The sequence below is a fragment of the Streptosporangium sp. G12 genome, assembly GCF_052983175.1.
Window position 1 is genome coordinate 55588 of record NZ_JBRIQO010000021.1, and the last position, 55780, is coordinate 111367.

The window sequence follows — 55780 nt, forward strand, 5'->3', positions numbered from 1 at the left end:
GGGCCGATACCGTGGCTGGCATCGGCGGCGAGTGTGGTCGCCACGGTTCTGGTGGTCACCATGGTGACGGCGCCGGATGAGCAACGGCCGGCCCCTTCGCCGGCGGCCTCGACCAGCGCGCAACCGTCGGCCCGCCAGATGCTGCTGTCCGCCGCCGCCGTCACCGCCACGAAGGCACCCGTGTCGGGGACGTACTGGCGTACCGGCACGGTTTCCGGCATGGACGCGATCTCCCCGGACCGCGGCTACGTCATCAGACGGCTCTCCTCTAAGGACCAGTGGCTGGCGCGCAGGCCCGGGGCGCAGAGTTGGTGGATCACGCAATTCCTCGGCGCGAAGCCACTCACCCCTGAGGACCAGGCCGCCTGGCGGAAGGCGGGTTCGCCGACCCGGTGGAAGTACCCGATGGACATGAGCGGATACGTCGGAGCCTCCTCGTCGGAGGTGGTGCGAGCCGAGGCGGAGGAGAAGACGGCCACACGATTGCGCGGCAAGTGGAAGGGCTCGGGCGGGGATCTGGCCAAGGAGCTCCTCACCTGGGAGGAGCTCCGCCGCGTTCCGAGCGGCGAGCGGGAACTGCGCGCCTACCTCGAGCAGCGCCTCACCTCCCAGACCAAGGCCGACTACGGGCAGGACCCGCGATCGCTGGAGGCGGCCCTGCGGGAACTCTGCATACAGGTCGTCTTCGGTCTGCCCGTCTCACCCGCCGTCCGCGCCTCCGCCTACCGCATCCTGGCCACCATGCCCACATTGGAGTCCCTGGGCAGGACGAAGGATCCGCTGGGCCGCACGGGCGAGGCATTCGGCTATCAAGTGACTCCCCGATTCGGGCAGAAGAGCGCCATCCAGGTCGCGTGGGTGATCGACCCCGCGACGGGCCTGCCGCTCACGCGCTTGACGACGACCACGGTCGAGCTCGCCGGCGGCCGTATCGCGAAGACCACCAGCTTCACGGCCTACCAGCGGGTGGGCTGGACCGATGCCGAGCCGCCGCTGCCCGCCAAGCGCAGTTGACTCCCTCCATTCCCGGCCCAGGCCCGATGCGCAGCACAGGGCCTGGGCTCGCACCCTGGCGATGGAAAGGTGATCACCCGCCAAGTCGCCGCCATCGCGTCCTGAACGGACCTCCGCTCAAGTCCGTGTCACCAGCCGCGAAGTAGGCGCGACGGCATCGGACTCGCTGATCCGAAAATCGGACAGTGCGTGGGCGGGCGGCAGCGAACTGTTAACAAGAAGCTCGAACGACCAAGAAACCAAGAAAGCCCCTGATGGCGTAATTCCTGTTCAGGGGTCTTCTCGCATGTGTGCGGCCGGAGGTACTCGAAATCCCAACCTTCTGATCCGTAGGTTCCCAAACAAGGTCCAAAGTGTTCAGATCAGTTCGCCACGCAGGTCACGAACGAGCCGTCTGTTCACGTCAGTCCATCTCGGTCCGGGATCGTACGGCCCGATGGCTCCCAAGTTGGCTCCCAGGGTTGGAGCGTCGACGGTTTTACGGCGCGTCCCTGTTTACGATGCCTCATAGGCTGCGAACTGCAACAACATGCTTTCTGGTAGGCCGTTCGGCGGTGGCCATCCCGCGTATATCCCGTACCCTGTTGATCGAGCTCAGGCCCCGCAAGCCGGGGCTGACGGTCTCGGACTTAGACGGAGGCACCGTGAATGGCCACTGGTGAGCCTTGGACGGGTAACGATCGAGATCACAACGATCAGTGCCATTCGCGATGGGGTGCGTCGTTGAATCGCTCCACCGCCCAGCCTGAGTACCTGGAGGAGTGGTACTACGCCCAGTGCGGAGGATGCAGTTTCTGGATCGCGTTGAGCGGTCAGCTCGGCTTGGACTACGGCGCCTGCACCAACCCCGCCTCGTCGTTTGACGGGCGGGTGCGTTTCGAGCACGACGGCTGCGTGCGGTTCGTCGGCCGCGAGGACGGCTCGTTCGGGTAGCAACCCCAGCCAAGCGGCATGAAGCTGGATCACTACGTCGCGCGGATTCTCATCAGTGGTCGCTCCAGCTGACTGACGCTCCTATGTGCAAGGGCACTGCGCGGAGTTTCGTCACGAGCCGTGTTTGTCGGAGGACAAGGCCAGGTAGGCGGCGCCAGCCGAGTTTAGGACGTTGATCCACTCAGGATGGTCGAGATAGGCGTTGTCCGGAGCGGCAGGGCCGAGGTCATCGAGTACGTGCAAGAGGGCGTCGACCACCGTCTGCACGAGCTCGGCTTCTCGTTGATCAAAGAAGAGATGGGGGATCAGTGTCCGCGCGCCGTGTTGGTCGGTGAAGGTGTCGTCGATGAGCCAGTGCACGGTCGCGGTGAGGTCCGGCCGTCCTTTCCCGGATCGCCAGTGTTGGTCCTGATAGTCGCGGTCACTCAGGGCTCGTAGTGCCTCGAGTACGTCCTTGCGTCGCTCTGGCCAATGCGCGCGCTGTTTGCCCGGATGTTCTTCCTCCACAGGTGCCAAGCTAGTGCTCGGGGCTGAAACGTAGGCTGTTTAGTTCTTGGCGGAGCGCGTCGCGTTGATCGACTCGGTCATCTCGTCCAAGGTAAAGAGCGTCTTGGACGGGCCGCTCATGGTCCAGCCGTGCTCACCAGGCTCCCAGAAGATCTCAACCTCGGTTCCCTCGTGGGGGTCACCGCCCTTGGTCACGTCTTGTGTGGTCGTGACGTTGAGATTCTCGACGCGAAGGGACCAGTTGTCCCCATCGTGGACATCGATCACGACGGGAGTCTCGTCCGGAAGTCCTTCGAGGTAGTTAGAAAGCGCGCGCACGGTGAGCATGAATGCAGAATGACACGGTGCTGCTGTTCTGCGCACCGCCAACCCTGCCTGATCATGCCGTCGCTGTCAGCACTTGCCAGCAGTCATCGGGCAGAACCTCCACCTGGAGTGGAACACCGCCTACCGCTTCATGGCTCGATAACGCTTGAGGAGAACCGTGATCCTGCCGTAGTCACGGGCGCCGTTCAATTCGGTAAGCATGTCATCGGGGCATAACTCATAGAGGTCGCCCCACCAGCGACGCACCTTGTTGTCCCAGATCCGGTAGCCGCCGGGAACGCCTCTGGCGACGTAGCGCCTCCTGCCCATTGTTCACCATCCTGCAATCAGCCAGTCCAGGGGTCAAGCTCGGCGATCACCCACGCTGCTCGGTGAGCCAAGGTGAGGCACGAACCCTGGATCGTCGATCGCCCCAAGCACGTACGGCGGCCGGCCACGCCGTGGCGATCGTAAGGGCTGCATCTGTATGGCGGCGCGGCAACCCCGCCCGGAGCGATCGGTCAGTACGGCGCGGCAGGCGTGCGGTGCCCGGCCCGGTGTCCCGCCGCCGTCCGGGACCGGCCCCCAGGCCGCCCGCCCGGACGGCGGCGGGCGGAGGGCCGGGGGTACGGCGGCGCGGCGCGCCGCCGCTTGATGCTCGGCAACCTGTCCGACCCCGACACCTTCTCTCACCTATTCTCGAAATTGACGCAGAAGGCCGGCCTCGGTCACTGGCACCCGCACGAGCTGAGGCACTCCGGGGCCTCGCTCATGCTCGCCCAGGGCACACCGCTGCACGTCGTCTCCGACGTCCTCGGACACGCCAGCATCGAGATCACCAAGGATGTCTACGGGCATCTGACGGAGGGGGACAAGCGGGCGGCGTCGGCGGCGATCTCCGGGGCTCTGCTGAGCAGGCCCACGTCTTTGGCTCCCAAGTTGGCTCCCACAGACACCGAAGAGACCGGCTGAGCGACACAACGAAAAAGACCCCTGATGGCGTAACGCCTGTTCAGAGGCCTTCTTGCATGTGTGCGGCCGGAGGTACTCGAAACCCCAACCTTCTGATCCGTAGCCAGTTTGAGAACGTCCACCGACGTCCACAGGTGTCAGAAAAGGCTGCTCAGAGACGCCTCACACTTGATCGCCTTCCATAGATGTCCACCCGCGTCCAGGGACGGTGTTAGCACTTTCGTTAGCAGGATCAAGCGCATCGCAAAGGAGCGTTGTCGGACCCGATCGCTACTCTCCCGCGCATGGCAGTCCCCGAGATCATCCCCATCAGCTACGAACCCGACTACCGCACCGACACCATCGGCCTCTGGGAGGGCGGGCAATTCCTCGGCTCCGTCATCGCCGCCTTCCCCGACGGCTGCACCATCACCGATGACTGGCCCGCGCACCAGCGTTGGCACGCTGTCCTGCACACCTTCGACGCCGCCGGCCACCACCTCGACTCCCGCATCGAGCGCGCCGGAACCGACGACCACCACCGAACGGCCATCAACGCCGCGCAAGAGCGGTTGAAGCAGTGGCTCGCCATGCTCCCCGGCCTTCGCTTCGGCAACATCGCCATCCGCCCCTTCCGGCGAGAATTCAACGGCGTGCTGTTCGGCCTCGTCATCGAGACCTTCGAAGGCACCGAGCATGCCGAGCTCTACCCGGACAACCTCGGCTTCTACGAACCCTGGGACGGCTTATACGACACCTGAGCAGCTGACCCGAAGGGCAAGCAAGCGCCTCGTCCGAGGAGCCTTCCCGATCCGGTGGCTGCCACGGACCGGCGACATGTGATCATGTAAGGCGGTGTCGCTGCATACACCCGCCGAACGCGCCTCGGGCTGTACGGCACCGCATAGGATCGGCCACGATGCCATAAGTAGGAGGATTCCGGTTGACGAGCACGAGGGTACGCCCCCATGTCGCCCTCGTCCTGGGACGGACCCGCGCCGCGCTGTTAGCCTTCGACGGCACGATCTGTGACCTCTTCGCCGGCGTGGACACCGAGGCGATCGCCGAAAGGATTCGTGACCGGCTCTTCGCCCAAGGGCACAGGATGTCGCTCTTTACCTCCATCGAGGCCGACCCGCTGCGGATGCTGAGATACGCCCACCACGTCAGCCGGGCCTACGGCACCGAAGCCGAGGAAATCGTCCGGGACGCCGAGATGGCAGCGGCTCTGACGGCCGTACCCACCCCGGGAGCACGCGAGGCGCTGCAGGCCTGCCAGGCCGGCGGCAGACGCGTCGCCGTGGTGGGGGACACCTGCTCCGCCGCCATGGAGACCTACCTTGAGACACACGACCTACGGCACCTGGTGGGACCGGTCATCGGACGCGAGGAGCACCGGCCTTCGTCGAAGGAGCCGATCGGCCTGGCCCTCGCACGGCAGGTGGTGAAAGCACTGGGCGCGAACCCATCCGAGTGCACGGTGGTCAGCCAGTCCATTGAGGGAATGTACGCGGCGTCAAAGGCCGGCATCCAGGCGATCGGCGTGGTCGGCAAATACGGCAACCGCAAGCATCTCGCCGGCATCGGTGGTATCGATGGTATCGGCGGCTCAGTCGTCGTCTCCTCACTGTCTCAACTGGCTGGTGCGCTCACAGCTGTCCCCATCGCAGACGCCTTTGAGGCATCACCTGAGCGGCTCTAGCCACCGGCACGTCCATACGAGGCCGAAAACCATCCCCGCAACGTCATGGGCACTGGCCTGCTGAGCAGTCATCGCAAAACCACAAGACCCCTTCATTACGAGTCAACGGCACGTCCCAGGTTGGTGGCCTTACGTCCTGGTCAGACGGTAGATACGGGTCGGTGGCGTGTGGTCGTGTGAGGCGGTGTTGCTGTACGGGGCTGCTGTACAGCGCTCCTCTCCACGCTGCGACATGGCCACTCGATCACCACTCGTGTAAGGCGGTGTTGCTGTATCGGCTGCTGTACGGCATTCCTCATCCCTCGTGAGGTGCGGCGTGGCCTTTCGCCGAATCGGCGTCGAGCGATTCCCCCAAGACCGGCTCTGAGCCAAGATGATCCGAGCACCGTGACATGGGAGGGCGCATGATCGTGTTCACGTGTGCGGGCTGTGACGCCTCGCTGACCTTGCCCGTGTCGCAGGTCGCGCTCCCCGCCCACGCCCATCGGAAGTACGGCCACGAACTCCTTCCTGTTCTCATGGAGCCTGGGACCTACGCGGTGGATCCGGAACCCTTCGGACCGCCGTGGCGGCGGTGGGAGGAGATCGGCGCGGAGGAGGCAGAGGCGCGCGGTGTGTACGCGCCGGTCTTCGCCCTGTCGTACGGGCCGCCGGGAGCGGTCGCGGTCGCACTGGGCGACGTCCGCGGGACCGTTCTGATTCCGGAGCGATGCGACGGCCGCTGCTGTGGTCTGGACAGCAGGAACGGCCCCAACCTGGCGTGCGCGCAGTGCGGTCGTGCCGTGGCCACCCTCATCGACGACTGCGGGCACTGGCAGGTGGTGTGGCTGGACCCACGCGCCGTACGTTCCCTCAACGTCGACGCGTCCGCTCACCGAGTGCTCAGCTGGGAGGAACTGCGAGAGCAGCCGGACAGACCGCCGGTTGATCCGATCGGGGCATGGAGCCCGGTGTGGGAGGCGGCGGTCTCGGTGGCGCTGGCCCACCTACTGGCCGCGTCGGGCGGTGCGCGGGTCGTGGTTCCCGACGGCCCTGTCGCCGACGCGTTCCGTCCGGCGCTCGACGCCCTGCTCCCGGCCGGGCCGCCGACGAGGAGCCTGGCCCTGGCCGGGCCGGGACTGCCCGCCACGGTCACGGACATCGCCTTGGTTCCACGGCACCCGCAGACTGGAGAGACATGGTCGACCGGCACGAAGGCGGCGGTGCCACTGGCTGCCGATGTGTGGGCGTACATGGCCTTCAGCCGAAATCGGCGGCTCCACCCCGCATCGGGCGGGCTACCCGACGGCGTCTACTGCGATGACCCACCACCACCGCCGCCTCGCAGCCCGTTCCGGCTCGACCGGGAAATGTTCCTCCACGCGCTGGCACGACTGCCGGAGGTTCGCGAGCCATGGCTGCGTACGGTTCACGACGACGTACAGGACCGCCGATGCAACCTCCCGTTCTGGTGGTAGGAAGACGCGCTCATGGCCGACGTCCCGGTCTGTTGCCGACGGCCCTTGGTAACGTCCAGCGGAATGGCGTGTGAGTTGATCTCCGCGTGATCCTGTTTCTGAGCTTCCCCCGCAGGACGAACACCTCGTCTGAGCCGAGGGCACTGACGGCGTCCTCAGCAAATCACCGAAACTTGTCGGCGACCGGCAATGCTTCCGATGTTCCGGGCATGGACGGGTGACCGATGACCCACGTGAGAAGGCGGATGGGATCCGATCCCCACGGCCGGTTCGTGGCCCTGCTGACGATCGGTGTCATCAGAAGTGGGCGGTAACTGTGCCCTCGCGTTCCGATATCACGCCTGCATGCCACCGCAGCTATCGGACATTCGAGTTGGCAGCGGCACTCTGCGTCACATACGCAGGCTCCAGTAAAGCCACAATGACCGCCAGATGGTGGGACATCGAGTACGCCTTCCACTGGGCACCAGATCCCGGACCGATGTCCTCGCGTGCGGCTAAGTCGATCCGCTGGTCTCCCCAGGAGAAGGTGGGGCCTTCGAGCGGCCAGTCACGGGATTTCAGCAGATCCCGACAGAGACGGTAAAACGAATGGTGTCTGCCGCTTGGATCCTTCGGCTGTCGATAGAAACGCCACTTCTCGGCCACGGTGTAGCGGAGGTTGGGATCGGGGCGCAATCCCTCCGACGGCGGGCCGGGGTGATCGACTCCATAGTCACCATAGTGGATTCCAGGCCAGCGCTGACAGATGTGAGTCCACAGCTCCGCCTCTAGCCTAGGGATTGACATAACTCTCTGGCGCGGAGTGTTAGCGAAGAAATCGGGCGCCGGGAACGAGCCGGCCGCGATGGTCACTGAGCACCAAGGATGGTCCTGCAGATGCCGCACAGGCCCAGATAGACGGGCGACCGTGTCACGAACGTCCTGGATGAATCCACAGTCAAGCACGACGTCGGCCCGCTCAACAGGTAGCCCCAGGGCATCGAGCTGCTCAAGGAGAATGCGCGAATCGCTGAGGTTATACACATAGGGCTCATTCACGCGAAGACATACGCCTATGTGATGGGCTCCCACTATGTGTCTCACTCCTTCGAGACTACGCGGATCGTCTTCGGGATAGACGACAGGCCGAAAGGAGAAGTTAAAAGCTCCAAGTTCTGCGTCAAGGAGATTCAGAGCCTCCATCGGGGCTGACCCCCCGAAACGTACTGCCAGAGGTGCCGCATCAAACGCAAGAACCAGATCGTGCAGGCCATATGTTTTTATCTGTTTTGCAATTCTCTTCACAGTGGTTTTGATATCGCCGTCGCCGTCTCGTGGTACGACCTCGACAATTGGACGGATGTTACGCCTGACCAGGTCGCTCGCATTTTCCAGCGCCTGCAAGTTGGGCGAGCGACCTTTCATGATCGGCACGTATACCGCCATAACTCGGTTCTCCGAAGGGGTTGGCGAACCTGTCTCCGGCGCAGCGGCCCTGTACCATAGGCGGCCACCTCGCCCGGTCATTTCTGACGATGAGGCCAGCCAGTAGAACCGTCAATGTCCACGACGACATACTTCGCAATCGCGCACTACTAGAGATGCTCGTGAGACTAGATTGGCGACAGAATACTGCTAAGTGCATAAAAATAGGAAAACCGTTCTGACATAAAGAATCGACCCGACACTATGTTCCCGCACCCGAGAACGGCTCCCTACGGGGCACTCAGCATCCCTATTTACAGCGGCTGGCCGACATCGGCGAGACCCGCAGTTGCCGGGCCACCTCGGCCTGCGACGTTCCCTGCGCGAACACCTCCGCCGCCCGCAGGCGCACCGCCTCACGTCGCACTCTGTCTTTGGCGGTCAATCCACCGCCCTCCGGATACCTCGTAACTCCGGCACACCGAACGCGAGGTCATCCAACGGTCATGAATCACCATTGATGATCTAATTCCCGAGCTTCAACTTCAGTAGGTCCACACGGACCGACCGAAGAAAGCCTTCCAGGATGCTCCGGGGAGGCTTTCGTCGTGAGTCTCGCGGACTCACCACTCGGGAAGTTCGTGAGCGTCGGGATAGAGCACGATGATCTTCTCCAACAGCTCAGGGCCGCCTGTCTGCACATCCCAATGACCGCTGTCGAACGCCCGGATCCTCACCTGCGGTTCCGACGAACTGTCGGCATAGCCCACCAGCTCCCCATCGATGAGCTGGCCTTCCCCGCTGAACAGGTCGATGAGACGACTCGTGGTCACCAGTGAGTTCGCCCTGGCCTCGGTGATCGCTTCGATCTCCGGAGAGACGAGCCAGTCGATGATCAATCGCCAGCGATGCCCCTCGATCAAGGTACCGAGGGAAGCGAGGACCTCCGCCAGGCCGACGTAGTGGCCTCCTTGCCAAGCCGCGAACGAGAGGACACGGATCCCGGTCACGTGCTTCACCCTCCCCTGCGGCGGACGCCTCTCACGCGGAGCAGACCCAGGACACTCGATCAGTGGCGGCCGTCAAACCCCGTTGCTGTATTTCGCTGCTGTACGGGTACGAAAAAGGCCCTCCGGGATCATCCCGGAGGGCCTTTGACCTGCTGTGCGGCCGGAGGTACTCGAAACCCCAACCTTCTGATCCGTAGCCAGTTCGAGAACGTCCAGAACCGTCCATCGCTGTCTTGCGTGCCTGATCGGACGGGGTCGACAAGGTCCGGGAGTCCAGGCGCGTCCAGGGTCGTCCAGGACCGTTGTTAGCATCTGCGTTAGCAAGATCACTGTTCGCGCTGTCCGGAAACCTGGGCCGGCTACTGCTCCGCTTGCAGAATCTCCATGGCCTGAAGCACGTCAGTGACGACATGATCCGCGCTGTGATCGTGGCCAACCCAAGTGCCTCGGTCGATCCAGATCGTACGCAGTCCGGCTGCCTGTCCCCCGCCGATGTCGGCAACGAGGTGGTCGCCGACCATCCATCCCCTGCCTTCGAGGGTCACACCGCAACGCTGGGCCGCGACCTCGAACAGACCGACGTCAGGCTTTCGGACGCCTTCGGCTCCTGATAGCGCGTAGGCGTCGACGGCTTTAGCTAGTCCCGTCCGCTGAATCTTACCGAGTTGGTTGTCCGCGGTGCCGTTGGTAACAATCGCCACCTTCCACCCCGACGCGCGGAGTCGAGACAGCCCATCCATCACCTCGGGTCGACAGTGAACAAGGTGCGGCATGCGCTGACGGTAGCGACTCCACAGCTCGTCGACCGGCTCAGGCAGGGCAAAGTGATCGCGGACCTTGGTGAAGAAGACCTCACGGTGCGGGTAGCCGGCTCGATCGAGAGCGATCAGCCAATCAACCGCTCGACGGCCTAAATCGTGTTCCTTGGCGAACTCCCTAGTCCATACCTGGAACGCTTCGTCCAAGTTAACGAGCGTGTTGTCCAGGTCGAAAAGCGCAAGTCGTTGCACGGCTGACACCTCACTGCGAACATGCCCGGCCTCTGAAAATTTCTATGGCGAGGAATGAGGCTATTCGATGGCAAGTGGACCCGTACCGCAGGGCCGTCAGGCCCGAGGAACGGAAGCCACGCGGCAGATTTCGTAACCGTCTGATCAGTAGGGAATAGGAAGAAAATCGCTGGCAGCTCTCCGCGTTATTTAGAGGGCAGGTAACAAACCTTGGCGAGAGCTATTCGAGATGAGGTAGCCATTTAGCATCCTCGCCCAGGATTTCAATCAGAACCACGCGAACGTCACTCGGTCCACAAAATCTCGCTCACTTGCAGCGCACCAACAATAACCTTCCATGCCCATTATGAGGATTTTTCTGGAAATAATCTCTGGTTTCGGACAACCGAAATTAGGGTCGAGTTGCTCGATAACGAGCCACTGTAGGACGAAAACTCAAGTTCAGCTGTCGAAAGTGATGCAGAAGCCAAATTTTTGTAACAACACGAAGGGATTCCAAGATGAGTTAGTTAGGACCACTTCGGTCGAACCATCCGACAAGCGCAGATCGAGGAATGAGTGAGCGAGAATAAGCTTTTCTACGGTGACAATCTCGAAGTGCTCCGCTCCGGAGCAATCACCCCTGAAAGCATCGATCTTATATATTTGGACCCCCCATTTAATAGCAACAGAATCTATAATGTTGTCTTCGACAGAGTTGGTGATGCTCAAGCTCAAATACAAGCCTTCGATGACACCTGGAAGTGGACAAATGAAACCGGAGATATCTATGAACATCTAGTTAACGGAGGCGGCCTCCCTCCTCTACTGTCAGACATGCTTGAGTCGTTGTTAAAAATCGTAGGGGAAACCAACTTGATGGCTTATCTCGTCAACATGACACCCCGCCTATTTGAACTCCACAAAGCATTAAAGAAGACCGGCTCCTTATATATTCATTGCGACCCTACCGCAAGCCACTATCTAAAAATAGTTCTCGACATGATATTTGGTGCCAAAAACTTTAGAAATGAGATTATTTGGAGGCGCACTGGGGCACACTCCCCACGGTCCAGCTTCGGCCCACTGCATGATGTGATTCTTTTTTACACAAAGAGTGATTCATACTATTTTAAGACAATCCGAACGCCTTACACCAAAGATCATGTAGAAAAACGGTATCGCCTTCAATCCGATGGCCGCTGGAAATTTACGAGTGGAGGAAACGTATTGACTGGTCCTGGGATTAGGGCTGGGGAGTCTGGTTTTTCGTGGCGAGGTTTCGACCCAACCGCAAAGAATCGACATTGGGCAATTCCTAAGTTCATCGAGAATCAGATGCCGGAAAGCTTTGCAAGTTTAGGCACTCTAGAGAAACTTGAGAAAGCCTATCGGGCTGGCCTTATTGAGATAATTCCGGGAGCAGCATGGCCCACACCTGTACGCTACTTAAATCCGGAAGACGGAAACCCATTGGGAGACATATGGGCGTATCAGCCAGGAACATCTGGTTGTTTAGCGGGAACAAATCATGCCATTGACGAAGATGTTGCATACCTTGGTCCTACAGCTCCCGAACGATTAGGTTACCCAACGCAAAAGCCTGTAGGACTTTTAAGGAGAATTATCCGGTCCTCGTGCCCTCCTGGTGGAATCGTTCTCGATCCTTTCTGCGGATGCGGCACCACTCTGGATGCAGCGATCAATCTAGGGTATCGCTGGATCGGGATTGACATTACTTATCTAGCTGTCGACCTCATCAGGAACCGGCTTCGGCAAACCCACGGTGATGAGATTGACTCTACATACGAAGTTCTAGGCGTTCCGGCCGACCTAGCCGGAGCTCATGCACTATTTTCCCGATCGCCATTTGATTTCGAACGATGGGCTGTGTCCCTTGTTAAGGGGACACCTAATCAAAAGCAGGTTGCTGACAAGGGCAGCGATGGTGTGGTGGTCTTTGCGACCGGAAAGAAGTCGCGAGCCAAAGCAATCGTTTCGATAAAAGGTGGGAAGAACCTCAGCCCTTCCATGGTCCGCGACCTAGAAGGGGTCGTATCTAAAACAAAAGATGCAGAGATCGGCATTTTAATTACTCTTCACCAGAGCACTAAAGGCATGCGTGACGCCGCAAATACCTCGGGCAGCTATAGCGATTGGGTTAGAAATAGGTACTCAAGAATTCAAATTCTCTCAATTGAGGAACTCTTGGGAGGAAAACGCCCCAAGCTGCCACCTATCGTTCCCCCGTACACCGAAGCAAGACGACAAACAGATGCCGGAGACCAAGAACCACTCTTTATTGATGCGATTCAAGTAAAAACAAAAGACGAGTCAGGCTCTCCTGTTTCCTCAGACGATGGGATTGTCGAACCATGACTTACGATGTGGCGTTAACGCGGCCGTCCTGTGCAGATAGCACACTATAAACTAGTGCAGATCGGAGAAAAGCGTAAGGAATAGGATTTTCATAGCGGATATTAGCGCGTGGGCGGCGCTGGCCCGGACCGGCCGAAGAGCCGCAGCCGGGCCAGCGACCGCCCGACGCGCGGCGAGACGCCGTAGGCGGATCGCCTTTAAAGACGTAGAGAAAGTTCTCATCCGAAGTGAGCAGACTCCGATGATCTTGAGGCCGTAGTGGCTACTCGGGTGCCTCGTCGGGTGCCGTGGTGCGTTCCTCGGCGGTGGTGACGAAGCTGCCCATGCCGCGCTCGGTGCGGATCCATCGGTCCTTGCGCAGGGCGTTCATGACCTTTTGGGCGGTCTGGGTGGCGATGCCGAACTCTTGGGTGAGGTCGACGACCGAGGGAATTCGCTGGCCCGCCTTGTACTGGCCGGCTTCGATGCGCTGGACGATGATGTCTCGCACCTGGCGCCACCTGGGCAGATCGTCCCGCAACTCGGTCATGAGTACACGGTAGGAACCCGCGGTGGAGGGTACCTCAGCGGAACATACTGCTGTGTTCTATGGTGTACCACGGTATTGCCTGCCTATGATGCAGCCGTGGGCATCGGAGAGCGGTGGGCCTACAAGCTCGGGACCGGCTTCCCCGTATCGGTCCGTTCCTCGGTGCTGGAGGGCGCCGAGGGACATGGTTCCGGGTTCTGCTCGCCGATGCCCACCAAGTCAAGGACCTTCGCCGGACGACACGGAGAAGAAAGCGAGTCGTGAGCACCTTGGGCCACCTGGCGGCGTACTACCACGGGATCCACGTGGCTCCGCTGCGCGACGGTCACGAGGTGCTGCACTGGCGTCCCAGGGTGCCGCGCTTCGATCGGGTCCGGGTGCGTGAGCACACCTGCGAGTGCGAGCCACTCACCTATGAGTTCTGCACGGCGGGCGGGGTGGCGTTCATCCGCCGACGTCGGGGCGAGGGCAAGAAGATCACCATGCGAGAGACCGAGTGGCTGTTGACCGCCGAAGGGGAGCGCCTGTGGACAGCGATCCTCACCGGATGGGCCTGCTGATGGTGTCGGTGACAGGAAGGGAACCAATGTCCGATTGGCTGCTCTCGGCGCACACGTCGACTCCGGTGACCTATGGCCCGTTGCTCGATGGGTGGTACGCGGAAACCGGTGCATCAGGCGTCCTCTACGCGCGCCGGACCCTTGAGCGACCGTTAGAGCGCCATGAGGTTCTTGCCGGGCTCACCCGCTACCTCGTGGCGCACAGCCTGGATGAACTGGTCCGTCTCATCGCTGGGCAACGGCGCATCGAGGAACACCTACAGGCAGGATCTCCACCGCCAGCGTGCCCGTACTGCGGGCGCGGTCCTGGGGAGGCTCCGATCATCGTGACCGTGGATGAGTCGTCTGTCACGGCGGAGAGCTGCGCGCGGAGCTACGGGATCGGCGCCGAGTGCGGGCACACTCGGGTCGAGTGGACTTACGAGCTTCCGCTTCCCGACGGTGCGCGCTGCCGTGACTGCGGCATCTGGTGGCGGCTCGACCTGATCCCCGACGAGGTGGCGGCCCGGCTCAATGACGGCACTCCGCCTGGGGGCATCCAGCCTCCCGCAGACGGTCGTAGGCACTCATGATCTCGCGTGCTGCCGCGTCGGCTCCGAGACGGTCGGTGTGGATGCGCAGATGAAAGAACCCGGCGTCGGTGTTGGTCTCCAGGTCGGCGAGCGTCTCGTCCCACGCGGCAAGGCGCTTGGCGGTGTCGACGTCACCGCGGGACTGGGATCGCTGCTCGGTGACCTCACGCGGGATCCACAGCAGCACACGGAACCACCCGTCGGGAACCTTGCCGACGAGTTGCCGCAGATCATTGACATTACCCATGTGTACGACGGGGACGTAGCCGGCGGCGTGCCGGTCTTCGATCGTCTGGCGGTCGATGGCGTAGATGTTGCCGTAGCGGTGGGTCTCGGCGACCAGGCGGCCGGCGTCCCGGAGCTTGTCCAGGTGCTCGGCGCTGACAAACTCGTACCCGTCGGCTCGGCCGGTACCGACCTTGAGCTTGGGCAGCAACGTGAACCGCGGATCCAGGTGGGTGAGGGCGGCGGTGATGGTGTCCTTGCCGCTGGCGGGCGGGCCGTAGATGACGATTCCCTGTGGGCTCATGTGAGGATCCGCTTGAGGGCTTCGCGGGTCTGGTCGGCAAGGCTGATTGCGGCACCAAGCCGGTTGTCGATGGTGACGTGTGCGGTGGGCGGGCTGACCTCGACGTTCAGGCTTGCGGCGTATTGCTCCCAGTTGTTCAGCTTCCAGGCGTCGCGGGCGGCGCCGCGGAACTCGATGTACTCGCGCATCGACTCGGGGTCGCAGCGGACCCAGATCGCCGCGACGTCGATCCCCTTGGCGGCGCACCGATTCTCCAGACGGGCAAACCACGCCTCATCTTTGAGTTCGGCGATGAACGGGGCCGCCAGGATGGCCGAGGTGCCGACGTTGAGGTTGTCCCACGCGGTCTCCATCAGGCATCGGTACTCCAGCGGCCGGACCTCCTTGAGGTACAGGTCAGTGTGGCGGTCGTTGGGGTCGCCACCAAGAGAGACGAGCAGCCGCTCGACGATGCATCGGGTCAGGGAGTCCTTGTCCAGGAACGCCCACCCGGTGACGTCGGACAGGAAGCGGGAGAACTCCGTCTTGCCGGATCCGGCATATCCGCCGACCAGGGCGAGGATGGGGCGGGGGCTACCTCCGCCGTGTCGCCTGCGCCAGGCGTCGACCACGCGGCTACGGAGAAGTCCCGGCGGGGAGTCGCTGGACTCGATGCCACCGACGGAGACCTTGGTGAACGTCTCCTCGATGACCAAGGCGGCGGCGTTGTCGGCGGCGGGATCAGCGGGTGCAGGCAAATCGGAAATCACAATTTCCGCTTTCTGTGATTCACCGGGCAGGGCGGGACGAAACCCTAGTTCGGGTTCGGTGGCCTGATAAAGCAGGCAGTAAGCACGCCGGTAATGCGGGCCTGGGAACACGGTTCCTTGCTCGTGACTCCAGAGCGTTTGGAAGTTGGCGGCCGGAACGCTCAGACCGTGACTGGCGGCTGCCTGGCGTAGACGTTCGCCTGCGGCTTCCAGGGTGAGGCCGTGGGCGTCGCGGTGTTCCCGCAGGCGGGAGGGGTTCCAGCCGGGTCGCTGGGCCGTCTTCAGTTGCATGCTTTCGCCTTCACGCTTCGGGGAGGTGGCGCGGTGTGCGGTCGTGCATGTGAAAACGCATGTGTAAATGGCGTTGAGCGGAACTGAAGAAGCTTAACTAGATCGGCGTGATACCGGAAACCCCCAGCTCACGGTGAACTTAAGCCATCGCGAAAGGCGAACCGCACCGCAGAGCAAAGGAGGAACCGATGAACGTCGACCCGCAGCGGATCATCTGGGAATTGACCGCGATTCGGTCGGAGCTGGACGAGTTGGCATGCCGGATCGGTGAGATCACTTCGGCTCTGCGAAGACTGCCGCCTCCAGAGCGGCGAGTCGATCCCCCAGCTCCTTGAGGCTCTGGCGCGTCTGGGCAAGCTGGTCCAGGATCTCGGCGTTCACGTCCACCGCCTCGGGTCTGGAGGTCTCGGCGGAGGGCTGGCGGACGAACACGCCTTTGCCCTGCTGGCCGATCACGAGTCCCTCGGTGCGGAGCACGCTGATCGCGGCCTTGACCACGCTGGCGGAGACGTCGAAGCGCTCGCCCAACTGGGCGATGGAGGGCAGCGCCGTACCGGGGGCGAGTGAGCCGGTACGGATCTGGCCGCGCAGCTCATCGACGATCTGCAAGTAGGCCGGCTGGCCGGTCTTCTCCACCATCGCACTCGTCTCGCTTCGTGTTGTTCCTTGTGACGCACTTGGCGCGCATTGCGCGCAATGCGCGCAGCACGCGTATCCAGTTCAGCACACCCCCTCAGAGAAACCAACCAAGGCGCCAAAGAACTCATTGACAACTTAGAACTCCAAGTGTTCTATGTCTTCCAAGCATTCCACCTAGCAAAGGAACGATCATGCGCGCCATCCCCATCCCCGTCGACGTCACCAAGCTCCAGATCACCTGCGTCAAGGCCGCCAAGCCCCGCCTCGTCAGCAAGGACACCGGCGAGATCAAGCGCGACAAGGACGGCAACGTCATGTACGAACTCACCTTCCTGTTCGAAGACGACCTTGGCCGGATGGAGCTGGTCAAGATCAGCACCACCCCGGAACCGCAGATCACCCCCGGTGAGGAGGTCGTCCCGGTCGACCTGGTCGGCTACGTGTGGGAGCAGGGCGGACGCTGGGGCATCGCCTACCGGGCCACCTCCTTCCGCCCCGTCGGCGCCTCCCTGTCCACCTCCACCGGAATGGGGGCGGACCTGTGATCACCCTCGACCACCCCCTGTTCAAGGTCCTCGCCGTCGTGCTCGTGCTGCTGGCCTGGCGGCGCTGGGCTCCGGCCTCCTACTGGTACGCCCTGGTCTTCCCCCGTAAAGCCCTCTGGCTGCGCTGGTCCTGGCGGCACGTCGCCTCCGGCTGCGGGCTCACCAAGAAGCGGCACCGCTGGTGGTTCACCACCGTCCCCGGCCTGGTCGCCTCGACCGGCGTCGTCCAGGTCAAGCGGCGCTTCCAGCGGGTCGCCGTCGACACCAAACCGTGGATGGGCCTGCCCCGGCCCGTACGGCACGGCTTCCGCATCACCTTCCACCTCCTCGACGGCCAGGTGCCCGACGACTACGCCAAAGTCTGTGAACGGCTCGCGCACGCCTGGCGCATCGAGGCCGTTCGCGTCGTCGGCTCCCGGCCTGGCCGCGTCACTCTCCAGGGCATCACCCAGGACCCTCTAACCCACGTCGCCCCCGCCTCCCCTCCGGCTGAACCGCGCGACGGCTGGCGGGCCGATGACCTGCTCCGCCCCATCGTCGGGGTGCTGGAGACCGGCGCGGCCTGGCGGATGGACCTGCGGCTGATTCCGCACTGGATGAACGCGGGCGCCACTCAGTCGGGCAAGTCCAACCTGATCAACGCGCTCATCGTCGGCCTGGCTCCGCAACCGGTCGCCCTGGTCGGCTTCGACCTCAAAGGCGGTGTGGAGCTGTCGGCCTACGCCGCTCGGCTGACCGCGCTGGCCACCAGTCGCGCCGAGTGCCTCGACCTGCTCGGTGACCTGATCGCGGTGATGGGTGCCCGGATGCTGGCCTGTCGCCGCTACGGGGTCCGCGACATCTGGCAACTGCCCGACAGCTCCCGTCCGATCCCGGTTGTAGTCCTGGTCGATGAGCTCGCCGAGTTGTATCTGACCGCTGACAAGGCCGAGAAGGATCAGGTCACCCGGACCGCTACCGCGCTGCTGCGCATCGCCCAGCTCGGCCGCGCGTTCGGCATCCACCTGATCCTGTCCGGCCAAAGGATCGGCTCCGACCTCGGTCCCGGCGTGACCGCGCTGCGTGCCCAGATCGGCGGACGCGTCTGTCATCGGGTCAACGATCCCGAAACCGCCGTGATGACGCTCGGCGACCTCGACCCCGACGCGCTGGTTGCCGCTCGGTCCATCGCGCCGGAACTGCCTGGGGTGGCTGTGATCACCGGTTCTGACGGCCGGTGGTACCGGGCGCGGTCCGGCTACGTCTCCACCACCGCCGCAGAGCAGGCCGCGGACGCCTACGCCGAGATGGCTCCGTCGTGGAACCAGGTCGCCGCCTCCGGTCTCGGTCACGAACTGCCCGGCGTCGACGAGATTCCCGAACTCATCGCCTGACCTCCGGATCTGGAAGGGAGAACCGCCGTGACCGTGACCGCGCCTCGTCTGGCCGTACGGCTGGCCGACTCCGCACCGGTGCTGATCCTCGCCCTGATTGCCGGGGCCGGCAGCTTCACCCACATCCGCGACACCGCCACCGAACACGGACAGTCCGGGTGGATGGCCTGGGCCGTGGCCGTCTGCGTCGATCTCACCTGTGTCATGGCCGCGCGGGAACGACAGCGCGACAAGAAGAACGGACGCATGCGACAGGGCTGGATCTCCTGGCCGACCCTCGTCCTCGTCGGCGGGATCGCTCTGTCGCTGGCCGCGAACCTCGCCCAAGCCCACCCATCGGCCTGGGGGTGGATCACCGCCGCGACCCCAGCGGGGGCGTTCCTGATCGCGGTCTCCATGCTGGAGCGCCGCTCCTCCGCCCCTCGTCCTGAACCGTCCCCGGTACCCGTTCCCGTTCCGGACGCCGTACCGCACCCCCCGGCCGAACCTGCCGCGCTCTCCCCGTCGCCCGCTTCCGCCGTACCGACCCAGAACGGCGCCGGGAACGGCCAGAACGGCACCGGCAACGGCCTCGGGCCAACGAGTGAGCTCCTCGACTACGCGCGCCGCGTCGCCGACGAACACCACGCCCGGCACGGCAGACCCATCACCCGCGATGCCCTGCGCACCCGCCTCGGGGTGTCCAGTCAGCTCGCCTCCGACCTGCTGCGCAACCTGCGCGACAGCCCCACCCCCGCCTGAACACGAAGGAGAATCCCATGCCCGACACCACTGCCCGCGCCGCTCTCATCAAGGGACTGCGCGAACTGGCCACCTTCCTGGAGGCCAACCGCACCGTCCCCGTTCCCTCGTTCGCCGGACTCACCTACTTCGCCGAAGGGACCGACCTCGACATCCGCGCCGAGATCGACGCCATCGCCGCTCTCCTCGGCACCGAGATCGACCCCGGCGACTCCGAGCACGCCCACTACCGGGCCTGTCGCACCTTCGGGCCGGTCGAGTACACGGCTGTGGGCATCTTCGCCGCCGCTCGGGCTCGCCACCGGGCCAACACCTCCTATGAGGGGTGCATCACCCCCGACCCCGTCCCCTCGTCCCGTACCGCCTGACCAGAAAAGAGACCCCCATGCGCATCCGCATCGACGGCACCTACGCCGAAATCGTCCACTCCGTCAACAAGATCCGAACGATCCTCCCGATCGGCTCGGTCTCCCCGGTTCTGCCGCTACAGCGGCCCCACACCTGGCGTGTGTTCCTCGATACCGCGCCCAAGCGCACCGGAAGCAGGTGGATCACGTGACTGACACCTCAGACTCCCCGCTCGTCGACATCGTCCCCAAGCGCTGGCTGTGCTGCTGCGGCGGGACCGGCGTCGACAGCCACGGCCAGACCTGCGAGCACTGCGAGGGCCTCGGCTTCACCTGAGAGTCCTCGGCGCCCCCGGCGTGACCACACATCCGCCAAGACGTCCGTCACGTCGGGGGCCATCCCGCACCGAACCTCGAAAGCCCGGAAGGGACGCACCCATCATGCCAAGCACCCACGCGGTAGCCGGGATGATCACCCGGCTCCACGACCCCCAATACGCCCGCTGGGCCTCCCAGATCCGCCGGACCGGCGGCTGCCGACAGCCCATCCATCTGCGCGGCCACGTCCACCACCTCGACCCCGCCACCGGCAACCGGCTGCACAGCTACAGCACGGCGACCGAACCGGACGGCATCCTTCGCGTCCCCTGCAAGACCCGGCGCGCCTCGCGCTGCCCGGCCTGCGCCGAGACCTACCGGGCCGACACCTACCAACTCATCCGCGCGGGCCTCGTCGGCGGCAAGGGTGTCCCGGAGACGGTCACGGCGCACCCCTGCCTGTTCGTCACCCTGACCGCTCCCTCCTTCGGCACCGTCCACACCCGCCATGAGAAGAACGGCAAGATCCTGCCCTGTCACGCGCGACGCGATGCGGCCACCTGCCCGCACGGGCGCGTCATGTCCTGCACTGCTCGGCACGGAGCCGACGAACAGTGCCTCGGTGAACCGCTGTGCCCGGACTGCTACGACTACGCGGGAAGCGTGCTGTTCAACGCGATGTCCCCGGAGTTGTGGCGGCGCTTCACCGAAGCTCTTCGCCGACGCCTCGCCAAGAACGCCGGACTGACCCAGCGGGAACTACGGGAACAGGCCGTGATCTCCTTCGCCAAGGTCGCCGAGTACCAGCGGCGCGGCGTCGTCCACTTCCACGCGGTCATCCGCGTCGACGGACCTGAGGGGCCGGCTACGACTCCACCGGCCTGGGCGACGGCCAACCTGATGACCGACGCCGTACAGCACGCCGCCTCGGCTGTAGCGGTCACCGTCCCTGCGGTACCTGGCGAACCCGCGCGGGCCTTCCAGTGGGGTGCTCAACTCGACGTTCGCGAGATCACCGTGACCGGTGACCTCACCGAGCAGGCCGTAGCCGCCTATATCGCCAAATATGCCACCAAAGCCGCCGAATGCGTCGGCACCCTGGACCGGCGCATCAACCCCCTCGACGACCTGAGCGCCCTGCCGATCCGGGACCACGCCCGGCGGCTCATCGCCGAGTGCCTGCGCCTGGGCGCCCTCGACGAACTGACCGAACTTCGGCTCATCAAATGGGCGAACATGCTGGGCTTCCGCGGCCACTTCTCCACCAAGAGCCGCCGCTACTCCACCACCCTCGGCGACATCCGCCAGGAACGCACCGACTACATGCGCGGTGAGGCGATCACCACCGGACGGCTTCCGCTCTTCGACGAAGACACCGTGCTCGTCGTCTCGCACTGGGAGTACGCCGGACAGGGCTTCTCAGCCGGTGACGCCCTTTTGGTAAGCGCCCTCACCGGAAACCGTCTGCCCGCGCTCTCCGGGGGTGGCTCATGACCCGGCTCCTTCTCACCGTTCCCGAAGCCGCGGCTGCCCTGGCGGTCTCCCGGAGCAAGCTCTATCAGCTGATCGCCTCCGGCGCGGTCGCCTCGATCCGGATCGACGGATCCCGGCGGGTCCCGGTCTCGGCCCTACAGGACTACATCACCCACCTGACCTCGGCGGAGCGTGCGGCATGACCAAGACCCTCGTCGGCACCCCTGACAAGCCGAACAAGAAGAGCACACCCAAGCTCCGCGACGGCGTCATGAAGCGCGGAACCACCTGGTCATACGTGGTCCGCGTCAAGGATCCGGAGACCGGCGAGAGCAAGCCCAAATGGGTGAGTGGCTTCAAGACCGAAGATGATGCCAAGGCCGCTCGCGATGAGGCTCGGGTGAAGGCTCGCCGCGGTGAGTACGTCGACCGGAACGCGATCACCGTGGGCGAGTATCTCGACGAGTGGATCGAGGGACACGCGGTCGAGATCAAGCCCAAGACGCTCAAGGACTACCGCGACATCATCACCCGCTACGTCAAGCCCCATATCGGGCGCCAGAAGCTTCAGGCCGTCCGTCCCGCCACAATCACGAAGCTCTATCGGGACCTGATGGCCGGCGGCGGCAAGAACGGTCGCAAGCTCTCGGCTCGGACGATCGACTACGTGCACGCGGTCCTCCGCAAGGCGTTCCGGGACGCGGTTGAAGTCGACCAGGTCCTTTCCTCCAACCCTGTCGAGCGGGCCAAGCGCCCTCGGCGGGAGGTCCAGGAACCCGGCACGGTGTGGACTACCGACCAGCTCAAGACCTTCCTACAGATCATGTCCGCGCATCGGCTGTCCGCCTTCTTCCACGTGGCTGCCTACACGGGTGCCCGGCGCGGGGAGTTGCTCAACCTGCGTTGGTCAGACGTCGACCTCGACGGCAAGCAGATCACCATCACCGGCTCTGTCGCCTTCATCGACGGCGAACGCATTGAGGGAACCACCAAGAGCGGCCGGAAGCGCATCGTCAGTCTCGACGACGGAACGGTCAAGGTCCTGAAGGCACAGCGAAGCAGGCAGGCCGCCGACAAGCTGGCGACCGGACAGGAGTGGAAGGGAACGAGCGACCACGTGTTCACGACCGGCTGGGGTGAACCCATCCATCCCGACACGGTCAGCTCGCTCACCGCAACCATGATCCGCCGCTACAACGACCCGTCGAAGGGACCCAAGCCCAAGCATCCGCTCCCACACGCCCGGCTCCACGACCTTCGACACATCCACGCCACGACTCTGCTCCTGGCGGGCGTCCCCGTCCACGTCGTCGCCGCCCGGCTCGGGCATGCCGACCCCTCCATCACGCTCCGCGTATACGCCCATGTGATCTCGGCAGCAGAAGCTTCCGCCGCCGAGATCTTCGCCAAGACGGTTGGAACATAATGGGCTATACGTAAAATGTCGACAGGCGATCGAAATGATTTAGAAAGCAAGAAGGCCCGCTCCCAAGTTTCTTTGGTTGCGGGCTTTCCTATATGTACGCAATTATCACCACGACCAGCTCAGTGGCCTTAGCGCATGAGGAACACACCAGAAGAAACGACGCTGCACTATTGGCCAGGTATTCACGGCTCAACAAGAGCCTTAGACGCGTTTTGATTGAGGATGACGGCGCGGAAGATTGACGGGCTTGTATCTGCGATTTAGTGGATACCGAACGCAAACCTTCCATGACGAGACCCACCGTCAGAACTTGTCGCCGATAAGCCGTTATACCAGCATCTGAATTATGAGGTCCCCTTGTTTTTACCTCGCCTCTTGGGCTCCCGTACTTTACGAGGGAAGTGTAGAAGCTCAGGACTAAGACCCGCGAGGTCGTTGGCCGCCTTCTCCAATACGCGTCGCAGAGGGTCACTTTTGATCATCATGCTGATGATGTGTCCCGCTTGGATCAACAAGACCGTGGTCGAGATGACATCGGCGTACCCTGCATGCTTTGCCGTATCCCTCAACCAGACCTCTCCACCAACCTGCTCCTCAAGGTAAGCCTCTGCCGTGTGAGTGGTCGCGTGACTATAATTGGACAAATACCGATAAACAGGGTATTGACTTTCCTGGCCGTGGGCGGCCAGAAGCTTCTCGAACGTAGTAAATTCATCGACCAGCTTCTTGTGCTGCGGATAGTTCGTGTCACCCTCTATGGGCGCATCGCTGACAGGGAGCGCGTCGAAATCGAGTTCCTCAACTGCTTTCCAGCCTGCATTTTTGAGGTTGTTAATCATTTTCGTGCGGCTCGCTTGCATGGCGGCGCCCATAGCTACGAGCCCCTCCTGGCCAGCCTCGTGTAGCCACATCATGGAATAGGTGTGGTCGAGGATGTTGCGCACTAGAGGGGCCGCCTCGACGGAGAAATCTCCCTCGTCGGTAAGCTGCCAGAAGGCTCGCGCTGAACGGTTAATGAACCTCCACCAGCCGAACATCGTGTAGAACAAGTGCTGGTGCTCGGTAAAAACTTCGATGTTGCCAGGCGAGCCGAGCTTGTCGCCTTCGTCAGCGATCAGAGCTCCTAGCACGCGGGCCCGCTTCGCCGTCTGCTTACTGTTCGTATACGTGAATGACACACCGTGAATATTACGGATCTTCCCATGTGCCAGCATCTGAATATTCGCTGCGACTGAGCAGGACAGGTGACAGTCACAGCGGAGCCGACCAACACCTCCACTTCCATCCAGCCTGATCACTCTCAGCCTTCCGGCGAGCTTGGCGCACCGCCGAGCCCCAGAGTGGTTCTCACCCGGCCATCGGCTCATCCCAACAGGTATGAGCCGAACAGGGAAAGCGTGGGCTTGCCGCGCGTGGATCCGACCTGTGTTAGCAAGGGTGTTAGCAAGCAGCTCAGACGATCTTGAAACCAAGAAGGCCCCTGAGGGCATAATGCCTGTTCAGGGGCCTTCTTGCTGCTGTGCGGCCGGAGGTACTCGAAACCCCAACCTTCTGATCCGTAGTCATTGAGTCGCTTGCGCCATGGTCTACCTGCATAGATGCACGTCCGCGATCTTCTGCGTAAAGCGAGAAGTTACCGAATCAGATGGTTGTAGATCGATCTTCGTTCGACACCCTTTCGTCCTGACTCTAACGGCCAGGACTCGGCTGAACCTGTGAATCCTGCAACGGACTGCACTGCACACTCGATACGAGACCAGGATTCTTACGAAAATATGGTATCAATCGGACAGGCGGCGGCGCGGAAACATCCCTCGCCGGGCTGTCGGGCCGCGCCGTCGCCGTAGTACGGCGAGAGCCTCACCTGGGCGGGGACGATCCATCCAAAACCGGCATGACCGAGCAGCCGCTTGCTCTCGCGCGTCGCAGCGATCGATAGCTAGGCTCGAAGAGCTTCGTTTCACACGAGAAGGCCCCGCCCTCCCCCCGGAAGGGAGAGCGGGGCCTGACGCGTTACTGGGGCTGGCTACTGGTCGAAGTGTCCAGCCTTCACCTTGCCGATGAAGGCTCGCCATTCACCAGCGCCGAAGGACAGCTCCGGGCCGCCCGGATCCTTGGTGTCTCGGACAGCCCAGCCGCCATCGGGCAGGGGTGCCCCCTCGACACAGTTGTCGCCTTGGGCGGAGAAGGTGCTCTTCCGCCACATGAGAGGCTGTGTTGTGGTGCTTCGTTCCACGCTTCGCCTACCTCTGCTGTAGATCTCTGACCATGGACTGCATGCGCTGCGCCGACTCTTCTGTGGACAGCGCCAGCGCCTGCACCGTGCTGAAAATTACGGTATACCGATGGAGGTCCGGAGGCTTTTCCCGGTAGAGATCGTCGGTGGGGGTCTCTGTGTAGACCAGCGATGGGGATGCCGTGTCCTCGAAGTCCAGGATCACGAAGCCGCCAGCCATCGCCGGATGCGCGCCCGCGCTGAAGGGCAGCACCTGAATGGTGACGTTTGGTCGCTCACCCATCTTGATGAGGTGCTCCAACTGGGCGAGCCGGACCTCGTGGCCGCCGATGAGACGGTGCAGGGCGGCCTCGTCGATCACAGTCATCAGCTGGGGAGGGTTCCTTCTCTCCAGGATTTCCTGTCTTGCCAGCCGCGCCTCAACGTGACGTTCAATGGTGGCCTCATCGAGGCCGAATCCGGCACGGAAGACTGCCCGCATGTAGTCCGGCGTCTGGCACAGCCCTGGAATGTTGGGGTCGTAGGTGCGTAAGGCCACCGCCCCAGCCTCAAACGCGGGTAGCCGGCCGCGGAACACGTCCTTGTAGTCGGCCCACCATCCTCGTTGGCGTGCCTGTTTGGCGAGGTCGATGAGCGCCGCACGCTCGTCCTCGTCGGTCACGTTGTAGGTGTCGAGTAGGTCGCGGATGTCTCGCGGGTTCGGGAGCTTCCAGTCGTTGCGCTCGATGCGGGTGAGCTTGCTTGGCGTCCAGTCGAGGCGTTTGGTGACCTCGGCGGCGGTAAGTCCGCGCGCCTTGCGGAGGTCGAGCAGAGCCATGGAGAGCTGTCTCCGCTTGACGGTGGGGCTGTGTTCGGTCATGTGCCGTCCTTGTTCCCGCGAGGCGACAAAAGGTGCATACCTAGACAATATGAAATTTCTGATTTCAGTATTGCCTTTTTCTGGTACCCATACAACCATGAGGGTGGAACCCATCACGGGGAGTGAGGCAAGCATGACGCCATTACCGGCGAGCGCCAAGACGCTGCATGAAGAGTTCCCCAGATGGACCCTCCGAGAATCCGGCATTCACCGGCACTGGGCCATCCGTACAGACCGGCCGACGACACCGCAAATCAAAGCCGGAGCGAAGCTCTACCTATCCGGGGACTCTCTCACCGAGCTAGCTGAGCGGCTCCGCGCCGAAGAACGCCTACTGGCGGAGGTCAAGCCATGACGCTACTCATCGCCCTGAGCCGGCCAATCGGCCTGAGGTCGGACAAAGGTCGCGACACCTTGCTCCGGGCGGACGTATCCCTCCTGGGCCAACTGGTCGATGACCTTGCGGATCGTGTTTTTCGCGGTCCCGAATTCCTGGTGCAGCTGGGTGAGGCTGGGGATGGGGTACCGGGGCTTGTACTCGCCCGCCCGGATGCGGCGGCGCAGCTCGTCGGCGAGCTGCTTCCATATGGCACGGTCGGTCTCCCAGATGACCTCCCCATCCACCTTTTTGATCATGGTGCAGACGGTAGAGCGTCACACCACTGCCTGCATAAGCGGGAAGGTGCAGGCGAGACTCTGCTACACCATGCAACTGCATGGCACAGTAACGATCAAGCTCTGCGGGTTGCATCATGAGCGCCGCTGCCGAGGTCACCGCCCTCGACTTGCTCGCCCAGAAATTCACCGGCTGGACGATCTGGCGCAGCGACACCGGACGCTTGTGGGCCACCCGCCACGCCCCGATCACCGACGCACAGGACCGCGCTGGATGCGTCCGCATGGTGGACGCTGACACTCCCGCCGACCTGTTCAAGCTCCTTGTCGATCAGAACGAGCGGGCAGCGAGGGCGACGTCATGACCATGCAGCATGCAATCCAGAGGCACCTTGTGGAACCGTGCGTCGAGGCTCAGCTGAAAGCCCTCAGGTCCATGTATCCGGGGTGGCTCATCGTCTACGACGCCGCCAAAGGCCGCTGGAGCGCATCCAAGCGGGCGCCCGTCACCGACGTGCAAGCGGACGCAGGGGTGGTGTCCGCGTTCTTTAGCGGCAGCTACGAGACGTTCGCCGAGCAACTCGCCAAGCAGGCCGACCCTCACACCGAGGAAACGTCATGACGCCGGAGGACCTCAACCAGCTGCACGATGAGGCGCTGAAGCGCGGCGCGGACCCGAAGAAGCTGGAGAAGCTTCGTAGAGAGGCGCTCGCGGAGTGCGGCAGCGTGGAAGCGATGGCGCGCTGGGCCGACTTCAACGACCGCCTCGACCGCTACTGGCGGAGTCTGCGCCCGCCGCACATGCGCTCCTGATCTTCTGCCCGGGCATGCGCGCACTCCCCTGGCTGGGTGCCTGTCAGAGGGAGACCTGGGTGAAGTCGGCGCCCCCACACCTGGAGGGGTGGCAGGGGCGTCGAGGCCAGGGCTCCGCCCCCGTCTTCCCCGACAAGGGGCGGGGTCCACCACCACACAAACTTGGAGGAACACGAGATGAGCATCGAGTTCGGGGTGCAGTGGACACCCGCCCTCGGCGGTGAGCGCATCGAAACCAGCCCCATCGACGAAGCCCACGCCGAACGCCTCGTCTCCCGGCTCGCCTTCGGCCAGAGTCTGCACGGCGTCACTCCGGATGCCGCCGTCGTCTACCGGGTGCCGGGCGGCGAATGGTCCACCACCCCACCCGACCCGCACGGCCTTCCTTGTGAGGCCGAAGCGCTCCTCCAGAACTTCCTGCGGTGGATGGAAGAGAACCCTGACATGCCGCAACTCGTCGACGAGCCGGAGCATCCGGCCCTCTGAACGCAGGGAAGCCCCGCCGGCGCGCCAACGCCGACGGGGCCCCTACCTGGCACGAAGCCCCAATCACAGTGGAGCGCCGAACCGTGAAGAACCGTACCGATACCCGCACATCCACGTCACCTGCCAGTCCAGATTTGGACAGCCTCCCGCCTATCCGTAGCCGCGCCCGCCACCGGGTGCCCGCTGGATGGCCCGGAGGCGAACCCGACAGCGTCCGCGCCGCCTACGACGCCGAGCACTCCCAGAAGCGGGGTGCGTGATGCCGCGCTTCACCTTCCCCCGGAAGCCGCAGGCGGCGAGCAGCGAGCCCACATGGCCGGCCGACGTCCTGGCCCGGTTCCTCACCGTCGGCGGCGCCACCGTTGATGTGCAGTCCGTCCGCTTCACCACCCGCTACACATTCAGGGGCCGGCCGTACGTCGACGCGGCACGCGAGGTCGACGGATTCGCCTGGCAGTGCCTGGGATGTGACGCTACCGGCGCTACCGATGGCTCAAACCCCATCCAGTTCGACTACGGCCGTTACCTGCCCAACGAACGAGACCTCGCGCGCCGTGAGGCCAACGCGCATGCCGAGCGGTGCCGGGCTATGCCGAAGCCTCAGCGCTGACCCGCCGCCCGAGATCGGAGATACCCGTCATGCGTCCCACCGCCTTCAACATGATCATGTTCGCGCTGGTGTTCATCCTCGCCACCGCTGGCTTCATCGCGCTCGTCCACACGCTCATTACGTAGCCGGACGCCCCAGCGCACCCGTCCCGAGCCTGACCGACCCCCGGTCCGCGGCCCCCCTGAGACACCCCCGAACTTCGCCCCGCACCGCCAGAAGGACACGATGGAAACCGCGACGAACAACCCCACGCCCGCCCCCGCCCCGACCACCCCAGTACGCCGTCCCGTCCCGGGCGGAGTCGTCGCCGCGGTCGCCGCACTCAGCGTCGTCCTCGTCGGCATCATCGCTGTCGCGTTCCGCGGATCCTGGACCGCGCACCGCGACGCCGCCCTCGCCTCACACTTCGACGCGACCGGCGCCGCCCTCTACCCGTTCGCCCCAGACGGGCTGATCCTCATCGCACTGATCGCCGCGCTCGTCCTCCGCCACGACGCCAAGGCCCGCTTCTACGCCCTGTCAGTCGTCGCCGTTTTCACCCTCACCTCGTTCATCGTCAACCACCTTCACGGCCTCGGCACGTTCGCCCCGAATCAGGCGTCCGGGCTCCGGCCCGAACTCGACTGGCCGGTGGTGGCGCTCATCGCCGGCCAGCTCATCGGCGCCATCTTCTTCGGCTCCCACTTGATCGTTTCGTCGCTCCGCTACCTGTTCCCCAGTACGCACCCTGACCAGGCAGAACAGCCCGTCTCTGCCGCTCCGAAGGTCACTTCGCAGGAAGAGGCCAGTACGCCTCAGGTCGAGCCCGACCGGGTCGTGGAGACCGTACTGGTGCACGCCGACCCTGACCCGTTGGAGGTCGCCCGCCTGGTGTACGGGGCTGTGCTCGACCTCGGTGGCACGGTGGGCCGCGACAAGCTCGCCAAGGTGTGCGGCATCTCCGCCCGATCAGCGAACCGGGTGCGTGCGGATGTCGAGACCGACCGGGCCGAGCAGGCGCAGCGGGAAGCCGAAGAGGCCGCCGCGGCGGAAGCGGCGAGGCTCGCCGAGGAGAAGGCGCGCGAGCAGGAGACGGCCCGTCATGAGGCTGAGCCGTCCGCCCCTGAACAGCGTCCGGCGGGTGAACTGCTCGTGTCCGAGCGGCGCGCAGAGATGACCGCCCCGGAGGCTGCCAAGCCCGACAGCGAGCAGACCGACCACGAACTCAAGAACGCGATCCTGACCGCCGCCATGAACGGTCAGCACGCCATCTCTGCGGTGAACGGGCACGGCCCTGCGGGCGGTGACGTGTGATACCCCCGACCGCTCCGGCCGTGCTCGCACCCAGCGAGCACGGCTTGCTGGCCGTTCCCCTTCGAAAGGAAATCTCATGAGCACCCCTTCGTCCGGGCCGGAGTGGTCCGGGGACATGTTGGATGACCCGGAGCAGATGGCCATCTTCGCCAGCCAGCTCCGACGCGTCCTATCGGATCAGGCCAACTGGTTGGCTCATATCCGGCGGGACGCTGAAGCCATGTGGGCCGCCAACCCGCCGGAGGGATACGGCACCTTCGAGGCTTGGTGGCGTCACCACTGGGTGTGCAAGCCATTCGACAAGATCCAGGACCTCATCGAGAAGGCAGCTACGGAGACGTTCGCTTTGGAGGCCCGCCATCGGCGAGGCCGCCACGAGATCCCTGCCGCCCGACAGGCCGCGGCCCAGACCCGGCAGGCTCCCGCTCTCACACGCGGGACGGAGCCCGCAGGCCGCCCGGCGCAGTCGAGGCTCGCGGAGCCCCGGGCGCCGGCGGCCAAAGTGGGTTTCATGGACATGATCCACAAGGACCGCGGAGACCGCCGGAAGAGGTCGGCGTGACTTCGCTCGGAGAGGAGACGTTGTGAACCGGCCGATGACCAATGCGGAGCGGCGCATCTATAACCAGCAGCAGCACGCGGCTCACCGCCGGATTCTGGTAGCTGACCGCGGCGCGCAGGGGATCGCTGAATTGTGGTGGGACGAAGCGCGGAAGATCGCTCGGGACCGGGCCGCGCAGGGCGATGAAGGAGCGTGGAACGATCTCGCGCTGACCCTCACCAACTACTGCCAGCGCTACAGCGGGTAACCGTGCTTTTCATCTTCATCGCGGCAACTGGCCCTCGCGCGTGCGTAACGCGAGCGCGCGAGCGCGTGCGCGCACGAGCGCGTAAGGCTACGTGGTTCGGTCACTGTCCGTCAACACCTACGAGGAGTGCGAATCGTGACCGATGACACCAACATCGTGAGCTTCCGGCCCCGGATGGACGGCCCACCAGCACCGCCCCCGCCCCCGCCGTTGCCGCCCGGGCCGCGATCCCCGGCGCCTCCGGAGTTGCCGGCCTCTGCGGTTACCGCCTCTGCCAGCGAGCAGAGCCCAGCGGGTTCCTGGCCGAGCCTGCCGACCGTGCACGAGATGCGCCCTCCCCTGCCTGTACCGCCGCTGCCCTCCTTCGATGGGGGCGGAAGCGGAGACGGTGACGATGAGGGCGAGTTCTCCCCACCGCCAGCAGAGGATCCTGACAATCCGACTGCACGCGACACGCTCGCGGTCGCCATGGCGCTGATGACGGCCCTCGGTGTCGCCGCCGCCAAGGGCATGTGGCACCGCGCCCGGCACCGCCAAGCGCTCGCCGACAAGGCCCGTGCGGGTGCCGACAAGACGGCCGCCAAGTTCGCCTCTGGTGGCTCACGGTCAGCGAGAGAGGCGGGCGGCTCGGGATCCTCGCTGCGCTCACCCGGAAGCGACTCGAAGAAGGGTAAGGGGTCGCGCGCCTTTGCCCGCCACGCGACTGGAGGGGAAAGCAGTCCGACCGCTAGCGGGAAGGGCCCCAAAGGTCCGAAGAGCAAGGGCCCGGGAGGATCGCCCAGAGGAAAGGGCGCCTCTACCCCCAAGGCGACCCGAGGCGGTAAGGCGGCGCCGAAGGGCCGGGACACGACGAAGCGCCCCCGACGATTCGGCCGCTTCCGCAAGGGCGGCACCAAGAGACCAAAGGGAAAAGGCAAAGAGGTCGGCCTGGTCAAGCCAACGAGTCCCCAGAAGCCCAGCAAAGACGTCATCGCTGGCGACAAGCCCACGAAGGGCGGACCCCAGCGCCCTAAGACGAAGTGGAAGGCGTCGAAGGGTAGCTCCGGCAAGGGCGGCACTGCGAAGCGCTGGACGACTGGCCGCACCACGACCAGCGACAAGAGCGCGCCGAAGGCCAAGGGGCCGAAACGCGCCGGTCGTCCATGGTCTTGGAGAACCCGCGCCAAGTGGTGGAAGCGCCGGAGAACCCGCCGCCCTGACCCCACGTTCACTGAGACGGACACGGATGGAACCGGGACGCCCCAGGATTTCCCCCGCTCCGACCGCGGCACGAACGACTGGGAGCGGCCCCCTCGGGGGTGGGAGTGGATGAAGCCGCCGCCAGGGGCCGACCGGTCGGAATGGGTGACCGTGGAGCGGGTCGACGAGCGGCCTTGGCCTCGCCCCGAGGCGCCGGTGATCACCGTAGGTCAGGCCGCGATGACCGCACGCCCCGCCGAGCCACCGACCGCACGCCCGGCCCCGCCGTCGACGTCAGCGGACCAGCAAGGAGCACCAACTGTGAGCATGCCTGTCGCCGAGACGACCCAGTACAGGGACGCCGAGTTGACGATCAACGACGTGATCGACGCTGACGCCGACATGGCTGAGGAGATCCTCGACGGAGTCGTTGACGCCCAGGCGACCGCTGATGGCTGCGAACGGATGAGGACCAAGTTGGAGGAGGTGCGCGCCGAGATCATCAACCTGAAAGTTCCTGGCGTGCTGGCCGGCATGCTGCTGCTCCTCATGGAGAAGACGGACACGGTCAAAGCGAAGGCCGAGGCCATTGCCGCAGGCCTGCCCGCCGCGGCCGAGGCGATCGCCACCGCCGGGAGCAACGCAGCCGCCCGGCACAAGCCGCTGGCTGACGCGGTCCGCGATGCCGGACACACCCGTCCTGCCGAGCGCGAATACCACGACGAGTAGCAGGAGGACCTCATGGAACTGGAGAAGAGCACTACGGGTGCGGCGGTCGCGGACAGCGGCGGCGCGCTGGAGACATTGGTGCGCTACGGCATCGTCGTTACCCAGCTCGCGGTGGCCGGGGTTCGGCTGCTCGGGCTGAGCGAGCAGGTGCGCCGCACTTACAGGTACGTAGAGGGCTGCGCCTCCACAGTGGACCGGCTGGCCGACCAGATGGCGGGTCTAACCGTCGACCGCGACACCGTCGGCGAACACCACCAAGCCGCGACCATCATGCGAGGCGTGCTGGCCGACGCCGAAGCGATGTCGGCCGATGTCGAAGACCTCGCCACCCTGTTCGGTCAGGCGTCCGACGCCCATCAGGCCGACTACGGCACCGTCGCTGAGCGGGCCCGCGCGATGCCCGTTCCGATGGCTGACGCCGAGTTCTACTCCAACCGCTGAGGAGATGACCATGACCCGGACCCTGCCGGCCCTGCCTCCGCTGGAGGTGGAGCTCCCGGATTGGCCTGCGGTGCAGCGGGCACGCCGCCGCTTGGATGCCGTACGAAGTGGCACCGGCCGGGTCGCAACCGTTACCGGGACCACCTTGGGCGCGTCTGGACTGCTTGCCGACCAGGCCACCACCGGTCTGGGCTTAGCTGTGGTGGCCACGACGACCGCAGCGGGCCTGGTGACCCTACGATCGTGGCGACCTACGGGCCACCAGCGAGCGACCGCCAGCGTCCTGTACCTGATGCCCGGCACCGGCCTGACGGGGTTGCTGCTTATGGAGCGGCTCGTTGCTGGACCGCACTGGAGCGAAGCGCTGGCGTTGACCGTTTGGGCAACCGCGACCTGGGCCCTACGCCCAGCACGAGTGGCCCGACGGATGCTTTGCCCGCCGCCGGCCCCCGCTCCGGGGGTCGAGGTGGCCCTGGTGGAGGAAGCCGATGGGCACCCGGCCGCCCGCTGGTGGGCGGAGCACGTCGCCATCGATGGCGGAGCGGCACCCAGCACTTCCCTGGAGGACATCGAGCGGACCGGGGAGAAGTCGATGCGGGCCGTGATCCGGTCGACCGACCCAACTCAACCCGTCCCCGACATCTCCACCAAGCGGCTGTCAGCGCTCATGGACGTGCCCGAGGACGAGATCGACATCAGGGGAGTGCCCGGCCGAGGCGCGGGCCTGCGGCAGCTGAGCATCGGCCCAGACGAGACCGTCATCGACGACCCGGCGACCTACTGGGAGAAGAAAATCGCGCCGAAGGCAATGCCAGGTACTCGGCTGGCCGGTGTGCGCACCCGGCAGCTCCCAACGCCCGTCATCACCGGCGAGCTCGGTACCGAAGGAGAGCTGTGATGCTGACCCAGGCCCACCCATCCCGGACGCAGACCCGCGAGCAGGTCCGCAGCGCCGTGCGCCAGGCGGCCGCGCACAGCGAGGTAATCGAGCTGCTGCTGGAGGCGGAACCGGGCGAGGTGATCCGGTGGAACATGCAGGCGCTGTTGTCGGCGCTCGGCATCCGTGACCCCACCCGGGTCGTCGTCGACACCGACGGCGGCAACCACGCGGTCGTCACGATCTACCCGACCAACCCGCTGGCCACCGTGCGCGCAGTCACCCGGGAGGACCTGGTGATGGACCGGCACGGCCGGATCGTCATCGGGGTGCATCACGACGGCAGGCCGGCCCGGCGCCGCTTGTATGACCCCACCACCGGCAGCGCGCAGCGGTTCCTGTTGTTCGGCACGACCGGCGCCGGCAAGTCCAGAGCGCTACAACTCCAGTTGATCGCCGAGAAGATCAACGGCATCTGCACTGCGCTGGCGGACCTGAAGGAGGGCCAGTCGGTCCCTGAGGCGCGCGACAACGTCGCCTTCCACACCTCCAGCCAGGAGGGCGCGATTTTGATGCTGCGCTCGGCGGTGGAGGTCGCACACGCCCGGATGCGCCGCTACGCCGCCGCGGGCCGCACGTCGTTCTGGCTGGGCGCGGGCGATCCGCTGTTCAACATCCACCTGGATGAGGTCAATCGGTTGCTGGAGCGCGGCGCTCCCTACCGCGACGAGGGGACCTACCTGATCAAGGAGTTGGGCCGCACCGGCAGAAGCGTCGGCGTCGGTATCGACCTGGCAGCCCAGGCATCCCACCTGGAAGAGCTCGGCGGCTCCGACACGCTGCGCGCCATGCTCAAGGAAGGCGAGATCACCCTGCTGCGGTGGAGCAGCAGCATGATGCGCCAACTGGTGTCCGACGGACTACTGCCGGCCGATGTGCAACTGGCGCCGATCACCAAGCAGATTCGGATGCGGGCGATCGACCTGATCGACCCGTACGCCTGGCTCGACTACGACGACGAGGAAGAGGCGCCGGGCACCCAGGGCATGGGGTATGTGCTGTCGGGGCCGCGCCCTACCTCGCTGATGCGGCACCTGCGGTGCGGGTCGATCGTCCCTCTGCGCGGCCTGGATCCGGAGATCCTCGCTTTGTATGGCGACGGGGAGCCGGTCGGCCTTGAGGAGGCCTCCTGGGAGGCGGCTGGCCCGGCTTACGCCGCCCGCCATGACCCTGAGGCGTTCGAGGCGCTGTGCCAGCAGCTGCGCGAGGAGTACGGCGGCAGCAGCGCCAGTGCGCCCAGTGCGGGCAGCTCGGCCTCTACGGGGGGCCAGCCGCGCCGCAGCGCGAACCCACGCTTGGGGGACCGGATTTTAGCCGTCCTGTCGGCAACCGAGGAACCGATGACTGCTGACGACGTCCTGGCCGCCGTGCTGGAGGACGGCGGCAAGCCGGTCAAGCTCGGCTCTGTCCGCAATGAGCTCGGCGGACTGGCGGACGCTGGCGACGTCGACCGCATGGGACGCGGCATGTACACCCTCGCCTGAGATACACCCCCTATCTCCCTGAAGGAAACCCGCATGACAATCCTCGTCGGTGAGATCGTCGACTCCGCTCTGGCGATACCCGCCCCTGAACCTGATCTGTTGTCCCGGATGACCGCGGGCTGGCTGTGGTCGTTCACTTCCCGGAATACGAGAAAGGCATACAGCAGGCACCTGCGCCAATGGCTGGCCTTCTGCGAGAAGCGTGGACAGGATCCGCTGACGGTGACGCGGGCGCACGGCGACCTATACGCGCGGTGGCTGGAGTGTCAGGATCCTCCGCCAGCGGCGAAGACCGTCAGCTTGAAGTTGGCCGCGGTCTCCAGCTGGTACGCCTACCTCGTGGCCGAGGATGTGATCTCCGCCAACAAGTTCGGTGGTGCGACCCGTCCGCGGATCGACCGCTCCCATTCGGAGACGGTCGGTTTGGAGCAGATGGAGGCGCGGGCGATGGTCGCCGCGGCGGACGCCGGCAGCGGCCGGGAGAGGCTCCGCACCGCGGCGTTGATCCGGGTCATGTTGTCGCTCGGCCCGCGGGCGGCGGAGGTGTGTTCTCTCACGGTGGGGTCGCTCGGGTTCGAACGCGGTTTTCGAACGGTGCGGATCGTCGGCAAGGGGAAAAAGGTTCGGACTCGGACGGTGCCGCCGTCGACCGCAGAAGCGATTGATCGGTATCTGGAGGAGCGGGCGGCCGGCGGGGTGTTGGATCCGGAGGCGCCGTTGTTCGCGACGGAGTCCGGGCGGTCGCTCTCTCCGCGGTACCTGTTCGGTCTGGTTCGGCGGGTGGCGAAGGAGGCGGGCCTGGAATGTCCGGGTCGTGTCACTCCTCACGCGTTGCGGCATACGTTCGCCACGTTGGGCGATGAGGCAGGAGCGTCCCTTTCTGAGTTGCAAGACGCTCTTGGTCACGCTTCACCCGAGACGACCAAGATTTACATTCATGCGAAGAATCGCCTTGAAAGGGATCCTTCGCAGCGGGTTGCGATGATTCTGTGATCACCTCGCCGTGAACGTACCGATAGCTCGGATTATCAGCTACTCTCCGCGATCTTGTAGTTGAGTGCCCACAGAATCCCATTCGGTCCTTACCGTCCTGCAAATTGCACAACTTTCATTGTTAACTCACCTCACAGAGGCGTCTCCACGTCTGGCGCTCCAACAGAACACCGTTCGCCTGTCGCCCAGCGATCGTTCTCAGCCGTCCCATAAACACCCCCGCCCCACACCTCCGAAGGACCACTCAGTGCGCCTCCCCCTCGCCACCGCCGCCACCGCGTTGCTCTTCGCCCTCACCGCGTGTGGCGCACCCACCACTGAACTCGACGCCGCCGGCGTCATCAAAGCGATCACCCAGCAGGGGTTGCCGGTCACTCTCACCGTGACGTACACCGAGGAGACCGACCCGAACAAGCAGTTGGGCCGGCCGAACGGCTACACCTCCAAGGCGTCGTTCACCGACAGCCGCATCGACGCCGCCGAGGTAGCAGGAGTCAAGGAGGGCGATGTGGGGCTCGGCGGCAGCGTCGAAGTCTTCGACGACGCCGACCAGGCGGAACAGCGGGCCGCCTACATCCAAGAGATCGGCGAGAAGATGCCCATGCTCAGTGAGTACGACTACGTGGCCGGGCCTGTGCTGCTGCGGGTGTCGAAGCAGTTGACGCCGCAGCAGGCCGAAGAGCTGGAGGCGGCTCTCGCCGAGGTCGTGCAGTAGCGGAGTCGACGGTCGCCCCTGCCCTTCGGGGTGGGGGCGTCGTCGTGTCCGAGCCCGATTCGGGTTCTGGGCAACCACTCCGCCTCAGCCGGCGTCTTACAGGTTGAGGCCCGTCAGCGTGCGGCTGACCGGGCCGGTTTCTCCTCCGGGGTGGCCGCCTCCAGCGGGAGGCGGCCTCTCGGAACCGGCTGCGGACGATCAGCAGCGGACGCGAGCATGAACACCATGGACACCGAGCTGAGCGCCGCGATCCGCGCGCTGACCCGTCTCGACCAGGACGCAGCCCTCGCACGGCTTCACCTCGTCGCAGGTGGGACTGAGGAGGAGGCGGCAGAGATCATGCGAGGCAGAGACAGGGGGCACGTTGCCGCCAAACCGAACAACGTTCGCTATGAGCGCATCTGAATCTCTTTTGACCCTGTGACAACGCAAACCACAGACCAGACGTCCACTCCTGTGCGAAAGTACCGCAGGGACCGGTCTAGTCGGGGGGCAGGCCGATACATACACTCAAGTCGACAGGGTGGACAAGGTGGTCAGACCCCGACACAAGACCAAGGAGTTCGAAGCTGTCCTCAAAGAGGCAGAGACCAAAGGGTGGATCATCAAGCTCGGCGGGAATGGACACTACAAGATGTACTGTCCGTGCCCGCGGAAGTGCAAAAAGACCATGGCGAGCACCCCGTCAGACCCCAACGCACTACGGAACCTTCTGGGCCAGTTGAACCGAGCGACCTGCTGGTGAGGAGCAGTAATGACGCACTACCTGATCATCGACATGGACTTCGTCTGCACAGGACCAGATGACAGCGACGACGCGTTCGATGCCTTCTCCGACCGCGTCCTGGACGAGCTCATCAAGCTGCAGACGGTTGACCCCGGCATCACTGACCCCGACATCACCGCCAGCCTGACCGAGCGCACCATGTCCATCCTCTTGGGCATCGACGCCGCATCTCCCACCGATGCCGTGCGCCTCTTCCTGGCCAACGTGCGCTGCGCCCTACATGCCGCCGAATGCAACACCGCTGACTGGCCAAACTACGAGCCGGTGGACGAGGACTTCCCGCCGGTCCGCAAGGCCGACTTCGCGGACGCCTGACAGTTCGAAGAGCCCTCGCCCTTTCCGGGCGGGGGCTTTCTGCTGTTCCATACCGTCCTGTTATAGCCGCCATCTCCTGGGACACGTGAGGCGTCTTCACGTTGAGGAGGGGTAATGGCAACACTCGACACCCTCGTGGACGAACACCTCCTGCTGGAGCTCGTCCTGGTCGAGGCACTACACCACGAGGCGGAGCGGTTGGCCGCCGAGTAACTGACGTGGTTCCGGCTCCGGCGAGGGGAGCCGGAACCCAGACGTCAGCGCAACAGGCCCGCAGCCAGAACGTCGGCCTCCGCAACGTAAGCGTCTGAGCGGCACCGCACCCAGCCCTGCCGCAGCAGCCGCAACTCGCCGCGCACCCGAGCCGACACAACCCCTTCCAAGCACTGGCGCAGCCCCAGCACCGCTACTGCGGCCCGTTCAGCATCCCCGGCCTGTAGATGAGCGTGGGCGCAGCGCAGACCCACCACGGCGCGGGTACGGCGCTCCACTGGTCTCCGTGTCTCCACTGAGGCTGCGTAGTGCGTCGCCGCCGCGGCGTGGTCGCCGAGCGCGGTAAGAGCGAGCCCGGTCTGGTGCTCCAAGCTCTCGCGCCGGTAATTGCCCGTCCACTCCGCCTCCGGCACCGAGTCCACCCGCTCCAGCTGCGCTTCCGTACGGCGCAGCAGGGTCAGCGCGTCCTGCCGGTCTGCGACTCCGGCGTGCGCTTCGGCCTGCATGCCAGTGATCCACGCCACCGTCCTGCCCGGCGCCCGGCCACCGAGAGCAGACGCTGCGGCATCGGCCAGGGCGAGCGCTTCGCGGTCGTGGCCGAGTTCCCGGGCTTGGACCGCCATGGACCGCAGCGCGGTCGCACGCAACACCCGATCCCCTGCCTCATCCGCCAGCCGAACGGTCTGCACGTACCAGCGCTGCGCAAGCCCAGCCTCGCCGGCGTCCATCGCCATATACGCGGCCAGGTAGGTGAGCTCCGCTGCGGCGCGAAACAGGTCCGGGCGGGCCCGGCCTGCGGTGCCGTGCAGCAGCGGGGCGACGTCATGCACCAGGTAGGCGGCGACCGCGCCGCGGGCATGTCCGCCGCCGTACAGGTCGTCGAGATCACCGAAACGGCGGGTGGCGTCGTGGATGCGGGCTACGTCCCCAGGCCCGCCTCGGCGCGCTGAAGCCCCGGCTGGCCGAGGTGGTGGCGGAGGGGCAGCGAGGCCGGCGAGCGAGAATGCGCCCACGGTCAGCACGGTACGGCGACGCAACATGTCGTCCTCCCCGAGGGCGGTCAGCCGAGCGACCGCATCACCTTGCCATGGATCATCCGCTGCTCCCGGCACGGCGGCAACGTTTGGCCATCCGAGATCGGCCGACGTCAGGTCTGGCCGGTGGAGGCTACGGCGGAACGCCTCCACCCCGGCACATATACCCTCCGGCCGCGGGGTTGTCCCGGTCAGCCAGTGGCCAACGGTGGAGTGGTCGTAATGCAGCGGGACACCGGTTTCGGCGGCGACGGCGTTGATGCGCTGCGCGGTTGCCGCACGCGTCCATCCTGCTGCTTCGATCGCCGCGGCCAGCGCCGGGTTGGCGATCGGACGTGCACGTTTGGGAGCCACTGCAGGTCTCACATTCGTTCACATCGTCGGGCCCTCGACGATGAACCTCAACCAGGGGACCGTCAAGGAGTAACGGCCCTTAACCCTGAGTTAGGGCTCCAACCTGCCTGCCTAGGAGAGTCATGGCCTCCCTCGAACTCATCTCGCCGAACAACGTCACCGCTAATGCGATGATGAGAACAGTCGACATGATCCGCTCGCAGGTTCACTCCCGCCGGCCCGCGCTGGTCGCGTTCTGTGTCGGCACTCAGATCAACGGTGCTCCGCACCTGGGCACCTCCCTGGTGCAGGCCGCCGCGTTCCTCCTGGCCGCCGCCGCCCGCAAAGCCTTCTCCGTCGAGGCCGTGGTGCGCTTCGGCGCCCTGGACAACGCCCCCTACGACATTCAGGCCGACCCCGACACCCGGCACGCCTACCAGATCACCTACCACCACGCCCTCGGCGCCGGCGGAGTCGCCAACCTGATCGACAAGAACTACCGCGACTTCTTCAACGCCCTGGCCGGCGCGACCGGTGTGGACTACGAGATCGAGACCTACACCGCCCAGCAGCAAACCCCGGCATTCCGCGCTGAGTTCCTACGGACACTGCGGCACCTAGACGCGATCCGCTGGGCCCTAGCGCCGTCCCATGGTGTCGTGCACCTGCGCCTGCCCTGCCCCTCATGCGGGTGGGCGGAGAAACGCGCCGAGCGCACCAAACTGGTCCGCCTCGACGACGCCTCAGCCACCCTGACCGCGGTGTGCACAGATCACGGCGAGTACGAGGTGACCATCACACCGGAGAGCGGCCCCTACATCGACCTGGCCACCCTGTACCGCAACCTCGTCAAAGAGCGGGTCCTGGCCACCGAACCCGCGACCTTACCCGTCATGGTGAAGGGCGGAGACTGGGCGCCCGGCTGCCAGCTCGTCGACACCGCGTTCGCCGCCCTCCACGGCATCCACCCGCCGGCGCGTATCTTCACGCCGATGGTCCTCACCGACACCGGGGCCAAGCTGTCGAAGTCTTTGATACGGGATCGGAAAGTTCCGCCGCCACCCGGCGCGCAACCGTGGATGCTGGACGCCACAGCCTGGCCTGGCAGCATCGAAAGCTACGCCGACGCCATGGTCAGACTGACCCAGCTCATGCTGTCCACCCCACGCCACTTCTACCGCTCCTACACGACACCGGAGATCAACCGCCTGATGAGCGCTTACCCCGCTTCCGCAGCCGCCGGCCCACGCGCCCGCAACATGAACCTGTACCGGAGATACTTCGACCTTGTCGCCTCCGGCCGCAAGACGATCGAGGTGCGCGTTGAGTACACCAACCTCCGCGACCTCGCCGCGGGCGAGCACATCCGGTTCTCCTGCGACGACGACACATGCCTGGTCAAGGTCGAGCGCGTCGCCCGCTACGCCTCCTTCGAAGAGATGCTCGACACCGAAGGGCCGACCAACGTCAACCCGGACAGTCCCCGCGATGAGCAGTTGGCCAACATCCGCCGCATCTACGGCCCGGAGAAGGAAGCCTTGGGCGTCCTCGCTATCCAGATCGCGCGGGTTGAGTAAGGCAGCACGAAAAATACGCCCCGCCGCTCTCCGCGTGGAGAACGACGGGGCGGATGTGGAACCCGGACCTCGCCGATGTCCTGACACGCCCGCATCGCCGTGTTTACCGTGGCTTCATGACCCCCGACGGCTTAGAAACGTTGACATCCTCCCCTTCCTGAAGGGAGGGGATTCCCAGGGTTGCCCCAGGGGTTTCCTGTTTCATCGGGCCGCGCCTCCCCGGAAGACTCCGGGGCTGGTCTTACCGGCCCTCCACAGGCGTTTTACCTCTCGGCCAGCCCGGCCGCGAGGATGTTCTTCGCCGCGTTCACGTCGCGGTCGTGGACCGCCCCGCAAGAGGGGCAGGTCCAGGTCCGGACGTTCAACGGCATCTTGTCGTTCATGTGCCCACAGTCCCGCGCCGAGCACAGCTTGGAGGACGGGAACCAGTGGTCCACGGCCACTAGCGTCCGCCCGTACCAGGCGGCCTTGTACTCCAACATGGTCCGCATTTCCCGCCAGGAGGCGTCAGAGATGGCGCGGGCCAGAGAGTGGTTCTTGACCATGTTGCGGATGGTCAGGTCCTCGATCGCGAGCGTTTGGTTCTCACGCACCAATCGAGTGGTGACCTTGTGCAGGAAGTCCCGCCGCCGGTCGGTGATGCGGGCATGGGCGCGGGCGACCTTCAGCTTCGCCTTGGCCCGGTTCGCGCTGCCCTTGGCCTTGCGGGCGAGAGCCCGTTGCGCCTTGACCAGCTTGTGCCGGTCTCGGCGCTCGTGACGCGGATTGGAGATCTTCTCCCCGGTCGAGAGGGTCAGTAGATGACTCAGCCCCGCGTCGATTCCCACTTGAGCGCCCGTGGGCGGGAGCGGGGCAATCTTCTCCTCGATCAGCAGGGACACAAACCAGCGCCCGGCCGCGTCCTTCGACACGGTCACCGAGGACGGCTTCACACCCTCAGGTAGGGGGCGCGACCAGCGGATGTCCAGAGGCGTGTCCATCTTGGCCAGCTTGAGCGCGCCGTTCCGGAATGAGAAAGCGTTGTTCTGGAACGTCGCCGACGCTCGCGACTTGTGCTTGGACTTGAAGCGCGGATATCCGGCTCGCTTGGCGAAGAAGTTGCCGAACGCTACCTGCTGCTGGCGAAGTGCCTGTTGGAGTGGCACGTTCGACACCTCGCGCAGGAACTCCAGGTCTGGGTCCTGCTTCCACGCGGTCAGCCATTTAGCTGTGTCCACGTAGGAGGTTGAAGCCCCATCGTTGGTGTAGCGGCGGTTGCGTTCGGCGAGCGCCTTGTTCCAGACCAGCCGAACGCAACCGAACGTGCGGTTCAGTAGAACCGCCTGCTCGGTGGTCGGGTAGAAGCGGTACTTGTAGGCCCGCTTCATGATTTGGGACATGCTTAACATGATATAGAATGATCATGTTAAGCATGTCCCGTTCTGGCTTATCTCCGCCTTGAAGGACAGAGTCTGCGGCCTTTATGGACTTGATCAATAGTTCCGGCCCCGGACGATGTCCTGACGCGCCTACACGGATCTGTTTACCGTGAACGTATGACCCCCGACAGATCCGAAACGATCACGTACACGACGCCCCGCGGCAGCAAAGTGACGCTGCCCTTCCTCACCGTCGAGCAGCGCGACGCAGCGGTAGAGAACCTCTCCCCGGCAGCCACCCCTCCCGAGCCTGTGACTGCGGGCAAGGAGACGTGCTCCAACTGCGGTGGCGCAGGCGGGTACAACGAGCAGCGCACCCAGAGGACCGCAAGCGGCGGCTCTGTCGTCGTCACCGTGTGGGTGTCGTGCCGGCCATGCAAGGGCAGCGGCACCCGGTAGACGCGGAAACGCCCCGTCGCTCTCCGCGAGGAGAACGACGGGGCGTTCGCATGTTCAGTCCTTGGCCGCTGTTTGGAGCGCCATCCACGCCGCGTGCCGGTCGCGCCGCGGCTCGTCCTGCTCCCACCACGAGTGCCGGTTCAACGCCTCCAACGCATCCAAGCGGGCCCGGCGAACAGCAGCCAACTCTTCCTTCTGCTCGTCCGTCATCGCGCCTTCCAGGACCTCCTGAGAGGACGGCAGAGTAGCGATCACCTCGTGCACGCGGGTGTCTGCGGCGAAGTAGGCACGCTGTGCGTCGAGTAGGTCTTCCGGAAACTCGTAGTCGGCCATGCTCTCCCCCAGGTGGTGCGGTACCCGGAGGATCCTACGAGGGGCGTCGTGAAGGGGACGAAGCGCCCCGCCGGTCAGCGCTCGTGGCCGGGAAACACGAAAAAGCGCCGCCCTCCCGCTGGGAAGGCGGCGCTCTCGTGTACGTGCTAGTTCGCCTTCGTTGTCACGGCGGGGACGGGAGTCGGGGTTCCCTCTCCCCCGGTTGACGACGAGGACGGCGTCGGAGTGGGAGTCGGCGTCTGGGTGGGAGCCTTCGGCGGCGCCTGCGTCACCTTGCAGTCATACGCGGCGATCGCGTACCCCGGCAGGAGCTTGCAGGTGGTCCACACGGGGCCGACCTTGTAGGCGTAGATGGCGGGGAGTCCGCCGTCCTTGCCATTCGCTCCGGGGGCTCCAGCAGGCCCGGTGGGACCGGCAACGCCGGGAACACCGCGCGGCCCCTGGGTACCAGGGTCGCCCTTCGGTCCCTGCGGGCCCTGAGGCCCAGTCGCGCCGCGCGGACCCTGCTGGCCGGGACCGTTCACCGTGGTCTGGCCCTGGCCGCCCCACGAGAAGGAGAACTCGGTGGTGCGGCACTTCGCCGAGGCGTTCACGATGCGCGCGTAGCGGGTCTTCTTGTTGACGCAGGCGTACACCACGTCGCCAGGCGCCGTCTGCGCAGCTGAGGCGGTCGTGACGCTGGACAGGCCGGTCGCGAGGACAGCGGTGACCAGTAAGGCGGCAGGCGTTCTGAGACGCATAAGTGGCTCCAGGGAGGGATGAGATAGCCGTGGCGCGGCTGCACCAGATTGGCAGAAGTAGGTTCTTTGGACCGGGCCAATAGGCATTTGTTGCGACTATTCGCGTATGCGGCTTACGCGTGCCGTGTCCGGTCTGGAAACGAAGAACGCCCCCTCGTCCGGAGACGAGGGGGCGAACAGGGAGCCTCGGCTTAGCTGGCCGCACCGCCGAGACCCCACCACCAGTATGGCGGACGGGCGAGTTTGATCAGTTCATTTCGCTGCGGCGAAGAGTGATCAAACTGGCAGCGTGCGGAACTCCGCGCCGCGCTTCCGGTAGTGGTCGGCGACGAACCTCTCGTCTTTGCCGATGCTCCACCTCGCGATCGGCGCGGCGTCCACGACCCGCCCGTCCCGTGTGGCGATCCCGAACGTCGCGTGGGGTAGGCTCACCCACACCCAGCGGGTCACGCTGACCTCCCGCGAAGTTGAAAGGGGCCGAGCGGCCACTCGGCGACTCGACCCCGTAAGTGCCCTGCCTGGCCCCGACCTTCCAGCCGGGACGTGAAGCCGCACCAGGCAGAACAGCGAACGCTCCCCGCGAACCTCTGGCCGTAGACCGGCGGGCGCCCGCCGATCCTGGCCGTGTGAGGCATCTACGCGGATGCGTCCACTGCGGCTACGTGCAGGAGGACGGAGTTGAACCGCCACAGCCGAAGCGTCCGGGTTACAACCGAATGAGCTCACCACGTGCTCAGCCCCTGCATGTGGGTTCAGCCACGGCTTACGCTTGCCGACCAGTCTCGAAGACTCGCGGGGCTTCTCACCGTGGCCGAACCCATCTCGACTATCCCAGAGGGAAGAGGTGGCCTCCACCTCTTATCGCCGAGTGATCCCCGCCAGTCCCGGAGGACGACGAGGAGCGACCGCGGTCAGGCTACTGCTGCGGCTCAACCGGGGTCTCCGGCTCCTGCGGAGGCGCCACAGGGTACTCCGCGTCCAGACCCTCCAGGCCAGCCACACGGGCCTCCAGTGCGGACAGGTCCACCTCCGGGTGCTCAGCCTTGATGGCCTCGATGTCGGAACGGATGCCGTCCACGGCAGTGTCGATGCGCGCGACGAGGTTGTTGAGGTCGTCCTGCTTCGCCATGATGATCTGCACCTTTCGGATGAGATGAGACTGCGACCGCTCGATACGAGCGATCCCCTCGTTGATGAGGTCGAGGTCCTGGATGAGGTTGCGAAGGAGCCGCCAGAAGCGCACCCGTCCCACCTCCTAGGCGGCCAAGTTGTAGGCGTTCTTCGGCACGGACGTCTGCCGGATGAACACCGCGACCAGCAGGCCCACGAACGACATCAGGCCCGCGGTCTGCTCAGCGGTCGCCGACCAGCCGAACACGACGGCCAGCGAGATGATCGCCTGCGCGAAGCCGAGGATCGCGGCCTTGATGCTGCCGCCGTTGTCGACGCTGCGGGTCGAGAACGCCACCCACACACCGGCGGCGGCCATCACAGCGGCGTTGACGAGCACGACCTGCTGATCCGACCAGGGCAGCCAGAAAGCCGCCGCCATCTGAACCGCTGACGCGACGAGAGACGCGTACAGAGCCGGTTCGCCGGTGGCCTCGTTGTTGGTGTTCATGGCCCCTCCTTGGGGGTCGCCCGCCGTCGCGGCGGGAAGTCGGGTGCCCGGGTGTGGGCATGAAAAAAGCCCTGGCCGGATCGGCTCAGGGCTTCGTCTGGGGAGGCTCGTCGTCCTCAGGGGGTGGTTCGGGCTCCGGCCACAGGGCGGAGAGTCGGGCGAGGTGCGGCCACACGAGGGCGTGCAGGACGTCCACGGCTACGCCGGAGGGCTCGCCTCGGAGACGACGTCCAGGCGGACGGTAACGCTCTCGATCTCCGAACGAATCCGGCCGATCAGCGCGTCCACATCCACTGCTCCGTCCCTGGTGGCCAGGGCGTCCGCAAGAGCCTTGATGGTCGCGTTCTGCGCCTGCACCTGCGCGCTGAGAGCATCGACCTGCCCGCTCACCTTGCGCAGCCACACGCCATGGTTGGTGAGGACCGTCGCCGCCTGCCACTCGGGCTTGTCCGCACTCCCGTAGGGAACCTTGATCCGGCCGGTCCACACATCCTCAGCGCTCACGTCGTCCTCCTCGCTTGGTGATCTAGTGAAGGTGCCGTTCCGCACGAGGGCATACAGCCGATCGCCTGGACAGCTCGTACTGAAAAAGTCCCGGTGGCCCTTCACCGCGGCAGCCATGCCCTTGCCCATCAGCCAGGCGCGGAGCTGGCGAACCGCGTCGATCTGCGCGGCCGGCGGATCCTCCCCCGGGCCGGACATGAGGGTGCACGAGTACCAGGTGCTGTTACCGCCGGGCTGGGCCGCCTGCACCCGGTCAAGGCCTCGGCCCTCGAAGACCTGACCGTGCGGGCAGCAGCCGAAGCTATAGCCCACGTCCACCCAGCCGCGGTTCGCTCCCATGTGGAACTTCCGCGTGTTCTTCCAGTAGGTGACGCACGCCGAGTGCGGCTTTCCCGCCAGCCCCTGATCGGACCCGTCGTAGTGGATGACGAGGCCTTGTCGTGGGCGAGCAGGACCGGCAGCGGATGGACCCCAGCCGAACGCGTCGCGCTGCACGAACTTCACGGCGACCCCCCTCGGTGGATGATGTGCTCGTCGGGTTGCAGTCCGGCGGTGATGATCTGCTGACGCAAGTTCGCGATCATGCGTTCCATGTAATCGATCCGGGATGACATCTCGGCCATCTCCCGCTGCGCGTCCCGCAGCTGGTCACGCATCTCCTGCGAAGAGTTTCGCTCGCTCAGTAACTTCTCGCTGATCTTGTCGAGCTGCTCCTGGGTCCGCTCATGCTGGGTACGGACCCGGTCGAGTTCCTCGCGGAGCTCAGTGATCGCGTGGTCGTAGATTTCCTTGGCCCGCTGAAAAGCTTCGGACTCGACGCGGGCCCGCTCCGTCGCCGCAGTCTGCTCAGCGACTCGTTCATTGCTCTGAGCCGTGACCTTGTTCGCCTTGACACTGGCCCGGCCGGCAATGATGCCGGTTACCGCGGTACCGATCAACGCCAGTACCGCCGCAGCTATCGCAACAGTGTTACCTGGCGTCCAATCCTGCGTCGGCGTCATCAACAGGGTCAGCATCGCGTTCAGGGTGCACCGCCAAAGGAGTAGGAAGGGCGACCGGTTCAGGCCGCTCGGGGACTTTCGCGATCACATGCACGACCCTCGCGAACACGAGCCAGATCACCACTGACCACCACGCTTGCGGCACACCCCACACCCACGCCCCGATGTGCACCAGAGACCAGCCGACTTTGAGCATGCTGGCGCCGACGAACGCGTACTGGTCAGCGAACTGGAACGCCTGCACCAGGCACAGAACACCCACAACGCCCCAGATCGCACCCCACACAGGAAGCGGCAACACCGCAGCGAGAAACTGCGTCGTCGGCGAGGCGAGCGTCTCCTGCGACGGGAACGACAGCCGGTAGCACTGAACGAGATCGATCAGCGCGAGCGCCAGCAGAAACTCTCCGCGGACGCCGACACGATGTCGGACCCGGCACAGCCATGTGGGGCGAGTGGGCACGGCGAAGCCTTCCTGCGGAGGGGCAAGACGAGAGGCGAGATAGGTCAGGTGGAGAGGAATCCAGCAGCGCGGAAGCTGTTCATCAGCGCGAACAGTGCGGCGTATAGCTGGTTCAGGTCAGCGACGACCTTGTTGTAGTCCGTGGATGTCGGGTTCGCGCCGATCGTCGTTGCCGTGGGAGGCGCCGGGTTACTGACGGCGCTGGCTTGGTCGGGAATCGACTGCAGGGCTCCGCTGGCCGACAGCGCGTACAGGGTGTTCTCCTGCGCGAACAGGTGCACACCGTTGGCCGGGTTGTCGGGGGTGGGCATGTTCGGCAGGATCCAGCCTGCGCTGGCCGTGGTCAGCGGACGTCCCTTGGCGAGCGATGCCTGGTCGACGGCTCGCTGGATGTTGCGGATGTCGGCCAGCAGATCCGCAGGGAACCTATCCATCGGGGGTCTCCTGTCCTTCCAAGACGAGGTCGGCTTCTTCGAGGCCGGATTGGCGGGAGACGGGCGTGATTTTCATGCCGATGATGCGGCGCTCCCGCACTTCTCCGGCGTGCCATTCGTTGGTGAGGAAGATGCGCGCCTTGTCGCCGAGGTCGTTTGGGGTGAGCGTTGGTTCCGCGCCCAGGGCGACGGTGATCTGATCGACACGCAGCACGCCTGGTGCGACGCTCGCCCAGTAGGCGGCGTAGTCCTCCAGCGTTTGCTGGATGGTGACGCCTTGCCGGTAGATGGTGCGGTCGATCCTGGGCCACCCTGCGGCGAGGTGGGCGGTGGCTTCGTGGGCGGTGGAGACGAGCGGCACGGACTGGGTGGAGGCGTCGGCGTCGGTTTGGGGTGCGTCGCCGCGGGCCCGCCACCGGGTTGCTCCGCGCAGCGCGTCGTGCTCCTCAGACCACTCCAAGATTTCGCCGCCGTTGCGGGCGTCGGAGTAGACGTGGCGGACGTCTGCGGCGCCGAGACGGGGGTAGCCCCAGACCCATTGGCGTTGGAGGGTGCCGTCCACCACCGCAATGTTGATCATGTGTTCGAAGCCGCCATCGACCTCCGCCAGCTCCCGCAGGCGTTGCCCGTAGGAGGCGCGGTCGGAGTCGAGGTAGGTGCGGTCGCGCAGCATGCCCGACGTGCCCGCCTGCAGTTGCAGGCCGATGTTCGCCCGCGGCTGGCCCTGCATGTGGTTCAGCAGCTCACGGGCGATCGCGATCTGGTCGATCTGCGTGTACGCCAAATCGTCTTGCAGCTCCACCGACAGCAGGTACGCGTCCAGGGTGGAGCCTCTCAGCGTGATCGCCGGGGTACCTCGCCGGGACCGGGAGGGGCGGGCTCCGGTGATCCAGTACTCGCCCCACGGCTCGCCTGCCCGGATGACGTCGCACACGATGACGCCCGGCCCGGTCGTAAGGACTGAGGGGTCAGACGGGATGATCTCCTGGGCCAGTGTGCGAGCCTGCCGGTTCGGGATAGGAATGGTGCCCGTGAAGCTGCCCGGCTGCAGGATGCGCTTATCGAACGCCACCCCAGCCAAATCGATCTCGCCCAGGAAAACGCCGTCCATCAGCCGCCGGAACACATACCGGTACCGGCCCGACCCCCGCCCGGGAGCGAACGGCGGATACACCACCGGCGGCGGAGCATCGCCGCCGGTGCTGGAACTGGAGCCGATGGAAACGCTGAACCCGTGGTGGTAGTCCGCGCCGGACGCCGGGTTCGCGCCCCAGTCCGCGGCCGGAACCAAAGTCGAGGACGACAGTGCTTTCGACGCGACCGCCGCAGCGACGAATCCAGGCGCGTCCTGGGCGGTGACGAGCAGCGTGTGGCCTGCGGGCTCAGTCCACGTAAGGGCGTTGAGGTCACCGGCTTGGGCCGCTATGTAGCGCAGCAGCAGGTCATCTGCGCCGTTCGGGGTGAGCGGCGGCGACGTGAGCGGAGTGCCCTCGTTGCCTGCGACTTTGGTCGCGACGAGGTTACCGTCGGGGTTGCGGACGCAGACGACGATGACGGTGCCGTCGTTGGCAGTCTGAGTGATGCCGTAGGCGTCGGGCTCAACCCCAGTGACTTCCTTGGCCCACGTTTTGGTGACGAGGACGCCGTCGAACTGCAGGCCGCCCAGCGGTTCCCATCCGCCGCCCGTGGGGACTCCCATGGAGGCGGCGGTGCCGTCGCAGGAGTGCCACATGACGAGGATGTCGCCGGTCGCGACCCCGGCAGGGGCGGCGACGGTGAAGTTCGCCGCGCTGGAGACGGCTTTGGAGGTGGATCGGACGGTCGCCGCCACACGCCACCCCCCATCGGGTTACAGGTGGGCGTGGCGCCACAACACGTTGGCGAGTGACAAGCCGCTGCTGGTTTCGAAAGCGATGTCGCTCGTGCCGGAGCCGAGGACCCAGTCCTGCACCGGGACGCTCGTGCCGGTCAGGGAGGACATGCGGTTGACGCCATCGACGGTGACGGTGCCGGCGTCGGGGTCGATCTCCAGCAGCTCATCTGCGCCCACGGTGAGGTCGAATTCGATGACCCTGCCGAGGGTGTGGTTGGTGAGGATCGGGTGAGGTGCCGGCCCCGGTATGCGGATCAGCGGGTGGGTCGCGGCGTTACCGGAGTTGGAGACGGACACGCCGCCGCCGTCCGGCACGACGACGGACTGCAGTTCCAGCCCGTATTTGCGGGGGTCGGAGCAGGCGATCAGGACGCTCACCGATGGCAGGCCTACGGAGTAGTCGCCGTCCATGCTGGTGTCGCGGTCCACGATCGCGCCGTAGGCCAGCAGCGGCTCGCCGTAGCCGCGGATCACCAGCGGCCATTCGGTTTCGTCCTCGAGGAGGCCGGTGACTGCGTCGAGGTCACGCAGCAGAGAATCAACCTGGGTGGGGTCGCCTGCGGATTGGATTTGCAGGCGGATCGTGACGAGCCGTTGCTGCGCCAACCTGCGTCCTGGCCACGCGCCATGCCGTGAGGGGCGCTCCACGTTGAGGTTGTCGATGCCGGGCAGCCCGGTCCAGCCGTCGATCTGCCGCACCCGGACGTTCGTGCCGGTGCCCCACAGGACACCGTTCCACTCGACTTGGCCGACGTCGTTGATCTGGTCGCCTGGCTGCGACGGAACGGTGGGGGTGAACGCGGGGAACGCCCACTCGGTGGAGAACACGCCGAGGGGGAGGGTGACCCCGACCTGCGGTGCCAGGGCGGGAAAATCCCACGAGGTGGAGAACGCTCCAAGGGAGACGTTGATCGACGGCGTGACCACCGTCAAGCTGGGGAATTCCCACGAGGTGGAGAACGAGCCGAGCGGCGCCGTGGTGTGAACCGATCGGCTGGGCGGGCCAACCTGCCGGATAGGTGCTGGAGATCCGCGACCGAACCGAGCCACGCAAACCCCCTATTACCAGCGCGAGGCGCGGTGGATTGCTGTTGCGGCGATCAACGTGGAGCGGGGTGGTGGATCCACCGCAGGACCAATCGGCCCCTCATCGGACACCGCGAAATCGTCGAAATAGGAGATCGCGGTGGTGCCGCTGAGACGGATCACCTCTTGGGTGGCGACAGCACCTGCGAGGTTCGTTGCGGTGCTCGCGGTCGCGGTCGGCGTGTCGGAGTCCGCGTCGTTGTACAGCCACGCCTCAGCGCCGGTCGTGGTGGAAAACCGGGCCTCAATCCGGATCCACTGGTTAAGGGCGATCGCGCCGGCCATGTTGACGGTGGCGCCACCACACACCAAATCCAGGTTGCCGTTGACTTTGGTGTTGAGCCCGCCTCGGTACGTGCCGGAGGCGTCTACGGCGTCCCACAGCCTCACCAGCGACTCAGCGGCGTGGTTTGGTAGCCACGCATATACCCGAAGGTAGAACGCCGACGACGACAGCTCGTAGCCGATCGCAGTGAACGACGAGGCCGGAAACCGCGCTGACAGGGTGCCGCTGTGAGCTTGGGCGTTGGAAAACACCGGGGCGCCGTTGACGTGGCCGAGCGCGGCGCCAGACAGACCGCCAGAGTTTCCGGTGGTAATCGTCGTGGAGTTCGTGCCGCCATTGAAATTATTGGCCAGAACCGTCATTAGTGGCCTTCGCGCCAGTACACCTGCGCAGTCACCGGCACCGTCGCCGTAGCTGTGACAGTCAGGCCCAGGCGCCCGGAGGTGGGGACGACGATCTCATCACCGAGCGGAATGTATTCGGCCATGCCGGTCTGCGGGTGAATCTCCTGCGTGAACAGCAGATCCCCGCTGGTGGGCTCGGTGCCGGAGAACGTGATGTTCGCCGTCGCGGTCGCCGTTACCCCGGAGGAGTCGACGGAGGCAACGGTGGCGGTGCCGCCGCTGGTGCCCGCCGTGGTCTGCCGCACGAGGCGGATCCGGATCGGCTCGGCAACCGAGCTGGTGCCCTTGCAGGAGATGCGGATGCCGTACACGCCGAGACGCTGCGAGGATGCGGCGACGATCTGTAGGAGTGTTTTGGTGGATGTGCCGGAGGCGACGCCCTCGACGGCAGCGGTGTATCGAGCCACGTGATCGGCCCCTTTCAAGCAGAAAGCCCCGCTCGGTGGCGGGGCTGAGAAGGTGAACCGTCAGGTGGAGACGAGGTTGGACTGGGCGATGCCATCAGAGTGCAGAGTTAGGGAGAATGTCCCATCCTGGCTTGAGTACGCTTGCCCGAAGTTACGGAAAAGAACAGCTCTATTACTCAGCGACGCTGCGTAAATGAGGCAGCCCTTCGCATCCGGAATCGTGGACGACGACCACGACACGTTCGCGAAATCCCACCGCACCCACCCATCAGCCGACGGGTGCTCCTCGAACACCACCGACGTCAACGCGATCCCGCCCGCGGTGTAGCCGGCGCCGGCAACCTCGCCCGAGTTGAACGGCGCCGACCCGTACGCCGGGTTCGTCTGCGAGAAATCCACCGTGATCGAGTCTTGGAACAACGCCAGTTTGAACGCGCCCGCCGACCCATCCGAAAGGTCCAACGCGACGTCGTTGTTCATCGCCTTCACGAACGTGTCGACGAACCAGCCATCAGCAACAATCGCCACGGTCAGCCCCTCAGCCGGATCTCAACGTCACGGCGGCCGTCGCCGTGCTCACGCGTCATGTGGCCCAGCTGGTCGACGGTTTCCTGGTAGAGGACACCGTCGGGGCGGCGCTTCGTGGACCGTTGATCGCGGGTCGCCCACGTGCGGCCCTTCGGGAGGACCTGCAGCGTTTTACGGCGCAGCCACTCCCCGTAGGTCAGCCCGGAGGCCGGGTCGTATTCGGACACGCCGAACCGCCTCTCGTCTGGGAAAGGAAAGGCCCCGAGCAGAACAGCTCGGGACCTGGAAAAGCGTGGAACAGGCTGGGAAATGCGGGTCAGCCGCGTTCGCCGATCTTGAACGACAGGCGGGTGGCGACCTCGTCAGCGCTCATGTGCTCGGTCGTGTTGAAGTTCTCGATGTTCAACAACGGACCCGACGAAGCAGCGGAAGTCTGCGGCGGAGGCGCCCACCCTGACTGCGACATCTGCACCGGCCTGCTGGTCGTAGACCAGTTACTGCCGCCGGACATCACCACGCCGGACCCAGCGGCGCTGGTATGACCGGCAATGGTGTTCAACATGATCTTCTTCTGCTCGGCTGCGGTCTTCGCACCCGACGAGCGGGGACTACGCTCATCACCCTTCGACCCCGTGCCGCCCTTCGCATCACCAGACGCCGCAGCTGAGATCGCGTCCCCGAGCAGGGTGACCGCGTCCGTCAGCGGCGGCACCTGCTCAGCGATGACCTCACCCCACCCGGTCACCTCACCTGCGAGATGGCCGGTGATCTCCCCCACACCAGTCAACGATTGGGTTAGGGTGCCGGCGTCTCCGAGAGTGGCGTCCAAAGTCGACGTGGCCCCGCCGAGAGACCCGGTCAGGTCCAGCGCGGTCGTATCCAGGGCGGAGCGCAGCGCATCGATGCCAGTGACGGTCACCATCGCCGCACCGCCGCCGGAGAACGAACCTCCGCTAGCGCCGCTGGTGGAGCCTGCGGTGTTGACGCCGACCTTCTCCGGCACCACCGCCATCCCCATGATCCCCGCAGCCTCCTGCAAGATCTTCAGGCCGCGGTCGCGCTTTCCGGTGGAGAGCGGGATGTAGGCCTCCATGCCGGCTTCGCCGAACACGACGTCCGGCCCAGCCCTACCGGAGATCATGTACGGAGAACTAGCGATCATCGCCGCAGGAGACGAGCCCAGCGAGCGAATACCACCAGAGGCCATGTACTGGCGGCCATCAGCGTTGTAAATACCGCCGTACGCCCTCGGCGCGGCCGGCGCCCTGATACCGATCGGCAATTCAAGCTTGATGCCCAGGAGCTGCTTCGCGAAGGCGTACGCCTTGTCCAACGCCTCCTTCGTATCAAGCTCGATCTTGACTTGCTTATCTTTGAGTTTGTCCAGCTCAGCCTTGAAGTTCTTCGACCCGCCAGCAGCCTTATCCGCCATCTCACGGGAGAGGCCGAACTTCTCCGCCAGCTGGTAGACCTGCTCCTTCGCCTCCGCTGACTTGCCGGCCAACTCCATCAGCCTGGGTAGCTGCTCCGCGACCTTGATCGTGGCATCGCCGGTCCGCCCGGACAGTTTCTCCTGAGCCTCGGCACCCGTACCGACCTTCTCCAGGTAACCGCTGAATGCCTCACGCGCCAAGATCACGGCGTCGCGTTGCTTGTCGGTCATCTGCGTGTTGAAGTCAAGCTTGCCGCTCGACGCTTCAATCGCTGCCGCCGCGTCCCGGTATGCGGTTTCCATGTTGCGGACCGCCTGCAGAGCGTCCGTACGGGCCGCGAAGGTGTCCAGCGACGCTTGGAGCCCATCGACCTTTTGCTTCGCCGCGTCGATGCCGCCGGCCGCCTCGTTCGAAGCCACGCCGGCAGTAGTCATGGCCTGCGAATACTGCGGGAAGACGTCCTTCAATGCTGACACCGGGACGCCCATTGCCTGGGCTTCCTTGGTCAGCCGCGCGAAGGCTTGCTCAGCCTCACCCGCCCGGCCCGAGCTCACGAGATTCGCGAGCTCCTGGTCTATGAACCCGATCTGCTCAGCCGACTTGTCGAACTCCGTCGTGCCGAGCGTCACCGTGTTCATCAGCCCCAGGTATGAGGACTTAAAGCTCTCCAATGGGCCTGGGTTCGCCAGTCGGCTAATGGCCTCCCGGAACGACTCGCTTGTTCCACTGGCACGCCCGAGCGCTTCGTCCCATGAGCCGACGTCCGTGACAACGGCGCCGAGGGAGTCGCCCCACTGTTCGGCGAGCTTCCCACTCAGTTGCCCGGTCTTCGCAAACTCCGTCAGCTCGGACGACATCGCTCCGAGTTTCGTGTCCAGACCGGTGAGCTGGTTGTCCAGCATGCCCAGTCCAGTCGTTACTGCCAAGGCTCCAGCCGCAGCTCCGCCCAACTCTCCGAGGCCCGCAAGCTTGCCCTTGTTGCGGGTCGCGGCATCGCCGGCCTTGTCGATACCGCCAGCGAGGGTGGACCACACACCTGCTGCTGCGCTGACGGCCTGGTAGCCCTTCACCGCGACGATCAGTCCGCCGATAGCGAGAGCCACCGCTTCGATCTGGCCAGGTGAGAGCTTGTTGAGGTTCTCGGCCAGCAACACGAATACACCCAGCTTGAGGCTCATGCCAAGCTTGACCGCCGCGACGATCAACCCGAGCGCCTTAGCGACCGCTTCGTACTGCTCCGGGGTCATCTTCGCGAGCGCCGCTGAGACGCCCACGAGGAAGTCCAGCAGACCAGCCCCCGGGTCGGACGCACCGGACAAAATGTTCCCGATGGCCGTACCGAGGTTGCCCAGCAGTTCTTGGACCTTGGGCGCGTTTGCCTCCACATAGGCCATGAACTTCGCGAAACCGGTATCCGTCGAGAGACCCTGACCCCAGTTTTCGAACTCTTGAGTGATGTCCTTCAGCCAGGTCATGAGGTCAGCGGTTTTAGGCGCCATCGCTTCGAAGATCCCGGCGACACCTCCGAGGAGGTTGCCTACCGAGGTGCCGAGGCCGTCAATGGCCAGCGGCGCCATCCTGGTCATCGTGTCGAAGAACTCAGTCCACTGCTCGCCCTTGAGGCCCGCGTTGGCCTTCTCCGCGA

General features: G+C 65.0%; 65 protein-coding genes, 1 tRNA gene and 1 pseudogene (2 of these 67 running past the window's edge). 35 read left to right on the forward strand and 32 right to left on the reverse strand.

Features of this window, described 5'->3' with window-relative positions; translation table 11 throughout:
• Together ACVCAG_RS29420 and ACVCAG_RS29425 are read left to right on the forward strand one after the other, a co-directional pair.
• Positions 1-1014 carry the 3' portion of a CU044_5270 family protein gene (locus tag ACVCAG_RS29420; RefSeq protein ID WP_447190870.1) on the forward strand. 147 nt of this gene lie to the left of the window's left edge, so the window shows 1014 of its 1161 coding nt (coding positions 148-1161); the start codon falls outside the window, past its left edge; the stop codon is at positions 1012-1014.
• 648 nt (positions 1015-1662) lie between these two features.
• Complete coding sequence (locus ACVCAG_RS29425; RefSeq protein WP_440089371.1) at positions 1663-1947, forward strand: DUF3027 domain-containing protein; 285 nt, start codon at positions 1663-1665, stop codon at positions 1945-1947.
• A gap of 111 nt (positions 1948-2058) precedes the next feature.
• Here ACVCAG_RS29425 and ACVCAG_RS29430 read toward each other — a convergent pair whose 3' ends face one another.
• The gene (locus ACVCAG_RS29430; RefSeq protein WP_447190681.1) at positions 2059-2454 is read right to left on the reverse strand and encodes an SCO4402 family protein; all 396 of its coding nucleotides are present in this window, start codon (positions 2452-2454) and stop codon (positions 2059-2061) included.
• Positions 2455-2493: 39 nt separating this feature from the next.
• Positions 2494-2781 (reverse strand): hypothetical protein, encoded by a 288-nt coding sequence (locus ACVCAG_RS29435; RefSeq protein ID WP_440089374.1) that lies wholly within the window; start codon positions 2779-2781, stop codon positions 2494-2496.
• A gap of 633 nt (positions 2782-3414) precedes the next feature.
• Between ACVCAG_RS29435 and ACVCAG_RS29440 the strand changes: the two genes are divergently transcribed.
• From ACVCAG_RS29440 to ACVCAG_RS29455, 4 genes are all read left to right on the forward strand, one after another.
• Positions 3415-3732, forward strand: coding sequence for a tyrosine-type recombinase/integrase (locus ACVCAG_RS29440; protein ID WP_440089375.1), 318 nt, complete (start codon positions 3415-3417; stop codon positions 3730-3732).
• A gap of 284 nt (positions 3733-4016) precedes the next feature.
• A complete protein-coding gene (locus ACVCAG_RS29445) occupies positions 4017-4472 on the forward strand; it encodes a hypothetical protein (RefSeq protein ID WP_440089377.1) in 456 nt (151 codons plus the stop codon).
• A gap of 182 nt (positions 4473-4654) precedes the next feature.
• Complete coding sequence (locus ACVCAG_RS29450; RefSeq protein WP_440089379.1) at positions 4655-5413, forward strand: HAD hydrolase-like protein; 759 nt, start codon at positions 4655-4657, stop codon at positions 5411-5413.
• Positions 5414-5817: 404 nt separating this feature from the next.
• The gene (locus tag ACVCAG_RS29455) at positions 5818-6870 is read left to right on the forward strand and encodes a hypothetical protein (protein WP_440089380.1); all 1053 of its coding nucleotides are present in this window, start codon (positions 5818-5820) and stop codon (positions 6868-6870) included.
• Between the two features lie 357 nt (positions 6871-7227).
• On the opposite strand, the gene ACVCAG_RS29460 is transcribed toward ACVCAG_RS29455, so the two are convergent.
• The 3 genes from ACVCAG_RS29460 to ACVCAG_RS29470 all read right to left on the reverse strand — a co-directional run bounded on the left by ACVCAG_RS29460 (position 7228) and on the right by ACVCAG_RS29470 (position 10297).
• Positions 7228-8298, reverse strand: coding sequence for a beta family protein (locus ACVCAG_RS29460; RefSeq protein ID WP_447190682.1), 1071 nt, complete (start codon positions 8296-8298; stop codon positions 7228-7230).
• A 602-nt stretch (positions 8299-8900) separates the two neighbouring features.
• Positions 8901-9287, reverse strand: a complete 387-nt coding sequence (locus tag ACVCAG_RS29465; RefSeq protein WP_440089382.1) for a hypothetical protein — start codon at positions 9285-9287, stop codon at positions 8901-8903.
• A 359-nt stretch (positions 9288-9646) separates the two neighbouring features.
• Positions 9647-10297 (reverse strand): HAD family hydrolase, encoded by a 651-nt coding sequence (locus ACVCAG_RS29470; RefSeq protein ID WP_447190683.1) that lies wholly within the window; start codon positions 10295-10297, stop codon positions 9647-9649.
• 558 nt (positions 10298-10855) lie between these two features.
• Between ACVCAG_RS29470 and ACVCAG_RS29475 the strand changes: the two genes are divergently transcribed.
• Positions 10856-12655, forward strand: a complete 1800-nt coding sequence (locus ACVCAG_RS29475) for a DNA methyltransferase (RefSeq protein WP_447190684.1) — start codon at positions 10856-10858, stop codon at positions 12653-12655.
• A 262-nt stretch (positions 12656-12917) separates the two neighbouring features.
• On the opposite strand, the gene ACVCAG_RS29480 is transcribed toward ACVCAG_RS29475, so the two are convergent.
• Complete coding sequence (locus ACVCAG_RS29480; protein WP_447190685.1) at positions 12918-13184, reverse strand: GntR family transcriptional regulator; 267 nt, start codon at positions 13182-13184, stop codon at positions 12918-12920.
• A 96-nt stretch (positions 13185-13280) separates the two neighbouring features.
• Between ACVCAG_RS29480 and ACVCAG_RS29485 the strand changes: the two genes are divergently transcribed.
• On the forward strand, positions 13281-13448 hold the full coding sequence (locus ACVCAG_RS29485) for a hypothetical protein (RefSeq protein WP_447190686.1): 168 nt from the start codon (positions 13281-13283) through the stop codon (positions 13446-13448).
• Positions 13445-13744, forward strand: coding sequence for a hypothetical protein (locus ACVCAG_RS29490; protein ID WP_447190687.1), 300 nt, complete (start codon positions 13445-13447; stop codon positions 13742-13744). The genes ACVCAG_RS29485 and ACVCAG_RS29490 overlap by 4 nt, the downstream gene beginning before the upstream one ends.
• A gap of 510 nt (positions 13745-14254) precedes the next feature.
• Here the strand turns inward: ACVCAG_RS29490 and ACVCAG_RS29495 are convergent.
• The 3 genes from ACVCAG_RS29495 to ACVCAG_RS29505 all read right to left on the reverse strand — a co-directional run bounded on the left by ACVCAG_RS29495 (position 14255) and on the right by ACVCAG_RS29505 (position 16524).
• Positions 14255-14845, reverse strand: a complete 591-nt coding sequence (locus ACVCAG_RS29495; protein WP_447190688.1) for a guanylate kinase — start codon at positions 14843-14845, stop codon at positions 14255-14257.
• A complete protein-coding gene (locus ACVCAG_RS29500; protein WP_447190689.1) occupies positions 14842-15885 on the reverse strand; it encodes an AAA family ATPase in 1044 nt (347 codons plus the stop codon). The genes ACVCAG_RS29495 and ACVCAG_RS29500 overlap by 4 nt, the downstream gene beginning before the upstream one ends.
• Positions 15886-16158: 273 nt before the next feature.
• Positions 16159-16524, reverse strand: a complete 366-nt coding sequence (locus tag ACVCAG_RS29505; RefSeq protein WP_447190690.1) for a winged helix-turn-helix domain-containing protein — start codon at positions 16522-16524, stop codon at positions 16159-16161.
• Between the two features lie 191 nt (positions 16525-16715).
• On the opposite strand from ACVCAG_RS29505, the gene ACVCAG_RS29510 reads away from it, so the two are divergent.
• From ACVCAG_RS29510 to ACVCAG_RS29550, 9 genes are all read left to right on the forward strand, one after another.
• Positions 16716-17069 carry an SCO3933 family regulatory protein gene (locus ACVCAG_RS29510; protein WP_447190691.1) on the forward strand — a complete coding sequence of 118 codons (354 nt, stop codon included), beginning with the start codon at positions 16716-16718 and terminating at the stop codon, positions 17067-17069.
• Positions 17066-18442, forward strand: a complete 1377-nt coding sequence (locus ACVCAG_RS29515) for an FtsK/SpoIIIE domain-containing protein (RefSeq protein ID WP_447190692.1) — start codon at positions 17066-17068, stop codon at positions 18440-18442. The genes ACVCAG_RS29510 and ACVCAG_RS29515 overlap by 4 nt, the downstream gene beginning before the upstream one ends.
• Before the next feature lie 27 nt (positions 18443-18469).
• On the forward strand, positions 18470-19183 hold the full coding sequence (locus tag ACVCAG_RS29520; protein ID WP_447190693.1) for a DUF2637 domain-containing protein: 714 nt from the start codon (positions 18470-18472) through the stop codon (positions 19181-19183).
• A 17-nt stretch (positions 19184-19200) separates the two neighbouring features.
• The gene (locus tag ACVCAG_RS29525; RefSeq protein WP_447190694.1) at positions 19201-19551 is read left to right on the forward strand and encodes a hypothetical protein; all 351 of its coding nucleotides are present in this window, start codon (positions 19201-19203) and stop codon (positions 19549-19551) included.
• 17 nt (positions 19552-19568) lie between these two features.
• Complete coding sequence (locus tag ACVCAG_RS29530; protein ID WP_343961252.1) at positions 19569-19742, forward strand: hypothetical protein; 174 nt, start codon at positions 19569-19571, stop codon at positions 19740-19742.
• On the forward strand, positions 19739-19867 hold the full coding sequence (locus tag ACVCAG_RS29535) for a hypothetical protein (protein WP_447190695.1): 129 nt from the start codon (positions 19739-19741) through the stop codon (positions 19865-19867). The genes ACVCAG_RS29530 and ACVCAG_RS29535 overlap by 4 nt, the downstream gene beginning before the upstream one ends.
• Positions 19868-19971: 104 nt before the next feature.
• Positions 19972-21342 (forward strand): replication initiator, encoded by a 1371-nt coding sequence (locus ACVCAG_RS29540; RefSeq protein ID WP_447190696.1) that lies wholly within the window; start codon positions 19972-19974, stop codon positions 21340-21342.
• On the forward strand, positions 21339-21524 hold the full coding sequence (locus ACVCAG_RS29545) for a helix-turn-helix domain-containing protein (RefSeq protein ID WP_386198911.1): 186 nt from the start codon (positions 21339-21341) through the stop codon (positions 21522-21524). Before ACVCAG_RS29540 ends, ACVCAG_RS29545 begins: the two co-directional genes overlap by 4 nt.
• A complete protein-coding gene (locus ACVCAG_RS29550; RefSeq protein WP_447190697.1) occupies positions 21521-22747 on the forward strand; it encodes a tyrosine-type recombinase/integrase in 1227 nt (408 codons plus the stop codon). Before ACVCAG_RS29545 ends, ACVCAG_RS29550 begins: the two co-directional genes overlap by 4 nt.
• 344 nt (positions 22748-23091) lie before the next feature.
• Here ACVCAG_RS29550 and ACVCAG_RS29555 read toward each other — a convergent pair whose 3' ends face one another.
• The 4 genes from ACVCAG_RS29555 to ACVCAG_RS29570 all read right to left on the reverse strand — a co-directional run bounded on the left by ACVCAG_RS29555 (position 23092) and on the right by ACVCAG_RS29570 (position 26478).
• The gene (locus ACVCAG_RS29555; RefSeq protein WP_447190698.1) at positions 23092-23925 is read right to left on the reverse strand and encodes a DUF5677 domain-containing protein; all 834 of its coding nucleotides are present in this window, start codon (positions 23923-23925) and stop codon (positions 23092-23094) included.
• 848 nt (positions 23926-24773) lie between these two features.
• Positions 24774-24953, reverse strand: coding sequence for a DUF397 domain-containing protein (locus ACVCAG_RS29560; RefSeq protein WP_447190871.1), 180 nt, complete (start codon positions 24951-24953; stop codon positions 24774-24776).
• 37 nt (positions 24954-24990) lie between these two features.
• Positions 24991-25842 carry a helix-turn-helix domain-containing protein gene (locus tag ACVCAG_RS29565; RefSeq protein WP_447190699.1) on the reverse strand — a complete coding sequence of 284 codons (852 nt, stop codon included), beginning with the start codon at positions 25840-25842 and terminating at the stop codon, positions 24991-24993.
• A gap of 357 nt (positions 25843-26199) precedes the next feature.
• Positions 26200-26478 (reverse strand): GntR family transcriptional regulator, encoded by a 279-nt coding sequence (locus ACVCAG_RS29570; RefSeq protein WP_447190700.1) that lies wholly within the window; start codon positions 26476-26478, stop codon positions 26200-26202.
• 116 nt (positions 26479-26594) lie between these two features.
• Here ACVCAG_RS29570 and ACVCAG_RS29575 point away from each other — a divergent pair, with 116 nt between their 5' ends.
• From ACVCAG_RS29575 to ACVCAG_RS29650, 16 genes are all read left to right on the forward strand, one after another.
• Positions 26595-26822, forward strand: coding sequence for a hypothetical protein (locus ACVCAG_RS29575; protein ID WP_447190701.1), 228 nt, complete (start codon positions 26595-26597; stop codon positions 26820-26822).
• Positions 26819-27079, forward strand: a complete 261-nt coding sequence (locus ACVCAG_RS29580; RefSeq protein ID WP_447190702.1) for a hypothetical protein — start codon at positions 26819-26821, stop codon at positions 27077-27079. The genes ACVCAG_RS29575 and ACVCAG_RS29580 overlap by 4 nt, the downstream gene beginning before the upstream one ends.
• Entirely contained in the window at positions 27076-27270 is a 195-nt protein-coding gene (locus ACVCAG_RS29585) for a hypothetical protein (RefSeq protein ID WP_447190703.1), read from the forward strand. Before ACVCAG_RS29580 ends, ACVCAG_RS29585 begins: the two co-directional genes overlap by 4 nt.
• A gap of 177 nt (positions 27271-27447) precedes the next feature.
• Positions 27448-27756 carry a hypothetical protein gene (locus ACVCAG_RS29590; RefSeq protein WP_447190704.1) on the forward strand — a complete coding sequence of 103 codons (309 nt, stop codon included), beginning with the start codon at positions 27448-27450 and terminating at the stop codon, positions 27754-27756.
• A gap of 259 nt (positions 27757-28015) precedes the next feature.
• Entirely contained in the window at positions 28016-28366 is a 351-nt protein-coding gene (locus tag ACVCAG_RS29595; protein ID WP_447190705.1) for a hypothetical protein, read from the forward strand.
• A gap of 225 nt (positions 28367-28591) precedes the next feature.
• Complete coding sequence (locus ACVCAG_RS29600; RefSeq protein ID WP_447190706.1) at positions 28592-29659, forward strand: DUF2637 domain-containing protein; 1068 nt, start codon at positions 28592-28594, stop codon at positions 29657-29659.
• 76 nt (positions 29660-29735) lie between these two features.
• Positions 29736-30221 carry a hypothetical protein gene (locus ACVCAG_RS29605; protein WP_447190707.1) on the forward strand — a complete coding sequence of 162 codons (486 nt, stop codon included), beginning with the start codon at positions 29736-29738 and terminating at the stop codon, positions 30219-30221.
• A 22-nt stretch (positions 30222-30243) separates the two neighbouring features.
• Positions 30244-30468 (forward strand): hypothetical protein, encoded by a 225-nt coding sequence (locus ACVCAG_RS29610; RefSeq protein ID WP_447190708.1) that lies wholly within the window; start codon positions 30244-30246, stop codon positions 30466-30468.
• A 1500-nt stretch (positions 30469-31968) separates the two neighbouring features.
• Positions 31969-32376: a hypothetical protein gene (locus ACVCAG_RS29615; protein ID WP_447190709.1), complete on the forward strand. Its 408-nt coding sequence runs from the start codon at positions 31969-31971 to the stop codon at positions 32374-32376.
• Positions 32377-32388: 12 nt separating this feature from the next.
• Positions 32389-32817: a hypothetical protein gene (locus tag ACVCAG_RS29620; RefSeq protein WP_447190710.1), complete on the forward strand. Its 429-nt coding sequence runs from the start codon at positions 32389-32391 to the stop codon at positions 32815-32817.
• Between the two features lie 475 nt (positions 32818-33292).
• Positions 33293-33715: a hypothetical protein gene (locus ACVCAG_RS29625; protein WP_447190711.1), complete on the forward strand. Its 423-nt coding sequence runs from the start codon at positions 33293-33295 to the stop codon at positions 33713-33715.
• Positions 33715-35238, forward strand: a complete 1524-nt coding sequence (locus ACVCAG_RS29630; RefSeq protein WP_447190712.1) for a hypothetical protein — start codon at positions 33715-33717, stop codon at positions 35236-35238. Before ACVCAG_RS29625 ends, ACVCAG_RS29630 begins: the two co-directional genes overlap by 1 nt.
• A gap of 33 nt (positions 35239-35271) precedes the next feature.
• Positions 35272-36231 carry a tyrosine-type recombinase/integrase gene (locus tag ACVCAG_RS29635; RefSeq protein ID WP_447190713.1) on the forward strand — a complete coding sequence of 320 codons (960 nt, stop codon included), beginning with the start codon at positions 35272-35274 and terminating at the stop codon, positions 36229-36231.
• A gap of 247 nt (positions 36232-36478) precedes the next feature.
• Positions 36479-36946 carry a hypothetical protein gene (locus ACVCAG_RS29640; protein ID WP_447190714.1) on the forward strand — a complete coding sequence of 156 codons (468 nt, stop codon included), beginning with the start codon at positions 36479-36481 and terminating at the stop codon, positions 36944-36946.
• Between the two features lie 225 nt (positions 36947-37171).
• Positions 37172-37351 (forward strand): hypothetical protein, encoded by a 180-nt coding sequence (locus tag ACVCAG_RS29645; RefSeq protein ID WP_447190715.1) that lies wholly within the window; start codon positions 37172-37174, stop codon positions 37349-37351.
• Between the two features lie 349 nt (positions 37352-37700).
• A complete protein-coding gene (locus ACVCAG_RS29650; RefSeq protein WP_447190716.1) occupies positions 37701-38048 on the forward strand; it encodes a hypothetical protein in 348 nt (115 codons plus the stop codon).
• Between the two features lie 257 nt (positions 38049-38305).
• On the opposite strand, the gene ACVCAG_RS29655 is transcribed toward ACVCAG_RS29650, so the two are convergent.
• The gene (locus tag ACVCAG_RS29655) at positions 38306-39649 is read right to left on the reverse strand and encodes a hypothetical protein (RefSeq protein WP_447190717.1); all 1344 of its coding nucleotides are present in this window, start codon (positions 39647-39649) and stop codon (positions 38306-38308) included.
• A gap of 122 nt (positions 39650-39771) precedes the next feature.
• Here ACVCAG_RS29655 and ACVCAG_RS29660 point away from each other — a divergent pair, with 122 nt between their 5' ends.
• The gene (locus ACVCAG_RS29660) at positions 39772-41205 is read left to right on the forward strand and encodes an ASCH domain-containing protein (protein ID WP_447190718.1); all 1434 of its coding nucleotides are present in this window, start codon (positions 39772-39774) and stop codon (positions 41203-41205) included.
• Between the two features lie 103 nt (positions 41206-41308).
• Here the strand turns inward: ACVCAG_RS29660 and ACVCAG_RS29665 are convergent.
• The 18 genes and pseudogenes from ACVCAG_RS29665 to ACVCAG_RS29750 all read right to left on the reverse strand — a co-directional run.
• Positions 41309-42584, reverse strand: a pseudogene (locus tag ACVCAG_RS29665) (RNA-guided endonuclease InsQ/TnpB family protein).
• A gap of 492 nt (positions 42585-43076) precedes the next feature.
• A complete protein-coding gene (locus tag ACVCAG_RS29670) occupies positions 43077-43355 on the reverse strand; it encodes a hypothetical protein (protein WP_447190719.1) in 279 nt (92 codons plus the stop codon).
• Between the two features lie 146 nt (positions 43356-43501).
• Complete coding sequence (locus ACVCAG_RS29675) at positions 43502-44095, reverse strand: hypothetical protein (protein ID WP_447190720.1); 594 nt, start codon at positions 44093-44095, stop codon at positions 43502-43504.
• A gap of 276 nt (positions 44096-44371) precedes the next feature.
• Positions 44372-44545 carry a hypothetical protein gene (locus ACVCAG_RS29680; protein ID WP_447190721.1) on the reverse strand — a complete coding sequence of 58 codons (174 nt, stop codon included), beginning with the start codon at positions 44543-44545 and terminating at the stop codon, positions 44372-44374.
• Between the two features lie 213 nt (positions 44546-44758).
• A tRNA-Tyr gene (locus ACVCAG_RS29685) sits at positions 44759-44839 on the reverse strand.
• A 172-nt stretch (positions 44840-45011) separates the two neighbouring features.
• Positions 45012-45338, reverse strand: a complete 327-nt coding sequence (locus ACVCAG_RS29690; protein WP_447190722.1) for a hypothetical protein — start codon at positions 45336-45338, stop codon at positions 45012-45014.
• 12 nt (positions 45339-45350) lie between these two features.
• A complete protein-coding gene (locus ACVCAG_RS29695) occupies positions 45351-45716 on the reverse strand; it encodes a hypothetical protein (protein ID WP_447190723.1) in 366 nt (121 codons plus the stop codon).
• 198 nt (positions 45717-45914) lie between these two features.
• Positions 45915-46724 (reverse strand): peptidoglycan recognition protein family protein, encoded by an 810-nt coding sequence (locus ACVCAG_RS29700; protein WP_447190724.1) that lies wholly within the window; start codon positions 46722-46724, stop codon positions 45915-45917.
• Positions 46721-47236: a hypothetical protein gene (locus tag ACVCAG_RS29705; protein WP_447190725.1), complete on the reverse strand. Its 516-nt coding sequence runs from the start codon at positions 47234-47236 to the stop codon at positions 46721-46723. Before ACVCAG_RS29705 ends, ACVCAG_RS29700 begins: the two co-directional genes overlap by 4 nt.
• Positions 47190-47684 carry a hypothetical protein gene (locus tag ACVCAG_RS29710; protein ID WP_447190726.1) on the reverse strand — a complete coding sequence of 165 codons (495 nt, stop codon included), beginning with the start codon at positions 47682-47684 and terminating at the stop codon, positions 47190-47192. The genes ACVCAG_RS29705 and ACVCAG_RS29710 overlap by 47 nt, the downstream gene beginning before the upstream one ends.
• Before the next feature lie 44 nt (positions 47685-47728).
• Positions 47729-48118, reverse strand: a complete 390-nt coding sequence (locus ACVCAG_RS29715) for a hypothetical protein (protein ID WP_447190727.1) — start codon at positions 48116-48118, stop codon at positions 47729-47731.
• The gene (locus ACVCAG_RS29720) at positions 48111-49949 is read right to left on the reverse strand and encodes a hypothetical protein (protein ID WP_447190728.1); all 1839 of its coding nucleotides are present in this window, start codon (positions 49947-49949) and stop codon (positions 48111-48113) included. Before ACVCAG_RS29720 ends, ACVCAG_RS29715 begins: the two co-directional genes overlap by 8 nt.
• Positions 49950-49967: 18 nt before the next feature.
• Entirely contained in the window at positions 49968-50918 is a 951-nt protein-coding gene (locus ACVCAG_RS29725; protein WP_447190872.1) for a phage distal tail protein, read from the reverse strand.
• A 135-nt stretch (positions 50919-51053) separates the two neighbouring features.
• Positions 51054-51725 carry a hypothetical protein gene (locus ACVCAG_RS29730; RefSeq protein ID WP_447190729.1) on the reverse strand — a complete coding sequence of 224 codons (672 nt, stop codon included), beginning with the start codon at positions 51723-51725 and terminating at the stop codon, positions 51054-51056.
• Positions 51725-52174, reverse strand: coding sequence for a hypothetical protein (locus ACVCAG_RS29735; protein ID WP_447190730.1), 450 nt, complete (start codon positions 52172-52174; stop codon positions 51725-51727). The genes ACVCAG_RS29730 and ACVCAG_RS29735 overlap by 1 nt, the downstream gene beginning before the upstream one ends.
• 60 nt (positions 52175-52234) lie before the next feature.
• Complete coding sequence (locus ACVCAG_RS29740; protein ID WP_447190731.1) at positions 52235-52702, reverse strand: hypothetical protein; 468 nt, start codon at positions 52700-52702, stop codon at positions 52235-52237.
• A 2-nt stretch (positions 52703-52704) separates the two neighbouring features.
• Positions 52705-52929, reverse strand: a complete 225-nt coding sequence (locus tag ACVCAG_RS29745; RefSeq protein WP_447190732.1) for a hypothetical protein — start codon at positions 52927-52929, stop codon at positions 52705-52707.
• An 89-nt stretch (positions 52930-53018) separates the two neighbouring features.
• Positions 53019-55780 carry the 3' portion of a hypothetical protein gene (locus ACVCAG_RS29750; RefSeq protein ID WP_447190733.1) on the reverse strand. 2038 nt of this gene lie beyond the right edge of the window, so only the last 2762 of its 4800 coding nucleotides appear in the window; its start codon lies off the right edge, out of view; it ends in the stop codon at positions 53019-53021.

Coding starts and splice junctions, on each gene's coding strand:
- ACVCAG_RS29425 (WP_440089371.1), top strand. CDS start 1,663: ATGGCCACTGGTGAGCCTTGGACGGGTAACGATCGAGATCACAACGAT.
- ACVCAG_RS29435 (WP_440089374.1), bottom strand. CDS start 2,781: ATGCTCACCGTGCGCGCGCTTTCTAACTACCTCGAAGGACTTCCGGAC.
- ACVCAG_RS29440 (WP_440089375.1), top strand. CDS start 3,415: ATGCTCGGCAACCTGTCCGACCCCGACACCTTCTCTCACCTATTCTCG.
- ACVCAG_RS29445 (WP_440089377.1), top strand. CDS start 4,017: ATGGCAGTCCCCGAGATCATCCCCATCAGCTACGAACCCGACTACCGC.
- ACVCAG_RS29455 (WP_440089380.1), top strand. CDS start 5,818: ATGATCGTGTTCACGTGTGCGGGCTGTGACGCCTCGCTGACCTTGCCC.
- ACVCAG_RS29460 (WP_447190682.1), bottom strand. CDS start 8,298: ATGGCGGTATACGTGCCGATCATGAAAGGTCGCTCGCCCAACTTGCAG.
- ACVCAG_RS29480 (WP_447190685.1), bottom strand. CDS start 13,184: ATGACCGAGTTGCGGGACGATCTGCCCAGGTGGCGCCAGGTGCGAGAC.
- ACVCAG_RS29495 (WP_447190688.1), bottom strand. CDS start 14,845: ATGAGCCCACAGGGAATCGTCATCTACGGCCCGCCCGCCAGCGGCAAG.
- ACVCAG_RS29500 (WP_447190689.1), bottom strand. CDS start 15,885: ATGCAACTGAAGACGGCCCAGCGACCCGGCTGGAACCCCTCCCGCCTG.
- ACVCAG_RS29505 (WP_447190690.1), bottom strand. CDS start 16,524: ATGGTGGAGAAGACCGGCCAGCCGGCCTACTTGCAGATCGTCGATGAG.
- ACVCAG_RS29510 (WP_447190691.1), top strand. CDS start 16,716: ATGCGCGCCATCCCCATCCCCGTCGACGTCACCAAGCTCCAGATCACC.
- ACVCAG_RS29525 (WP_447190694.1), top strand. CDS start 19,201: ATGCCCGACACCACTGCCCGCGCCGCTCTCATCAAGGGACTGCGCGAA.
- ACVCAG_RS29530 (WP_343961252.1), top strand. CDS start 19,569: ATGCGCATCCGCATCGACGGCACCTACGCCGAAATCGTCCACTCCGTC.
- ACVCAG_RS29540 (WP_447190696.1), top strand. CDS start 19,972: ATGCCAAGCACCCACGCGGTAGCCGGGATGATCACCCGGCTCCACGAC.
- ACVCAG_RS29545 (WP_386198911.1), top strand. CDS start 21,339: ATGACCCGGCTCCTTCTCACCGTTCCCGAAGCCGCGGCTGCCCTGGCG.
- ACVCAG_RS29550 (WP_447190697.1), top strand. CDS start 21,521: ATGACCAAGACCCTCGTCGGCACCCCTGACAAGCCGAACAAGAAGAGC.
- ACVCAG_RS29560 (WP_447190871.1), bottom strand. CDS start 24,953: ATGTGGCGGAAGAGCACCTTCTCCGCCCAAGGCGACAACTGTGTCGAG.
- ACVCAG_RS29565 (WP_447190699.1), bottom strand. CDS start 25,842: ATGACCGAACACAGCCCCACCGTCAAGCGGAGACAGCTCTCCATGGCT.
- ACVCAG_RS29570 (WP_447190700.1), bottom strand. CDS start 26,478: ATGATCAAAAAGGTGGATGGGGAGGTCATCTGGGAGACCGACCGTGCC.
- ACVCAG_RS29575 (WP_447190701.1), top strand. CDS start 26,595: ATGAGCGCCGCTGCCGAGGTCACCGCCCTCGACTTGCTCGCCCAGAAA.
- ACVCAG_RS29580 (WP_447190702.1), top strand. CDS start 26,819: ATGACCATGCAGCATGCAATCCAGAGGCACCTTGTGGAACCGTGCGTC.
- ACVCAG_RS29585 (WP_447190703.1), top strand. CDS start 27,076: ATGACGCCGGAGGACCTCAACCAGCTGCACGATGAGGCGCTGAAGCGC.
- ACVCAG_RS29590 (WP_447190704.1), top strand. CDS start 27,448: ATGAGCATCGAGTTCGGGGTGCAGTGGACACCCGCCCTCGGCGGTGAG.
- ACVCAG_RS29595 (WP_447190705.1), top strand. CDS start 28,016: ATGCCGCGCTTCACCTTCCCCCGGAAGCCGCAGGCGGCGAGCAGCGAG.
- ACVCAG_RS29600 (WP_447190706.1), top strand. CDS start 28,592: ATGGAAACCGCGACGAACAACCCCACGCCCGCCCCCGCCCCGACCACC.
- ACVCAG_RS29605 (WP_447190707.1), top strand. CDS start 29,736: ATGAGCACCCCTTCGTCCGGGCCGGAGTGGTCCGGGGACATGTTGGAT.
- ACVCAG_RS29620 (WP_447190710.1), top strand. CDS start 32,389: ATGGAACTGGAGAAGAGCACTACGGGTGCGGCGGTCGCGGACAGCGGC.
- ACVCAG_RS29630 (WP_447190712.1), top strand. CDS start 33,715: ATGCTGACCCAGGCCCACCCATCCCGGACGCAGACCCGCGAGCAGGTC.
- ACVCAG_RS29635 (WP_447190713.1), top strand. CDS start 35,272: ATGACAATCCTCGTCGGTGAGATCGTCGACTCCGCTCTGGCGATACCC.
- ACVCAG_RS29645 (WP_447190715.1), top strand. CDS start 37,172: ATGGACACCGAGCTGAGCGCCGCGATCCGCGCGCTGACCCGTCTCGAC.
- ACVCAG_RS29650 (WP_447190716.1), top strand. CDS start 37,701: ATGACGCACTACCTGATCATCGACATGGACTTCGTCTGCACAGGACCA.
- ACVCAG_RS29660 (WP_447190718.1), top strand. CDS start 39,772: ATGGCCTCCCTCGAACTCATCTCGCCGAACAACGTCACCGCTAATGCG.
- ACVCAG_RS29670 (WP_447190719.1), bottom strand. CDS start 43,355: ATGGCCGACTACGAGTTTCCGGAAGACCTACTCGACGCACAGCGTGCC.
- ACVCAG_RS29675 (WP_447190720.1), bottom strand. CDS start 44,095: ATGCGTCTCAGAACGCCTGCCGCCTTACTGGTCACCGCTGTCCTCGCG.
- ACVCAG_RS29695 (WP_447190723.1), bottom strand. CDS start 45,716: ATGAACACCAACAACGAGGCCACCGGCGAACCGGCTCTGTACGCGTCT.
- ACVCAG_RS29705 (WP_447190725.1), bottom strand. CDS start 47,236: ATGCTGACCCTGTTGATGACGCCGACGCAGGATTGGACGCCAGGTAAC.
- ACVCAG_RS29715 (WP_447190727.1), bottom strand. CDS start 48,118: ATGGATAGGTTCCCTGCGGATCTGCTGGCCGACATCCGCAACATCCAG.
- ACVCAG_RS29730 (WP_447190729.1), bottom strand. CDS start 51,725: ATGACGGTTCTGGCCAATAATTTCAATGGCGGCACGAACTCCACGACG.